Raw genomic sequence first — 45,098 nt, forward strand, 5'->3', positions numbered from 1 at the left:
CGCGCGACACGGTGATGCGGCCGGCCTCGAGCGGCTCGCGCAGCGCCTCGAGGCTCGCGCGGCCGAACTCGACCAACTCGTCGAGGAACAGCACGCCGCCGTGCGCCAGCGAGATCTCGCCGGGCCGCGGCGGCGAGCCGCCGCCGACCAGCGCCACCGCGCTGGCCGAATGGTGCGGCGCGCGCAGCGGGCGTCGGCGCCACCGGCGCGCGTCGAACCCCTCGGCGCCCAGCCCCTGCAGTGCGGCACTGGCCAGCGCCTCGTCGTCGTCCATCGGCGGCAGCAGCCCCGGCAGTCGCATCGCGAGCATCGACTTGCCGCTGCCCGGCGGGCCCACCATCAGCAGGCTGTGGCCGCCGGCGGCGGCGATCTCGAGCGCGCGCTTGGCCGCCGTCTGGCCGCGCACGTCGCGCAGGTCGGGGCCGGGCGAGGGCGCCTCGCGCGCCGGCGCGACCGCCTGCGGCAGCGGCGTCGCCGCGTCGCCCGGCTGCAGCGCGCGCACCACGTCGAGCAGGTGCGCAGCGGCGCGCACGTCGACACCCTCGACCAGCGCCGCCTGCGCCGCGCTCGCCGCCGGCAGCACCAGCGCCCGCCCGGCGCCGGCGCGCCGGTGCGCCAGGGCCAGCGCGACCGCACCGCGCACCGGGCGCAGTTCGCCGGCCAGTGACAGTTCACCGGCGAACTCGGCGCCGGCGAGCCGCTTGGCGTCGACCTGCCCGGCCGCGGCGAGGATGCCCAGCGCGATCGGCAGGTCGAAGCGCCCCGACTCCTTCGGCAGGTCGGCCGGCGCCAGGTTCACCGTGATGCGCTTGTTGTGCGGGAACCCCAGGCCGGCGTGCGCCAGCGCGGCGCGCACGCGCTCGCGCGATTCCTTGACCTCGGTGTCGGCCAGGCCGACCAGCGTGAAGCTCGGCAGCCCGTTGGCCAGGTGCACCTCGACGCGCACCTCGGGTGCGTCGAGCCCGACGAGCGAGCGGCTGTGCACGACGGCAAGCGACATGGCGGCGGCGTCCCCGGCAGCGCTGCCCGCGGCCCCATGCCGCGGGCAGCGCCGCCGCCATTGTGGGCGGCGCGCCCGGCACGCCCGACTCCCCCATCGGGGCCGGTTCGGCACGCACCAGCGGCGTGCCCGAAGGCGCGGTGCACCGCCTCGGTGCACCAACGGCGGGCGCCGTCGCGCGTTGCTGCCCCTGCCGCGCTGCAGCGACCGGCACGACAGAGGTGGCACGGAAGCTGCAGGTGCGTTGTCGTCTTCCCGTCAACCCCCTCACCAGAAGCGGAGTCTGCACATGAAAAAGCCCCTCGTGGCCCTGGCCGCCCTCGCCGTCGTCGGCGCCGCGCACGCCCAACTCTCGGCCAACGTCGCGCTGACCAGCAACTACAAGTTCCGCGGCCAGGACCAGAGCGACAACCGCCCGGCGATCCAGGGCGGCTTCGACTGGACCTCCGGCGGCTTCTACGCCGGCAACTGGAACTCGAGCATCGGCTTCACCGACGCCGGCATCGAGTCCGACCTGTACGGCGGCTACCGCGGCGAGGCCGGCGGCGTGGCCTACGACGTCGGCGTGATCGGCTACCTGTATCCGAGCTTCGGCGACGGCAACACCGTCGAGGTGTACGGCGGCATCACGATCGGCATGTTCACCGCGAAGTACGCGCACACCGTCAGCAAGGGCTACTTCGGGCTGGCCGGCGATCAGGAGGGGCGCGGCACCGGCTACCTGTCGCTCGCCGCCGCGGTGCCGGTCAGCGACGCGGTGACGCTCGACCTCGGCGTCGGCTACACGCGCCTGTCCAGCGACCTGAAGGACGCGATCGGGCTGCCGAGCTTTTACGACTACAAGCTCGGCGCCTCGATGATGCTGCCCGGAGACTTCAAGCTCGGCGCCGCGTTCGTCGGCGCCACCAAGGACGGCGCGAACCAGTGGGGCGACGTGAACAAGGCGCGCTTCATCGTGACGCTGAGCAAGTCGCTCTGAGCGCGCCGCCCCTTCACGAAACCCCGAAAGGAGCAACCATGAAGATGGTGACCGCCGTCGTCAAGCCATTCAAGCTCGACGAAGTACGCGAGGCCCTCAGCGCGATCGGCGTGCAGGGCATCACGGTGACCGAGGTCAAGGGCTTCGGCCGCCAGAAGGGCCACACCGAGCTGTACCGCGGCGCGGAGTACGTGGTCGACTTCCTGCCCAAGGTGAAGATCGAGGCCGCGGTCGAGGACACGCTCGTCGAGCGCGTGATCGAGGCAATCGAGTCGTCGGCTCGCACCGGCAAGATCGGCGACGGCAAGATCTTCGTGGCTGCGCTCGAGCAGGTGGTGCGCATCCGCACCGGCGAGACCGGCAAGGACGCGCTGTGAGCGGCACAACCCACCGAGACATCCCCATGAAGAGACTTCTTGCCATCCTCGCCCTCGGCTCGATGCTGCTGGGCTTCGCGGGCGCGTCGTTCGCCCAGGACGCCGCGTCGGCGGCGGCATCGGCCGTCGAGGCCGCCAGCGACGCCGCGGGGGCACCGGCCGAGGCCGCCGCCCCCGCCGCGGCGAGCGCCGTGCACAAGGGCGACGTCGCATGGATGATGACCGCCACGCTGCTCGTGCTGTTCATGGCCGTGCCGGGCCTGGCGCTGTTCTACGGCGGCCTGGTGCGCGCGAAGAACATGCTGTCGGTGCTGATGCAGGTGATGGTCGTGTTCTCGCTGATCAGCGTGCTGTGGGCCGTGTACGGCTACAGCCTCGCGTTCGGCGGCGAGGGCCTGATCATCGCCGGCTTCGACAAGCTGTTCCTGTCGGGCGTGACGATCGACACTCTGGCCGACACCTTCACCGCCGACGTCAAGCTGCCCGAGTACGTGTTCGTCGCGTTCCAGGCCACGTTCGCCGGCATCACCTGCGCGCTGATCGTCGGCTCGTTCGCCGAGCGCATCAAGTTCTCGGCGGTGCTGCTGTTCTCGGTGATCTGGTTCACGCTCGCCTACCTGCCGATCGCGCACATGGTGTGGGGCGCCGGCGGCTACCTGCTCGACAAGGGCGCGCTCGACTTCGCCGGCGGCACCGTGGTGCACATCAACGCCGGCATCGCCGGCCTGGTGGGCGCGTACATGCTCGGCAAGCGCGTGGGCTACGGCAAGGAGGCGATGCCGCCGCACTCGCTGCCGCTGACGATGGTCGGCGCCGCGATGCTGTGGGTCGGCTGGTTCGGCTTCAACGCCGGCTCGAACCTGGAAGCCACCAGCGGCGCCGCGCTGGCCTTCGTCAACACGCTGCTGGCCACCGCCGCCGCGGTGCTGACCTGGTGCCTCGGCGAGGCGCTGACCAAGGGCAAGGCGTCAATGCTCGGCGCGGCGTCGGGCGCGGTCGCCGGCCTGGTGGCGATCACGCCGGCCTGCGGCACCGTCGGCCCGATTGGCGCGATCGTCATCGGCGGCGCGGCCGGCTTCGTCTGCCTGTGGGGCGTCAACGGCCTCAAGCGCATGCTCGGCGCCGACGACTCGCTCGACGTGTTCGGCGTGCACGGCGTCGGCGGCATCCTCGGCGCGATCCTCACCGGCGTGTTCTCCGCCGCGTCGCTGGGCGGCATCAAGGGCGACGACTACTCGATCGCCTCGCAGGTGCTGATCCAACTCGAGGGCGTGATCATCACCATCGTCTGGTCGGCGGTGGTCGCCTTCGTCGCCTACAAGGTGGTCGACACGCTGATCGGCCTGCGCGTGCCCGAGGAGGAGGAGCGCGAGGGCCTGGACATCACGTCGCACGGCGAGACGGCGTACAGCAAGTAGCGCCACCCGGCGTCGAACCCCGCGGGCCACCTTCGGGTGGCCCGCTGCTTTCGGCGCCCGCGCGCGGGGGGCGCTGCCTACAATCGACGACCCGCCGCCCAGGACACCCGCGATGGTCCCGCACCTCATCACCGCCCTGACCGGGCCGATCAACGAGCTCGAGCAGCGCATGCTCGAGTCGATGCCGGCCATCGAGCGCTGGTTCCGCCTCGAGTGGATGGAGCACACGCCGCCGTTCTACACCTCGGTGGACATCCGCAACGCCGGCTACAAGCTCGCGCCGGTGGACACCAACCTGTTCCCCGGCGGCTGGAACAACCTCACCGACGAGATGCTGCCGCTGGCGGTGCAGGCGGCGATGGCGGCGATCGAGAAGATCTGCCCCGAGGCGAAGAACCTGCTGCTGATCCCCGAGCAGCACACCCGCAACACGTTCTACCTGACGAACGTGCAGCGGTTGATGCAGATCTTCCACCAGACCGGGCTGAACGTGCGCCTGGGCACGCTCGACGAGGAGATCAAGAAGCCGACCAAGGTCGCGCTGCCAGGCGGCAGCGAGCTCACGCTCGAGCCGCTGGTGCGCACGCGCACTCGCCTGGGGCTGAAGGACTTCGACCCCTGCACGATCCTGCTCAACAACGACCTGTCGGGCGGCATCCCGAAGGTGCTCGAGGGGCTGCACGAGCAGTACCTGCTGCCGCCGCTGCACGCCGGCTGGGCGGTGCGCCGCAAGAGCCACCACTTCCGCAGCTACGAGGAGGTGGCCAAGAAGTTCGCCAAGCTGCTCGGCATGGACCCGTGGCTGATCAACCCGATGTACGCGCACTGCGGCAAGGTCGACTTCGCCGAGGGCAGCGGCATCGACTGCGTCAAGGGGCACGCCGAGACGCTGATCGCCAAGGTGCGGCGCAAGTACAAGGAGTACGGGATCGCCGAGAAGCCGTTCGTCGTCGTCAAGGCCGACGCCGGCACCTACGGCATGGGCATCATGACGGTGCGCGACCCGAAGGAGCTCGACGACATCAACCGCCGCACGCGCAACAAGATGAGCGTGATCAAGGAGGGCCAGGAGGTCACCGAGGTCATCATCCAGGAAGGCGTGCCGACCTACGAGCGCATCAACGAGGCGGTGGCCGAGCCGGTGGTCTACATGCTCGACCGCTACGTGGTCGGCGGCTTCTACCGCGTGCACGCCGAACGCGGCGTCGACGAGAACCTCAACGCGCCCGGCGCGGCGTTCGTGCCGCTGGCGTTCGCCGAGGCCAGCCACCTGCCGCGCCCCGGCGAGAAGCCCGGCGCGAGCGCGCCGAACCGCTTCTACATGTACGGCGTGATCGGCCGGCTGGCGATGCTCGCCGCCAGCTACGAGCTCGAGGCCACCGACCCCGACGCCGAGATCTACGAGTAGCCGCGCGTTCGGGCCGCGGGCTGCGCCTTCGCGCGCAGCCGGCGCGCGGCGAGCATCGCGACGCCGACGCCGAATGCCGCCACGGCCGCCGGCGCGTCGCGGCCGCGGCACGCCGCACGCTTGTGCGCGGCGTGCCGCGCCGCCAGAATGCCCGGGCGGCGGGCACGGCCGCGACGTACGCCTCCGCCTTGACCCCCCCGCGCGCCCCGCGCAGCCCCGCCGCCGTCGCCGCCCTCACGCTGGGCGCGCTCGGCGTCGTCTACGGCGACATCGGCACCAGCCCGCTGTATGCGCTCAAGGAGGTGTTCCACGCCGGCCACGTGCCGGTGACGCCTGCGCACGTGCTGGGCATCCTGTCGCTGATCTTCTGGACGATGACGGTCATCGTCTCGGTCAAGTACGTGCTGCTGATCCTGCGCGCCGACAACCACGGCGAAGGCGGGCTGATCGCGATGCTCGCGCTGGCCACCAGCGCGGTGGCCGACAAGCCGCGGCTGCGCCGCGCGCTGCTGGTGGTCGGCATGTTCGGCACCGCGGTGTTCTACGGCGACGGCGTGATCACGCCGGCGATCTCGGTGCTGTCGGCGGTCGAGGGCCTCGAGGTCGCGGCGCCGGCGCTGCACGACGTCGTCGTCCCGGTCACGCTGGCGGTGCTCACCGCGCTGTTCGCGGTGCAGCGCTTCGGCACCGGCGGCATCGGGCGCTTCTTCGGGCCGGTCACGCTGCTGTGGTTCGTCGCGCTGATCGCGCTGGGCGTGCCGCAGGTGGCGGCGAACCCGACGGTGCTCGCGGCGCTGAACCCGCTGCACGCGCTCGCGTTCATCGCCGAGGAACCGCTGGTGGCCTTCGTCGCGCTCGGCGCGGTGGTGCTGACCGTCACAGGCGGCGAGGCGCTGTACGCCGACCTCGGCCACTTCGGGCGGCTGCCGATCCGGCTGGCGTGGTACGGCCTCGTGATGCCGGCGCTGGTGGTCAACTACTTCGGCCAGGGCGCGCTGCTGCTCGCGCAGCCCGAGGCGGTCGACAACCCGTTCTACCGCCTCGCGCCCGAGTGGGCGCGGCTGCCGCTGGTGTTCCTGGCCACCGCGGCCACCGTGATCGCGTCGCAGGCGCTGATCACCGCGGCGTTCTCGGTCACCAAGCAGGCGGTGCAGATGGGGCTGCTGCCGCGCATGCGGCTGCTGCACACCTCGGTGCGCGAGACCGGCCAGATCTACGTGCCGTTCGTCAACTGGGCGCTGTACGGGTTCATCGTGCTCGCGGTGGTGCTGTTCGGCAGTTCGTCGAAGCTGGCCGCGGCGTACGGCATCGCGGTGACGCTGGACATGACGATCACCACGGTGATGACGTTCTTCGTGCTGCGTCACGGCTGGAAGTACCCGCTGGCGCTCGCCGTCGCGGCCACCGGGGTGTTCCTCGCCGTCGACGTCACCTTCTTCGCGTCGAACCTGCTCAAGCTGTTCGCCGGCGGCTGGTTCCCGCTGGTCATCGGCGTGGGCATGTTCACGCTGATGCTCACCTGGATGCAGGGCCGCACGCTGGTGGCCGAGCGGCTGCGCGACGACGCGATCGATCTGCGCGGCTTCCTCGACGCGGTGTTCGTCGCGCCGCCGGCGCGCGTCGGCGGCACCGCGGTGTTCCTCACCGCCGAGGCGGGGCTGGCGCCGAACGCGCTGATGCACAACCTCAAGCACAACAAGGTGCTGCACGCCTACAACCTGTTCGTCACGGTGCGCCACCACGAGGTGCCCTGGGTGCCGGTCGGCGAGCGCGTGCAGGTGCAGCCGCTGGGCCACGACTGCTGGCAGCTCACGCTGGACTACGGCTTCAAGGACGACCCCGACGTGCCGGCCGCGCTCGAGCTGCTGCGCGCCCACGGCGTGCCGCTCGACCCGATGGACACCAGCTACTTCCTGTCGCGCGACATCGTCGTGCCCAGCGTCGCGCGCGGCATGTCGCTGTGGCGCGAGAAGCTGTTCGTCGCGATGCACCGCAACGCCGCGCGCGCCGCCGACTTCCTGTCGCTGCCGCCGAACCGCGTCGTCGAGCTGGGCGCGAAGATCACGCTGTGAGCGCGCGCGACCTCGCGGCCGTCGTCGCTGGCTGCGTCGCCGTGCCCGTCGGTTTCACCCGCTCGGTGGCGATCGTCTGTGCCGCGGCGCAGGCCCCGGGTGCGACGCCGGCAAGGGCCGCGTCGTGGACCCGGACGCTCGGGCCGGGCATGGGGTCGACCGGCATCGGCCTGTCGGTCGCGCACCGCCAGCCGGTGCCCACCGCCTGGTCCACGCCGGGCTGGCGCTGCCGGGCACGATCGCCGGCGCGGCGGCGCCATCGGTGCAACACTACCGCTCCCGCCGCCGAACCCCTGCCGCGCCGCCGTGAACCTGCTCTTCGTCGCCGACCCGCTCGAGGCCTTCAAGGCCTACAAGGACACCACCTTCGCGATGATGCGCGAGGCCGCGTCGCGCGGGCACACGGTGTGGGCCTGCGAGCCCGCCGACCTGGTGTGGCGCACCGGCTCGCGCGTGGTCGCGCGGCGCGCGCGCGCGATCACGCCCACCGGCGAAGCGAAGGCCTGGTTCGCCGTGCTGCAGGAGCGCGAGCTGGCGCTGGCCGACACCGACGCGGTGCTGATGCGCAAGGACCCGCCGTTCGACAGCGAGTACTTCTACGCCACGCACCTGCTCGAGCAGGCCGAGCGCGAGGGCGCGCGCGTGATCAACCGGCCGCGCGCGCTGCGCGACCACCCCGAGAAGCTGGCGATCATGGAGTTCGCCGATTACATCGGGCCGACGCTGGTCACGCGCGACGCGCGCGCGATCCGCGCGTTCCACGACGAGCACCGCGACATCATCCTCAAGCCGCTCGACGGCATGGGCGGCATGGGCATCTTCCGCGTCGGCCCCGACGGGCTCAACCTCGGCGCGATCACCGAGACGCTGAACCGTCACGGCGCGGTCACCGTGATGGCGCAGAAGTACCTCACCGAGATCGTGCACGGCGACAAGCGCGTGATCGTGATCGACGGCGAACCGGTGCCGTACAGCCTGGCGCGCATCCCGCAGGGCAGCGAGATCCGCGGCAACCTGGCGGTCGGCGGCAAGGGCGTCGCGCAGCCGCTGAGCGAGCGCGACCGCGAGATCGCGCTCGGCGTCGGCCGCGTGCTGGCGCAGCGCGGCATCGTCTTCGCCGGCCTCGACGTGATCGGCGACTGGCTCACCGAGATCAACGTCACCAGCCCGACCGGTTTCCAGGAGATCGCGCAGCAGACCGGCTTCGACGCGGCCAGGCCCTTCGTCGACGCGGTCGAGCGCGTGGCGGCCGCGCCGCGCTGAGCGGCCGCCGCGCCGAAGGCACTGCCCGCGGCGGTCGCGGCTTCAGGCGCGACGCAGCTGCTCGATCTCGCGCCGGATCTCGGGCGGGAAACCCTGTCGGCCGCCGCGGCGGTCGAGCAGCAGGTCGTCGAGCAGTGCGCCGCGGCGCGCCGGGTCGCGCCAGACCTCGGCCAGCGCGTTGGCCACGCGCGGGAAGCGCTCGCACAGTTCGCGCGGGCGCAGCGACGGCGGCAGCGACAGCACCCAGTCGATGGCGCCGCCGCTGAGCGCGCGGTCGGTGGCCTGCGGCTTGCGGCGGCGCTGCTCCCAGTAGCCGGGCGCGAGCGTCGGCAGGCGCTCGACACCCGGCGGCAACTCGTCGAGCGCCGCGCGTGCGGTCGACAGGTCGGTCGGCTCGAAGTCAATGCTGCCCGGGTCGCGCGACGCCGGGTCGTGGGGGCCGCGGTGCATGGCGGTCTGGTTCTGGATCAGGTGCGCGCAGATTACGCCCGCGCGGTGCGCGCGACAGTGACGGATTTCACGCCCGCGCGGCACCCCCACCGGGTCGCGGGGGCCGTGCGCCGCCCCTGCACAATGCGTGCTGCGCCGCATCACCCGGGGGCCCCGCCGCCCGCGGGCGGGCGCACCCGCCGATCCCCCCGCCCATGCCCCGCGCCGAACCCGGTTACCGATGACCGCCCGCCCGCCCCCCGACGAACCCGTCGTCGCGCGCCTTCGCAACGGCGTGCACGTCGTGCACCTGCCCACGCCGCAGCGCGCCACCGCGTGCGCCAGCGTGTTCGTGCGCAGCGGCAGCGCGCACGAGCCGCGCACGCTCAACGGCATCGGCCACTTCATCGAGCACATGGCCTTCAAGGGCACGACCACGCGCGACGCGCGACGCATCAACCTCGACGCCGAGCGCCTCGGTGCCGAGGTGCTGGCGCACACCGACAAGGACCACACCGCGTTCCAGATGCGCGGGCTGGCCGAGCACGCGCTCGACTTCGTGCGCATGCTCGCCGACATCGTGCGCCGCCCGACCTTCCCCGCCGACGAGCTCGAGCGCGAGCGGCAGGTGCTGCTGCACGAGTTCGCCGAGGTCGACGACGACCCGATGGACACCGCGTACCGGCTGTTCGACCATGCCTGCTTCGGCCTGCACCCGGCCGCGCAGCCGGTGATCGGCACGCGCGCGCACATCGAGCGCATCACGCGCGCCGACCTGCTCGGCTACGTGCAGCGCCAGTACAGCGGCGCCAACGTGGTGGTCGGCGTCGCCGCCGACGCCGACCCCGCCGCGGTGCTGCGCGCCGTCGACGCGGCCTTCGGCGACATGGCCGAGGGCGCGGCGCACACCGTCGCGGCGACCCCCTACCGCGGCGACGTGCGCACCCGCGCGCTGTCGGGCAGCAACCAGGCGCATCTGCTGATCGGCGGCGCGCTGCCGCCGCTGGCTGCCGACGACGCCACCGGCACCGTGGCCGCCGCGGTGCTCGGCGAGGGCATGAGCTCGCCGCTGCTGCTGCGCGTGCGCGAGCAGCGCGCGCTGGCCTACCACGCGACCTGCGCCGCCGACGTGCTCGATGTCTGCGGCCAGTTCGTCGTCGAGGCGTCGACCGCGCCCGAGGGGCTCGACGACTGCGCGCGCGAGGTCGCCGCGCTGCTGCACGCGCACGCCCGCCGCGTCGACCCGGTGGACCTGGAGCGCGCGCAGCGCCAGCTGCGCGTGCGCCGCCTGCGCGCCGCCGAGAAGCCGCTGCAGCGGCTCGAGGACGCCGCGCTCGACCTGTTCAGCTTCGGCCGCGTGCGCACGCTCGACGAGCAGCTCGAGCGGCTCGACGCGGTCGGCGCCGACGCGGTGCGCGCGCAGTTCGAACGGCTGATCGCCGACGGGCTGTCGGCCGTCGCGGTCGGGCACGTCGGGCGCGCCGCCGGCGAGCGCCTGCGCAACGCCTTGAAGGGATGAACGCCGACGACGCGCACGAGCTGTCGCGGCTGCGCATGGCGCTGCTGGTCATCGGCGCCGGCGTGTGCGCGGCGCTGCACGTGGGCAAGCTGCCGCCGGCGGTGGCCGCGCTGCAGCAGGCGCTGGGGCTGTCGCTGGTGCAGGCCGGCTTCGCGGTGTCGCTGGTTCAGCTGGCCGGCATGGCGCTGGGCGTGGCCTTCGGCGCGCTCGCCGACGGGCTGGGGCTGCGGCGCAGCATGCTGCTCGGGCTGGCGCTGCTCGCGCTGGCCAGCGTGCTCGGCGGCGTCGCGCCCGGCGTGGGCGTGCTGCTGGCCACGCGCGCGCTCGAAGGGCTGGGCTTCCTGCTGGTCGTGCTGCCGGCGCCGGGGCTGGTGCGCCGCCTGGTGCCGCCGCAGCGCGTGAGCCTGGTGCTCGGCCTGTGGGGCGCCTACATGCCGCTGGCCACCGCGCTGGCGCTGCTCGCCGGGCCACCGTGGATCGCCGCGTTCGGCTGGCGCAGCTGGTGGTGGCTGCTGGGCGCGGTCGCCGCCGCGGCCGCGATCGCGCTGGCGCGCGGCGTGCCGGCGTCGGTGGACGCGATCGGCGCAGCCGGCGCGCCGGCCGCGTCGCCCACGCCATGGGCGGCACGGCTGGCGCACACGCTCGGCGCACGCGGGCCGTGGCTGGTGGCGGTGGCGTTCGCGATGTACTCGGGCCAGTGGCTGGCGGTGATCGGCTTCCTGCCGACGATCTACACCGCCGCCGGCGTGTCGGGTGCGGCCACCGGGGCGCTCAGCGCGCTGGTCGCCGCGGTGAACATGGCCGGCAACATCGCGGCCGGGCGGCTGCTGCACCGCGGCGTGCGCCAGCCGCGGCTGCTGGCCGTCGGCTACGTCGCGATGGCGCTGGCGGCCGTGCTCGCCTTCGCGGGCGGCGACGGCGCCGCACCGGCGTGGCTGCGCTACGCCGCGCTGCTGGCGTTCTCGATGCTCGGCGGCATGATCCCGGCCACGCTGTTCTCGCTGGCGGTGCGGCTGGCGCCGGGTGAGCACACGCTGTCGACCACCGTCGGCTGGGTGCAGCAGTGGTCGTCGTTCGGCCAGTTCGCCGGGCCGCCGCTGGTGGCCTGGGTCGCCAGCCGCGCCGGCGGCTGGCACTGGACCTGGGTCGCCACGGGCGCGTGCTCGCTGGCCGGGCTGGTGCTGACCGCGGCGATCGCGCGCACGCTGCGCCAGCGCGCGGCGGCGCGATCCGCGGGCGTATCGTTGCCGCCGCGCCGACCATGACCTCCCCGCTGCGCACCCCCGAGCGCACCGACGCGTTCGCCACGCTCAACGACGAGCAGCGCGCCGCGGTCGCCCACGGGCACGGCGCCGCGCCGGCGCCGCCGCTGCTGGTGATCGCCGGCGCCGGCACCGGCAAGACGACGACGCTGGCCGCACGCGTCGCGCGGCTGGTGTGCGAAGGCGCCGACCCGCAGCGGCTGCTGCTGCTGACCTTTTCGCGCCGCGCCGCGCAGCAGATGGAGCAGCGCGCCGGCCAGCTGCTGCACGCGGCGCTGGGGCTGCGCGCCACGCAGGCCGCGCCGCGCCTGCCGTGGGCCGGCACGTTCCACGGCGTGGCCGCGCGGCTGCTGCGCGAGCACGCGGCCGCGCTCGGGCTGGGCGGGGACTTCGACATCCTCGACCGCGCCGACGCCGAGGACCTGATGGGCTGGGTGCGCCAGGCGCAGGGGCTGGCGGCCACGCGCACGCGCTTCCCGCTCAAGGGCACCTGCCTGGCGATCTGGTCGCGCGTGGTCAACGCGCGCGCCCCGGTGGCCCAGGTGGTGGCCGACGCCTTCCCCTGGTGCCTGGGCTGGGAGGACGAGCTCGACCGGCTGCTGCGGGCCTACCTGCGCGAGAAGCAGCAGCAGCAGGTGCTCGACTACGACGACCTGCTGCTGTACTGGCACCGGCTGATGGCCGAGCCGGCCGCCGCCGCCGCGGTGGGCGCGCGCTTCGACCACGTGCTGGTCGACGAGTACCAGGACACCAACCGCCTGCAGGCCGAGATCCTGCTCGCACTCAAGCCCGACGGGCGCGGCCTGACGGTGGTCGGCGACGACGCGCAGGCCATCTACGCGTTCCGCGCCGCGCGCGTGCGCAACATCCTCGACTTTGCGGCGCAGTTCGCGCCGCCGGCGCGCACCGTGGTGCTCGAGCGCAACTACCGCTCGACGCAGCCGCTGCTCGACGCGTCGAACGCGGTCATCGCGCAGGCCGCCGAGCGCTTCACGAAGCAGCTGCGCAGCGACCGCGCCGGCGAACGCCCGCAGCTCGTCGCGGTGGCCGACGAGGTCGCGCAGGCGCGCTGGGTGGCCGACCGCGTGCTCGAACGCCGCGAGGGCGGGCTGGCGCTGCGCCGTCAGGCGGTGCTGTTCCGCGCCGCGTCGCACAGCGCGGTGCTCGAGCTGGAGCTGGCGCGCCGCGACATCCCGTTCGTCAAGTTCGGCGGCCTGCGCTTCCTCGAGGCCGCGCACGTGAAGGACCTGCTCGCTGCGCTGCGCTGGGCGCACAACCCGCGCCACCGGCTGGCGGGCTGGCGCGTCGCGCTGCTGCTGCCCGGGCTCGGGCCGGCGGCAGCGCGCCGGCTGCTCGACGCGATGCACGACGGCGACGACCCGCTGCAGGCGATGCACGCGTTCGCGCCGCCGCGCGCCGCCGCCGCCGACTGGGCCGACTGGCTGCGCACGGCGCAGGCGCTGCGCGACGCCGCCTGGCCCGACGCGGTCGACATCGCGCTGCGCTGGTACGAGCCGCACCTGCAGCGCCTGCACGACGACGCCGCGGTGCGCCGGCGCGACCTGGTGCAGCTGGCGCAGATCGCCGCCGGCTACGCCAGCCGCGAGCGTTTCCTGGCCGAGCTCGCGCTCGACCCGCCCGAGGCCACCAGCGACGACGCCGGCGCGCCGCACCTCGACGACGACTACCTCGTGCTGTCGACGATGCACTCGGCCAAAGGGCAGGAGTGGACCGCCGTCTACCTGCTCAACGCGGTCGACGGCTGCATCCCGTCGGACATGGCCACCGGCAGCGCCGCCGAGATCGACGAGGAGCGCCGCCTGCTGTACGTGGCGATGACACGCGCCAAGCAGCACCTGGCGCTGCTCGTGCCGCAGCGCTTCCACGTCACGCAGCAGTCGCGCACCGGCGACCGGCACGTGTACGGCGGCCTCACGCGTTTCGTCACGCCCGAGGTGGCGGCGCTGTTCGACGCGGTGCGCGTCGAGGCGGGCGCCGACGACGCGGCAGGCATCGCGCTGCCGCCGGTGGACCTGATGGCGCGCGTGCGCGACGCGTTCTGACGGCGCGCGGCGGGCTCGGAACCGCAGGTTCTGAGCACATGACGAATGCGTATTTCCGTCGCGCGGCCGCGGCGCCTACAGTGAACTGCAGGAGCCGCACATGCCCGAAGCCGCCGTCATGGTCACCGTCCACAGCGCCGTCGCCCCGCTCGCGCGCGCCGCCGCCGCGCCGCAGGGCACGCTCGACGACGACGGCTTCTTGCGCGACCCGCGCACGTGGACCCGCGCGCTGGCCGAACGGCTGGCGGCGCAGGCCGGCATCGGCGTGCTCGGCGCCGCGCACTGGCGCGTCATCGACCTGGTGCGCAGGCGCTTCTTCGCCGTCGGCGCGCTGCCGGTGATGCGCCTCGTGTGCCGCGCCGCCGGGCTCGACCCGCGCCAGGGGCATGCGCTGTTCGGCAGCTGCGTCACGCTGTGGCGCATCGCCGGGCTGCCGCACCCCGGCGACGAGGCGCTGGCCTACATGCACTGAGGCCGGGCCGCGTCGCGGCTCAGGCCGCCGCGGCCGGCGACAGCGCGGCCAGGAAGTGGCAGGTGCTGCCGCCGATCACGAACAGGTGCCACACGAAGTGCGCGTAGCGCACGCGATGGTCGAGCAGGAAGAACACCGCGCCGGCCGTGTACGCTGCACCGCCGGCGACGATCAGCGCCAGCGCCTGCGTGGACAGGCGTTCGAGCATCGGGTCGATCGCCACCAGCGCCATCCAGCCGAGCGCCACGTACAGCCCGGTCGACCACAGCGGGTGCCTGAGCCGGTCGAGCACCTTCGCCGCCATGCCCACCGCGGCCAGCGTCCACACCGCGGCGAACAGCGACCAGCCCCAGACCCCGCGCAGCGGCCCGAGCACGAACGGCGTGTAGCTGCCGGCGATGAACAGGAAGATCGCCGCGTGGTCGAGGCGGTTGAAGCGCCGCTTCCAGCGCCCCTGCGGCAGCGCGTGGTACACGGTGGAGACGAGGTAAAGCAGCATCATCGTCACCGCGAACACCACCGCCCCGGTGACCGACGCCGCCGGCCCCTGGCGCGACGCGAACACCACCAGCACCGGCAACGACGCCACCGCCAGCGCGAGGCCCAGCCCGTGGCTGAGCGCGTTGGCCACCTCCTCGCGCAGGGTCTGTTCGCGTGCATGCATCGGCACCATTGTCGGGCAGCAACGCGACGGAGCCCCGGCGGGTAGAATGCGCGACGTGCCGCACGACCAGCGTCGACGCCTCGGCGGCACCTCCCGGCCGGCGGCGCCAGCGGCGCCAAGCCCTGCGGCCCAGCGGCCTGCATCGAAGGTCTGACCCGCCGCCCGCCGGTCGGCGCGCGCGAGCACCGCTTCACCTCCCCCGCGGGCCGGCCGCCCGCGCGAACGCGGCAACGCGTCGCACCGCCCCCGTCGGCTCGCCGGCGGGCCCCTTCGTCACCCGTTCCAACCCGGTTTGCACTGCCAGCGCGCAGCAGGCCCGCCGTGGCCGCGCGCCGATTCATGACCACGATCCACGAAAAGACCTTCTCGGTGGGCAAGTACCTTGTCTCGCCGCTCACCCGACTCACCGACGCCGGCAGCTACGCGCCTTCGGTGTCGATCCGCAGCGGCCGCGGCAGCGGCACGCACGACCGCGTGCTGCGCTTCGTCGCGCGCTTCGACACCCGCGAGGGCGCGCACCGCTACGCCGTCGCGCAGGGCCTGCACTGGCTCGGCCAGGCCGCCTGAGGCCGCGTCGCCCGTCCACCGCGTTCACCCATCCACTCCCTACGAGGACCCACCCCATGGCCAAGGAAGAACTGATCGAAATGCAAGGCAAGGTCGACGAGGTGCTGCCCGACTCGCGCTACCGCGTGACGCTGGAGAACGGCCACACGCTGGTGGCGTACACGTCGGGGCGCATGCGCAAGCACCACATCCGCATCCTCGCCGGCGACCGCGTCGCGCTCGAGCTGTCGCCCTACGACCTCAGCAAGGGCCGCATCACGTTCCGCCACCTCGAAGCGCGCGCCGGCGGCGCGCCGCGCCCGCCGCGGCGGTTCTGAGCGCCCCCGGGGCCGGCCTGCACCCGGCCCGCCCCGTGCCGCAGCCACCGGCGGCGGCGGCGCCCCCTCCCCGCCGCCCCGCCGCGCGCCGCGTTCAGTAGCGCACCGGCTCGACGTGACGCGGGTCGTCGTGCAGCGCCCAGTAGCCCTGCTGCAGGCGCTGCGACACCGGCCCGAACACGCCGCGCGGGCGCCCGCCCACCGGCACCCCGTCGAGCGTGGCCACCGGGATCACGCCGCCGCCGGTGCTGGTGAGGAAGATCTCGTCGGCGCGCCGGAACTCGTCCAGCGGCAGCGCGCGCAGCTGCACGTCGCAGCCGGCGTCGCGCGCCAGCTCGATCGCGGTGCGCCGCGACACGCCCTCGAGCACGCCGGCGTCGGCGCTCACCACGCGCGGCCGCGCGCCGTCGGCGTACACCGCGAACACGTTGAAGCCCGGCCCCTCGGTGACGCGGCCGTCGCCGTCGAGCAGCACCACCGTCTCGGCGCCGCGGTCGTAGGCCTCGTACAGCCCCATCACGAAGTCGAGCCAGTGGTAGTTCTTGACGCGCGGGTCGACGCTGTCGGCCGGGATGCGCCGGCGGCTGCCCACCACCAGGTCGATGCCCTCGCGCTGGCGCTCGGGCGTGGCGATCCACACGAACGGAATCGCGAACGCCATGAAGCGGTTGCTGCAGCTGCGCGGGTCGCGTGACCCGGGCGCGGGGCGGCCGCGCGTGCACAACACCTCGACGTAGGCGTCGCGCAGCCCGGCGCGGCGCACGCACTCGTGCATCACCGCGCGCATCGTCGCGCGGTCGACGCCGGGGTCCAGCCGCAGCGCGGCCAGGCTGGCCTCGAAGCGGTCGAGGTGGTCGTCGAGGCGGAAGAAGCGACCCTGCCAGACGTGCGCGACGTCGTAGGTGGCGTCGGAGTGCAGGAAGCCCCAGTCGAAGATCGAGATCTTCGCGTCCTCGGGGGCGACGTACCGGCCGTCGACGTAGGCGCAACCCTGCATCGGCGCGATGTTACGCGGGCCATCGCACGCGCCGCCCCCGATGGCCCGCCGTGGCAGCGGCGCAGTGGCTCTCTTGGCGGATGACCCGCCGCGCCGCGGCGCGCACGATGACGGCCATCGGAAAGACCGCGGGACGCACCCCCGTCGCCACCCCCGCGGCCCCACCCCGACACCCCGGCCCTGCCGGCGCCGCGGCGCCGCCGGCGCAGCCTTGCCCGAACGCGACCGCACCCCACCCGAGGAGCCCCACCATGAACCCCGCCCACACCACCGACGTGCCCGACACCGAGCCGCACCGCATCGCCGCCGACACCTGGCTGATCCCCAACCTGGCGCCGGCCGGCGACGGCCTGTACCTGCCTGCGAACTCGATGGTCATCCGCGGCCGCGAGCCGGTGATCGTCGACACCGGCGCGCCGGTGCACCGCGAGCAGTGGCTCGACAAGGTGTTCTCCGTCGTCGAGCCCGAGGACGTGCGCTGGATCTTCCTGTCGCACGACGACGGCGACCACACCGGCGGCCTGTTCGACGCGCTCGAGCGCTGCCCCCGCGCCACGCTGGTGACCAACTTCTTCAGCGTCGAGCGCCTGGCGCTGGAAAAACCCGCGCTGCCGCTGCACCGCATGCGCTGGATCGAGCCGGGCGGCAGCTTCGACGCCGGCGACCGCGTGCTGCACCTGTTCCGCCCGCCGATCTTCGACGGCCCGACGACGCGCGGCCTGTTCGACCCGAAGTCGCAGGCGATGTGGATCGTCGACACCTTCGCGTGCCTGACGCCCGGCTCGCTCGACGCCGCCGACCTGCACGACGACGTGCTGGCGCAGATGCCGGCGATGAACAGCGCCGTGTCGCCGTGGCACGCGTGGCTGGACCGCGCCACCTACACGCGCCACGTCGACGCCGTCGAGGCGCTCGGTGCGCGCACCGTGGCGTCGGCGCACGGCCCGGTGCTGCGCGGCCGGCAGCTCGACGACGCGTTCGACCGCGTGCGCGGGCTGGCCGGCGCGCCGATCATCCCGACGCCAGGGCAGGAACTGCTCGACACGCTGATCGGCACGACGCTGCTCGAGGCCACGGCCTGAGGCCGGGCCTGCCGGGCCGCCGGCGCTGGCCGCGGGCCCGTGCGCAGCGCCGCACCGTGAACGGCCGCTGAACGGCCGCTTCACGGTGCGTACAACCACCGCGGCGCACAGTGGCGGCACGGTCGATGTCGACCGCGCTTCGCACCAGGAGAGCACCATGAACCCGACCCTGCTTCGCGCCACGCTGGCCACGCTGGCCCTCGCCGCGACCACGGCCTTCGCCGGCGACCACCACGAGCGTTCGCACGACCGGCGCGGCGACGACCGCGACCACGCGGCGATGCAGACCGTGCCCCACGCCGCCGCTGCCGGCGAGCCCGGCCACGGCTGGCAGTACTTCAGCGACCGCGGCCACGCACGCGCCGTGGTGATCAGCCCCGAAGGCGACTACTACTACAGCCGCGGCAAGGGGCTGCGGCAGGTGGTGAGCGCGGGGCACTAGCCCGTCGACCCGCGTTCCTCGGCGCGCTGAACCGGCGCGGCGGCCCGGCGCGCCCGCGGGCGCGCCGCGGGCGCCGCCGCCGGCCCGCTAAGCTGCGGGCCATGCAAAGACGCGACCTGGCCGAACTGCTGCTGCTCAGCGTGCTGTGGGGTTCGGCCTACCTGTTCATGCGCGCGGCGGTGCCGGCGTTCGGGCCGGCGCCGCTGATCGCGCTGCGCATGGGCATCGCGGCGGCGCTGCTGCTGCCGCTGCTGGGCTGGCGCGGCGGGCTGGGGCAGCTGCGCGCGCACCCGCGGCAGCTGCTGGTGCTGGCCGTGCCGTTCACCGCGCTGCCGTTCCTGATGCTCGGCTTCGCGGCGCAGCACCTGACGGCCGGGCTGCTGGCGGTGCTGAACGCCACGGCGCCGCTGTTCGCCGCGCTGCTGGCGCACTTCGTCTACCGCGAGCGGCTGGGCCGCTGGCGCGGCGCCGGGCTGCTGATCGGCTTCGGCGGCGTGGCGCTGCTCACCGCCGGCAGCGTGGCGCTGCGATCGACGCTGGGCCTGGTGGCGGTGGCCGCCGTGCTGCTGACCTCGGCGCTGTGGGCGCTGGGCGCCAACTACGCGCGCCGGCGGCTGGGCGGCATGGACAACGTGGCGCTGACCGTCGGCAGCCTGGCCCTGGCCGCGCTGGCGCTGGCGCCGCTGGCCGCGGCCACCTGGCCGGCCACGCCGCCGCCGCTGCGCGCGTGGCTCGAGGTGGGCTTCCTGGGCGTGGGCAGCTCGGCGCTGGGCTTCCTGCTGTACTACCGGCTGCTGCGCCGCGTCGGCCCGGTGCGCGCGATGTCGGTGACCTTCCTGAACCCCGTCGTCGCGCTGGCCGCCGGTGCGCTGTACCTGGGCGAGGCCGTCAGCCTGCAGACCCTGGCCGGCGCCGCGGTGGTGCTGGCCGGCACGGCGTTGTCGCTGGGGTTGTGGCCGGGGCGGGTGGGGGAAGCGGTGGTCGAGGCGGCGCCGGTGGCGCCCGAGGGGAGCCGGGCGGGGGGTGGGCGCGAGCGGCCGTGAGGAAAGCCCGAGGTCGACCTGCGAAGCACGCCCAATGAGGCGCCAGTAGGCCGAAGTGACCTCTTCCATGGACCCGAATGGTCGCGAGACGCACTACTTGAGGTTACCCTGGCGGCACTGCGGTGCTGTATGACCTCGCCGACCCGGGTTACGATGCTGGGACTCGCGTTAATCGGGAGTAAGAAAACAGCCTGTCAGATGAGCGCAGGGTCCTCGGCGCACAAGATGTGCCCACCCTGCCACTCGTCTTCGATCGTCCCTGAAAGCGTCAGCGGGCCAGGAGTCGACGTACCAACTTGTTCACGAGTCCGATCTCGTGAACGCGACACTCCCAGACAGTCTCGACGAACCAACCCAGGCGCCGCAAGTCACGGCGTTTCTTCGCGTCGCGGCGCTTGTTATCGGCGATCTTCTTCTCCCAGTAGTCGCTATTCGTCTTCGACTTGATCGAGCCATGTGGGCAGCGATGCCCGTGCCAGAAGCAACCATGTACGAAGACGACGCTGCGGCGCCTCGGCAAGACAATGTCCGGCGTTCCCGGCAACGTCTTGACGTGCAATCGATAGCGCAAGCCTGCCGCATGGAGGTGTCGTCTTACTGCGATCTCAGGCGCCGTATCCTTTCGCCCGACTGATCGCATCAAGCGGCTATGAGGCAACGGGGAGGGAACTGACATGAGGGGACCAGCGATTCTGGCGAGAACGATGAGCGTCGCGAGTGCCCGCGGCCAGGGCGCATCTTGGCAATATCACTCCCGCAGCGACAACCATTCGAAGGTTGCTTGCTGGACGCTGCTGTTCGACCTCCTCATCGAGTGCGACGCACTGCGCCATGCGGCTGAGCGCGGGCGCATCGGGTTCGGCATCAACCATGTCATGGTAGGACAGATCAATAAGACGCTGGATCTGGTGGTGTCGATCGTCCCGCCGGAACGATCAGTAGCGCGCCGACGCACGTTCCGCGACATCGCGGGCGAACTCAGAGTCGTGCTCGACAACGATGATGTCCAGAGGTTGGACGATCTTCCCGTGATCGTTGAGGACCACAGAACCGACGTATCTGAAGTGGCCATTGCGCTGGAAGCCAAGGCATGCATGACTGAGCATGTGAAGTCACTCCCGCGCCTGCACGCCGAAATTCTGGCGACTGGCTACCTAGCTCGTAAGGCCTCACCGCGAAGCATTACCGTTTCCTACTCGCTGGTGAACGCCGCAAGAGAGTTCGTCACACCGAGCGCCAGCGCATCCAGAATCAACCGCCACAGGCAACCGGACGACACTCGGCGAGTGATTGACATGATTCGCAATGCCGTACCCACGTTCAGCGACGCACGTGACTATGGCTACGACGTGGTGGGTATTACCGTTGTGGAGTGTCGTAACGACGGGTCACCGGTCCGCGTGATCGATGATCCAACGACTGCGCCAGCGCGCACCGACCGGACACACTACGAGCGGATGGTCCGCAGCATTTGCTCCGAATTCCGCGGACGCTTCCCGCGCTGATCAGAGAGAAACCAAGTCCAGTTCGACCTGAGCTGGACTTGGGACGTCGGCCAAAGAACCGCCAACTGCAGTCAGGTGACGCTCGACCGCGTCGATGAAGCCTGGCTCGAAACGCAACCTTGCGCGTCGAGTCCGTCCAAGGAACCCCGCTGTCGCCTTTGCGCTGAGCAGTACCGGCTCGTCAAAACGCAAGAAGTCCGCCAGCGGAGGCGGCCGGCGCCCGACTGGATCCACACCGATGTCGACGGCAAATCGTTTTCGCCCATCGAAGCGTGCGGCGCGGGGCGCCTTTCCGATCGCGGGGAACAGTCGATCTCGATTGCCGGCGTATCGGCCTGGTGTCGTCAGGCGATGTCCGATCCATTCAGCTACTGGAGCGCTTACGGCGCTCCCCACAAGCCCCCAGCGGGCCGACGGTGGGGCGACAGACTGCGCTGGATCCGTCCAATCCGGCTCGAATCCTTGAAGCTGCTCACCCGCACGGATCCCCAACTTCAAAATGCGTCCATCGGGCATGAGCACTGCCGGTGGCGAGGCGATTCCAATGGTGCTGCCGTTCTTCAATGTCGGAACAGCATCAACGGCCCACCCCAAACCACCGAGACCCTCCGTCCAATAGAAGCCGTGGGCCCGCGCGCCAAGGGCCGTCTTGGGCCTTTCGACGGCTACATCGTCGACCAACAGAACATCCGCCGGGTCCAGCACACGCGACGCAACCAGAAAGACGCGTTCTCGGCGCTGCGCCAAGCCAAAGCCCCAGCTATCGACAACTCGGTAGGCCCAACGATAGCCGCGCCTTTCGAACTCGGCGACGATGGAGCGTATCGCGCTACCTCCGTCGAGCTGAAGCATGAAGGGCACGTTCTCAACGACGACGGTGGGCACACGTCGGCGGGAAAGCAGCCTAAAGACTTCAGCAACCAGCCCGGAGCGGTCACCGCCAATCCCCGCCGTCCGTCCCGCCTGGCTCAAGTCTTGGCAGGGGAAGCCCGCGCAGACCAACTCCACGGATGCGGGCAACGAGCGCAATCGCTTGATGTCATCGCGGTACTCGACGCTTGGAAAGCGAGCCCTCAACACTGCCTCCGAGGTGGGCAGCACGTCGCAGACGAGTTCCGTTACGTGACCGGCGCGGTGCAGTCCAAGTTCAAAGCCCCCTATGCCTGCAAACAGTCCGGCGACTCTCATATGTACATTTATACAGTATTCAGAAGTTGACGGTCAATACAAGGTTGGGCGCCGCGTCGAAGATCGTCACACGTCGATATTCGCCGCCCTCAGCGCATTCGTCTCGATGAAGTCGCGCCGCGGCTCGACCTCGTCGCCCATCAGCATCGTGAACACGCGGTCGGCCTCGATGGCGTCGTCGATCTGCACGCGCAGCAGGCGGCGCACGGCGGGGTCCATCGTGGTCTCCCACAGCTGCCCGGGGTTCATCTCGCCCAGGCCCTTGTAGCGCTGGCGCGCCACGCTGGACTCGGCCTGCTGCATCAGCCAGGCCATCGCGGCGCGGAAGTCGTCGACCTTCTGCTCCTTGCGCCGCTCGCCCTCGCCGCGGCGCACCACGGCGCCGGCGCCCAGCAGGCCCTTGAACGTCAGGCCGGCCTGGCTCAGCGCCTCGTAGTCGGCGCCGTGCACGAAGTCGGCGGTGATCACGCTGGCCTTCACGTTGCCGTGGTGGCGCCGGCTGACGCGCAGCTGGTGCTTGTCGGTGCGCGCGTCGACTTCGGCGGCCACCTCGGCGTCGTGCAGCGCGGCCTGCAGCGCGGCGGCGCTGGCCTCGGCGTCGGCGGCGGTGTCCAGGTTCAGCGTCAGGCCGTCGGCGATGGCGCGCAGCGCCTCGACGTCCATCCAGTTGGCCAGGCGGCCGATCACGTTGTTGGCCACCACGTAGCGGCGCGCCAGGTCTTCCAGCGCGCTGCCGCCGATCTCGGGGCGGCCGTCGCCGGGGTCCACCGCGGCGCCTTCCAGCGCCACCTTCAGCAGGTACGCGTCGAGCTCGTGGGCGTCCTTCAGGTACTGCTCGGTCTTGCCGTGCTTGACCTTGTACAGCGGCGGCTGCGCGATGTAGATGTGCCCGCGCTCGACCAGCTCGGGCATCTGGCGGTAGAAGAAGGTCAGCAGCAGGGTGCGGATGTGGGCGCCGTCGACGTCGGCGTCGGTCATGATGATGATGCGGTGGTAGCGCAGCTTGTCGGGGTTGAAGTCGTCCCCGCCCATGCCCTTGCCGATGCCGGTGCCCAGCGCGGCGATCAGCGTCAGGATCTCGTTGCTGGTCAGCAGCTTCTCGTAGCGCGCCTTCTCGACGTTGAGGATCTTGCCGCGCAGCGGCAGGATCGCCTGGAACTTGCGGTCGCGGCCCTGCTTGGCGCTGCCGCCGGCGCTGTCACCCTCGACGATGTAGATCTCGCACAGCGCCGGGTCCTTCTCCTGGCAGTCGGCGAGCTTGCCGGGCAGGCCCAGCCCGTCGAGCACGCCCTTGCGGCGCGTCATCTCGCGCGCCTTGCGCGCCGCCTCGCGCGCCTTCGCGGCCTCGACGATCTTGCCGCACACGATCTTCGCGTCGGTGGGGTTCTCGAGCAGCCACTCGCCCAGCTTGCCGGCCACCACCTCCTCCACCGGGCCGCGCACCTCGCTGCTGACCAGCTTGTCCTTGGTCTGGCTGCTGAACTTGGGCTCGGGCACCTTCACGCTGATCACGCAGGCCAGGCCCTCGCGCATGTCGTCGCCGCTGATCTCGACCTTGGCCTTCTTGGCCAGCTCGTTGTCGTCGATGTACTTGTTGATCACGCGCGTCATCGCCGCGCGCAGGCCGGTGAGGTGCGTGCCGCCGTCGCGCTGCGGGATGTTGTTGGTGAAGCACAGCACGCTCTCGCTGTAGCCGTCGTTCCACTGCATCGCCACTTCGACGCCGATGTCGGTGTTCTGCTCGCTCATCTTGCTGCCCACGGCGTGGAAGATGTTCGGGTGCAGCACCTTCTTGCCGGCGTTGATGAACTCGACGAAGCCCTTCACGCCACCGGCGTAGGCGAAGTTGTCCTCCTTCTGCGTGCGCTCGTCGACCAGGCGGATCTTCACGCCGTTGTTCAGGAAGCTCAGCTCGCGCAGCCGCTTGGCGAGGATGTCGTAGTGGAAGTCGGCGTTGCTCTGGAAGATCTCGTCGTCGGGCAGGAAGTGCACCTCGGTGCCGCGCTTCTCGGTGTCGCCGATGACCTTCATCGGGCTGACCTCGAAGCCGCCGCGCTGCTCGATGACGCGGTCCTGCGGCACGCCCCGGCGGAACTCCAGGTAGTGCACCTTGCCGTCGCGGCGCACCGTCAGGCGCAGCCACTTGGAGAGCGCGTTGACGCAGCTCACGCCCACGCCGTGCAGGCCGCCCGAGACCTTGTAGCTGTTCTGGTTGAACTTGCCGCCGGCGTGCAGCTCGGTGAGGGCGATCTCGGCCGCCGAGCGCTTGGGCTCGTGCTTGTCGTCCATCTTCACGCCGGTGGGGATGCCGCGGCCGTTGTCGATGACGCTGATGCTGTTGTCGCTGTGGATGGTGACGATGATGTCGTCGCAGTGGCCGGCCAGCGCCTCGTCGATGCTGTTGTCGACCACCTCGAACACCAGGTGGTGCAGCCCGGTGCCGTCGGACGTGTCGCCGATGTACATGCCCGGGCGCTTGCGCACCGCCTCCAGCCCTTCGAGGATCTGGATGCTGGCTTCGCCGTAGCCGGTATCGACGGGTTTCGGATTGGGACTCTGGGCGTCGGTCATGAGGAGTATTCCGATGGCCGCGCAGCGGCCCGGGCGTCAATCTGGCGGGAACCCCCGCTTGGCGGGGGGCAGGGGGTGCCCAAGGAACGGCAGCATGCCGATCGCATCTGAGCCGCTGCGCGGCTCAGATGCGCATCGGCATCACGACGTACTTGAAGCCGGCGCGCTCGGGCACGGTGATCAGCGCGCTGGCGTTGGCGTCCTGCAACTCGACCTTGACCATCTCGGCGTCGATGTTGGCCAGCGCGTCGATCAGGTAGGTCACGTTGAAGCCGATCTCGATCGCGTCGCCGCCGTAGTCGATCTCGAGCTCCTCCTTGGCCTCCTCCTGCTCGGCGTTGCTCGACGCGATGCGCAGCACGCCGGGCTCGACGTTCAGGCGCACGCCCTTGAACTTCTCGCTGGTCAGGATGGCCGCGCGCTGCAGGCTGGCCAGCAGCGGCGCGCGGCCCAGCGTGACCGCGTTCTTGTGGTTCTTCGGGATCACGCGGTTGTAGTCGGGGAACTTGCCCTCGACCAGCTTGGTGACGAACTCCATGCCCGAGAACTGGAACTTGGCCTGGTTGTTGGCGAAGCGCATCTCGATGGGCGTGTCCTCGTCGCGCAGCAGGCGCTGCAGTTCGAGCACGGTCTTGCGCGGCAGGATCACCTCCTGCTTGGGGATCTCGCCGTCGAGCGTGGCCTGCGCCAGCGCGAGGCGGTGGCCGTCGGTGGCCACCAGCGTCAGCGCCCTGCCCTCGGCGACGAACAGGATGCCGTTGAGGTAGTAGCGGATGTCGTGCACCGCCATCGCGAAGTGCACCTGGTTGATCAGCCCCTTCAGCGTGGCCTGCGGCACCGAGAACGCGGGCCCGAAGTCGGCCGACTCGTTGACCAGCGGGAAGTCGTCGGCCGGCAGTGTCTGCAGCGTGAAGCGGCTCTTGCCGCCCTGCAACGTGAGCTTGCTCTGGTTCGACGACAGCGACACCGTCTGGTCGCCCGGCAGCGAGCGCAGGATGTCGATCAGCTTGCGCGCGCCCACCGTGGTGGCGAAGCTGCCGGCGTCGCCGCCGAGTTCGGCGCGCGTGCGCACCTGGATCTCGAGGTCGCTGGTGGTGAACTCGATCGTCGGGCCGTCCTTGCGCAGCAGCACGTTGGCCAGGATCGGCAGCGTGTGGCGCCGCTCGACGATGCCTGCGACCGCCTGCAGCGCCGCGAGCAGTTGTTCCTGGGGCGCTTTCAAGACAATCATGTCTTCCTCTGAATCTGGTGGTTCTAGTAGAGCCCGGCGGGCGCTGTGGGCAACGCCATTTTCGCTTGTTCCGACAAGGTCTTAGGCTGGCGCGAACCCTGTGCGGCGGGGGCCTGGTTGGCGCGCGTCGAAGCGACAACAACTTCGGCTCGCGCGCTGTGCCTGTGGATGACCTGCCGGTTGTTCCTTGTTTGTCCCCAGCCTTCGCCGGGCTCCCTCAGCCCTTGAGCGTCTGCTCCAGCACGTGCAGGTGCTGGTTCAGTTCGGTGTTCTTCTGCCGCTCGCCGCCGATCTTGCGCACCGCGTGCAGCACGGTGGTGTGGTCGCGTCCGCCGAAGCTGTCGCCGATCTCGGGCAGGCTCTTCTGCGTCATCTCCTTGGCCAGGTACATCGCGATCTGGCGTGGCCGCGCGATGCTGGCCGGGCGCTTCTTGCTGTACATGTCGGCGACCTTGATCTTGTAGAAGTCGGCCACTGTCTTCTGGATGTTCTCGATCGAGATCTGGCGGTTCTGGATCGACAGCAGGTCCTTCAGCGCCTCGCGCGCGAGCGCGATGTTGACGTCCTTCTGGCTGAAGCGCGAGTAGGCCAGCACCTTGCGCAGCGCGCCCTCGAGCTCGCGCACGTTGGCGCGCACGTTCTTGGCGATGAAGAAGGCCACGTCCTCGGGCATCTCGGCGCCCTCGGCGAGCGACTTCCTGATCAGGATGGCCACGCGCATCTCGAGCTCGGGCGGCTCGATGGCCACCGTCAGCCCGGCGTCGAAGCGGCTGGTCAGCCGCTCGTCGATGTCGACCAGCCCCTTGGGGTAGGTGTCGCTGGTCATGATGATGTGCGCGCGCTTGGCCAGCAGCGCCTCGAAGGCGTTGAAGAACTCCTCCTGGGTGCGCTCCTTGCCGGCGAAGAACTGCACGTCGTCGATCAGCAGCAGGTCCAGCGAGTGGTACTTGGCCTTCAGTTCGTCGAAGGTCTTGCGCTGGTAGTTCTTGACGACGTCGCTGATGAACTGCTCGGCGTGCAGGTACAGCACGCGCGCGTTCGGACGGTCCTTCAGCAGCGCGTTGCCCACGGCGTGGATCAGGTGCGTCTTGCCCAGCCCGACGCCGCCGTAGATGAACAGCGGGTTGTACATCTGCCCCGGCGCGCCGGCCACGTGCAGCGCGGCGGTGCGCGCCATCTGGTTGGCGCGGCCGGCGACCAGGGTGTCGAAGGTCAGCGCGGCATTCAGCCGGTGCGGCGGCAGCGCCGCCACCTGCATCGACGGTGGCGCGCCGACCTGCAGCGGCAGCGCCGCGGCCGGCGCGCCGGAGGCGCCTGCGGGCCGGGGCGCGCGCTCGGGCGCCGGCGCTGCGGCGGCGCTGCGTGCCAGCAGCCCTAGTTCGAGCTGCACCGGCTTGCCGGCGATCTCGCTGAGCACGCCCTCGATGCGCGCGCCGTACTGCGAACGGATCCAGTCGAGCTTGAAGCGGTTGGGCACGCTGACGCTGGCCACGGCCTTGTCGCCGCGGTCGCTGATCTCGGCCGGCGGCAGCGGGCGGATCCAGGTGTTGAACTGCTGCTCGGGCAGTTCGGCAGCCAGACGCTCGCAACCGCGCTGCCAGAGATCGACGTGGGATTCGGTGTCCAAGACAGGGCGCTTCGTTGTGGAGAACTGGGTCGGCGAGCGCGCGGATTGTAGTCGCGACGAAACCGCGCGAGCGCGGTTATCCACAGTTGGCGGACCCGGGTCAAACCCCGATTCAGGTCGGCCTTGGCGCACCGTGGTTTGACCGTCGTCGGCGTTTTTGCTGTAATGCGCGGTTTCCCGAAGGCGGCCGGAAGGGTTCGTTGCGGCCGCGGCCGGGTGGTCCCGGGGGGGCGTCGACGCGCGCCCGGGAGCATCCGAAGGCGACCGGGCGGCCCCGGGGCACGCGCCAGGCGTGCCCAGGCGGGTACGCGACCGGCCGGCCGGCCGGCGAGGGCAGGCATTCCGCAGCGAAGGATCGAGAACATGAAACGCACCTACCAACCGTCGAAGATCCGCCGTGCGCGCACGCACGGCTTCCTCGTGCGCATGAAGACGCGTGGCGGCCGCAAGGTCATCAACGCGCGTCGCGCCAAGGGCCGCAAGCGCATCGCGCTGTAACACCCGCGGCGCGCCGCATGCTCGCGCGCCTCGTCCACAGTGCCGACTTCCAGCGCGTGCTCGCGACCGCACCGCGTGCGCGAAGTGCTCACTTCGCCGCACATCACCTGCCGGCATGGCCGATGGGCGGGCGCGACGCCGCGACAGAGCCCACGGCGACGAAGTTGTCCACAGGTCTGTCTGAACAATTCGACGCATCTGTGGACAACCGCCGTCCGTCGGACCACTGGGTGGGCTTCGTGATCCCGAAGCGCCTGGCGCGCCGTTCGGTGACGCGCCAGTTGATCAAGCGCCAGATGCGCGAAGCGCTGCGCCGGCACCTGACCCGCCTGCCGGGCGGGTTGTGGGTGCTGCGGCTGCGCGCCGGCTTCGACCGCGCGCAGTTCCGCTCGGCGGGGTCGGGCGCGCTGCGTGGCGCGGCGCGCGTCGAGCTCGACGCGCTGCTCGCCGCGGCGGCGCGCCGCCAAGGCTAGACCGCCGACGATGTCGCCGCGTCACTGGCCACGCCAAGTGCTGGTCGCGCTCGTGCGCGGCTACCGGCTGCTGCTCAGCCCGTGGCTGGGCAGTTCGTGCCGCTTCGAGCCGACCTGCTCGGCGTACGCGCTCGAGGCGCTGCAGCGCCACGGCGCCGCGGCCGGCACCTACCTGAGCGCGGCGCGCATCCTGCGCTGCCACCCCTGGTGCGCCGGCGGCTGCGACCCGGTGCCCGACGTGCCGCCGCGGCTGTTCCGCCACCTGCAGTCCCCCGAATTCCGAAAGACGCCATGACGGATATCCGCCGCACCCTGCTGTGGGTGGTGTTCACGATGTCGCTCGTCCTGCTGTGGGACGCGTGGAACAAGCACACCGGCCAGCCGTCGATCTTCGGCGGCGCGCCGCCGCGTCCGGCGGTGACCGCCTCGGCGCCCGAGGGCGGGGCCGCTTCGGCGCCGGGCGTGCCGGCGCCGGCGGCCACGTCGCCCGCGGCATCGCCCGCCGCCGCGCCGGCGGCAGCCGGCGCGCTGCCGGGCGCGGGCGCGGCGGCGCAGGCGAGCGAGCGCGTCGAAGTGACCACCGACCGGATCAAGGCCACGTTCGACACCAAGGGCGGCGACCTGGTGCGCCTGGAACTGCTGGCGCACCGCGACCAGGTCGAACCGTCGCGCAACGTCGTGCTGTTCGACCAGAGCAGCCAGCGCGTGTACCTGGCGCAGACCGGCATGATCAGCGCGCGCGCCGGCGCCGCGCTGCCGAACCACCTGACGCCGATGACGCTGGTGTCGGGCGAGCGCGAACTGGCCGCGGGCCGCGACAAGCTCGAACTGCGCTTCGAGACGCCCGACGCGGGCGGCAGCAAGCTGGTGAAGACCTACACGCTCGAGCGCGGCAAGTACACGCTGGGCGTGCGCCACGAGCTGCTCAACACCTCGGACGCGCCGATCGAGCCGCAGCTGTACCTGCAACTGGTGCGCGACGGCAACAAGCCGCCGGGCGAGTCGTCGCTGTACTTCACGTTCACCGGGCCGGCGCTGTACACCGACGCGAACAAGTTCCAGAAGATCGACTTCGGCGACATCGCCAAGGGTGCCAAGCACGACCGCGGTGCCGACGACGGCTGGATCGCGATGGTGCAGCACTACTTCGCGTCGGCCTGGCTCGTGCCGCCGGGGCAGGCGCGCGAGTTCCGCACCGCGAAGATCGGCGACAACCTGTACTCGATCGCGATGGTGCTGCCGCTGGGCGAGGTCGCGCCGGGCCAGAGCAAGGTGCACGAGGCGACGCTGTTCGCCGGCCCGCAGGAGGAGCGCGAGCTGGCCGCGCTGGCGCCGGGGCTGGACCTGGTGAAGGACTACGGCTGGTTCACGATCCTGTCCAAGCCGCTGTTCTGGCTGCTGTACGAACTCAACGCGCTGATCGGCAACTGGGGCTGGGCGATCGTCGCGCTGGTGGTGCTGCTGAAGATCGCGTTCTACTGGCTCAACGCCAGCGCCTACCGCAGCATGGCGAAGATGAAGGCCGTGAACCCGCGCGTGATGGCAATGCGCGAGCGGCTGAAGGACAAGCCGCAGCTGATGCAGCAGGAGATGATGAAGCTGTACCGCGAGGAGAAGGTCAACCCGCTCGGCGGGTGCCTGCCGATCCTGGTGCAGATGCCGTTCTTCATCGCGCTGTACTGGGTGCTGCTGTCGAGCGTGGAGATGCGCAACGCGCCGTGGATCGGCTGGATCCGCGACCTGTCGGCGATCGACCCGTACTTCATCCTGCCGCTGCTGATGACCGCGTCGACGCTGTTCCAGACCTGGCTGAACCCGACGCCGCCCGACCCGGTGCAGGCGAAGATGATGTGGATCATGCCGCTGATGTTCAGCGTGATGTTCTTCTTCTTCCCCGCCGGGCTGGTGCTGTACTGGCTGACGAACAACATCCTGTCGATCGCACAGCAGTGGTGGATCAACAAGCGCCTGGGCGTGATGAAGTGATCGCCGCCGCGCGGCGCCGCTGAGACGAAGCCCCGCCCGCGCGGGGCTTCGTGCTTTTCGGCACGCCATGCCCGGGTCGGGGGGTGCAACGCGGCGCTGCGCCTGCCGACAATGGGGCTGCGGGGCAGACCCGGCAATCGCCGGCTCGGGAGCGGCAGCCAGCGGCGGCACACGCCGCCCGCGCTCCCCCCGCGCCACACACCCCCCGGCATCGGCGGCGCGACAATGCGCCGCCGATGCTGCCGCGCCTTTCGGACCCGATCGTCGCCATCGCCACCGCGCCGGGCCGCGGCGCGGTGGGCATCGTGCGCGTGTCAGGGCGCGACCTCGCGCCGCTGATCGACGCGCTGTGCGCGCGCTCGCTGCGAGCGCGCCACGCGCACCACGGCCCGTTCCTCGACACGCGCGGCCACCCGATCGACCAGGGTCTGGCGCTGCACTTCCCGGCGCCGGCCAGCTACACCGGCGAGGACGTGCTCGAGCTGCAGGCGCACGGCGGTCCGGTGGTGCTGCAGCTGCTGCTGGCGCGCTGCCTGGAGGCTGCCGCCGAGACGGACCCCGCCACCGGCCGCGAAAGGCTGCCGGGGCTGCGCGTGGCCCAACCGGGCGAATTCACGCAGCGCGCGTTCCTCAACGGCAAGCTCGACCTGGCGCAGGCCGAGGCGGTGGCCGATCTGATCGACGCCAGCACCGAGGCGGCGGCGCGCTCGGCAGGCGAGTCGCTGGCCGGCGCGTTGTCGCGCGAGGTCGAGACGCTGCGCGAGCGCATCGTGCAGTTGCGCATGCTGGTCGAGGCGACGCTGGACTTCCCGGAGGAGGACATCGACTTCCTGCGCCAGGCCGACGCCGACGGTCAGCTGCGCGCGATCGACGACGCGCTGGCCGGCGTGCTCGACCGCGCGCAGCAGGGCGCGCTGCTGCGCGAGGGCATCAAGGTGGTGCTGGCGGGGCAGCCGAACGTGGGCAAGAGCTCGCTGCTCAACGCGCTGGCCGGCGCCGAACTGGCGATCGTTACGCCGATCCCGGGCACGACGCGCGACAAGGTGAGCCAGACGATCCAGATCGAGGGCGTGCCGCTGCACGTGATCGACACCGCCGGGCTGCGCGGCGACGCGCAGGTGGCCGACGAGGTCGAGCGCATCGGCGTGGCGCGCAGCTGGCAGGCCATCGCCGAGGCCGACGCGGTGCTGTTCCTGCACGACCTGACGCGCCGCGGCGAGCCCGCCTACGACGCCGCCGAGGCCGAGATCGCTGCGCGGCTGGGGCTCGGCGACGCGCAGGCTGCGCCGCGCGTGCTGCACGTGTACAACAAGGTCGACGCGGCGCGCGCGCCGGCGCTGCCGGCCGACGCGGTCGTGCTGTCGGCACGGCGCGGCGACGGGCTCGACGCGCTGCGCCGCGCGCTGCTCGAGCGCGTGGGCTGGCACGCGGTGCCCGAGGGGCGTTTCATCGCGCGCGCGCGCCACGTGCACGCGCTGCGCCGCACCGCGGCGCACCTGGCGCGCGCCGGCGAGCACCTGCGCAGCGCCGACCCGGCGCTGGACCTGTTCGCCGAGGAACTGCGGCTGGCGCACGAGGCGCTGGGCGAGATCACCGGGCGCATGACCGCCGACGAACTGCTCGGGGAGATCTTCAGCCGGTTCTGCATAGGCAAGTGAACCACCGCGCCGCCGTTAGCATCGCGCAAACGCAGGAGTGACGATGAATCGAACGGGCCGAGGATGGTCGGGATGGTGCGCGGTGATAGCGGCGGCAGCGTTGCTGGGCGGCTGCGGCATCACCGGCTTCGAGTGGATCAACCGCCAGCCGGCACAGGAGCTCGCGCGGCAGGCACAGCCCGAGGGCACGCTGTACAGCGGCTGGCGCGTGTTCCAGCAGCGTTGCGCCGCCTGCCACGGCGCCCCCGCCACCGGCGGCGAGCGCGCGCCCGACCTGCTGCCGCGCGTGCGCGAACTCGGGCCGCAACGTTTCGTCGACCTGGTGCTGCGCCGCTACGACTGGGACCTGCCCGGCGGCGCGCGCGACACGCGCGCCGACGAGGTGCTGACGCGCGCGAAGGGCGCGGTGTCGATGCCGGCGTGGCAGGGCGAGCCGGTGGTCAGCGCGCACATCATGGACCTGTACGCCTACCTGTCGGCGCGCGCCGAAGGCCGGCAGGGGCCGGGGCGGCCGGCGCCGTAGCCGGCGTGCGCGGCGCCCGCGCCGCGGCGTTCAGTGCCCGGCGAAGTCGACCAGCGTGAACACCGCCAGCCCGGCCTCGCGCAGCCGGCGCGAGCCGCCGAGTTCGGGCAGGTCGACGATCGCGGCGCCTTCGACGACCTGCGCGCCGAGCCGCTCGAGCAGGCGCTTGCCCGCGCCCATCGTGCCGCCGGTGGCGATCAGGTCGTCGATCAGCACGACGCGGTCGCCGGGTTTCACGGCGTCGGTGTGCATCTCGACGGTGGCGTTGCCGTACTCGAGCTCGTAGGTCTCGGCGACGGTGTCGAACGGCAGCTTGCCCTTCTTTCGGATCGGCACGAAGCCGACGTTCAGCTCGTAGGCGAGCACCGAGCCGATGATGAAGCCGCGCGCGTCGAGCCCGGCGACGGCGTCCGGGCGGGCGTCGAAGTAGCGGTGCACGAACTGGTCGATGAGCACGCGGAACACGCGCGGGCTCGACAGCAGCGGCGTGATGTCGCGGAACATCACGCCCGGCTCGGGCCAGTCGGGCACCGTGCGGATCGTGCGCTTGATCAGTTCGAGCGGCTCCATCGCGGGGGCGATGATAGGGCCCGCGCCGACGCCGGCTTCAACCCGGGTTGAGCCGCCCGAGCACCGACGCGCGCGGGCCGTCGCCGCGCAGCAGCAGGCCCTCGGCCGACGCGGTCGAGGTGCCGGCGAGGTCCGACAGCACGAACTGGTGCGTGACCCAGACCTCGAGCCGCCCCGCCGGCAGCGCGGCCAGCGCGGCGCGCAATTCGCCCAGCCGCCGCGCGGGTGGCCTCGTCGGCCTGACGCGGCGACGCCAGCGCATCCCACGCGTCGGCCGCACCGAAGGCCAGTATCGCGGTGTCGAGGCAGCGGCACCACGGGCTCGAGCGCACCGCCGCCGGCACCAGCGCGTGGCGGCGGAACCACGCGCCGATGCGCCGCGCCTGCGCGCGGCCCTCGTCGTTCAGGTTGCGCTGCGTCGAGCAGTCGCCGACGCGGAACTGCGGCGGGTCGAAGGTGCCCGGCGCCAGCGCGTGGCGGAACGCGACGACGAGGCCACCGTCGCGCAGCAGCGGCAACAGCGATTCGGCGGCCGCGCCGGCGACGCCGGCCAGCGGCAATGCCAGCGCCGCGGCCAGCGCCTGCCGGCGCGAGGGTCCCGGTTCAGGCCACCGGCTCGAACGCATAGCCGTTGCCCGCTGGCGTCTTGCGGCCGAACGCCGGGAACGGGAAGTGGAAGCCGCCGACCAGCGCGTTGCTCGCGGCGACGCGTGCGAGCATCTCGCGGCGCACCTTGCGCGCGGCCTCGGCGTCCATGTCGAACTGCACGGCCCAGTCGGGGTTGCGCGCGAACAGCGTCGGCACGTTGGTCAGGTCGGCGAGGTAGGTGAACACCTGGCCCGCGGAAGTCGCCTCGAACAGCGTGTGGCCCGGCGTGTGGCCGAACGCGACGATCGACGCGATGCCCGGCAGCACGGTGCGGCCGGGCTCGAACACCACCAGCTTGTCGGCGGGCATGTCGGCGAACACGCGGCGCGCGCCCTGGAACGCGCCCTTCAGGCCCTCGGGGGCCGCGGCCATCTTCGCGTCGTCCATCCAGTACGCGTGCTCGACCGACGGCACGTGCACCTTCGCGTTCGGGAAGGTCCAGCTGCCGTCGCGCTTGCGCAGGCCGTTGATGTGGTCGCCGTGGTAGTGGCTGATCAGCACCTGCGTGATGTCGCCCGGCTGCAGGCCGGCGGCGGCGAGGTTGGCGACGAACTTGCCCGCGGTCGGCGGCGCGAACTCGCCCAGCCCGGTGTCGATCAGGATGCGTTCGCTGCCGCGCACGACGACGAAGGGCGTGAACGGGATGTCGATGTAGTCGGTCGACAGGTTCTGCGACGCGAGCATGGCCTTGACCTCGCCGATCGGCGCGTTGCGCACGAATTCCTCGCCCAGCGGCCGGCGCGCGACGCCGTCGTTGACGGCGATGATCTCCATGTCGCCCACCTTCTGGCGCGCGAAGCCCGGGTCCGGCAACGTCGGCGTACCCAGGTTCGGCGCGTTCTGCGCCCACGACGGAACGAACGTGGTGACCGACCAGGCGGCCATCGCGGCGCCGGTGGCGAGGAACTGTCGGCGGTGCATGATCGAGACTCTCCGGGTTGATGTTGAACGACTCCGTATAGATCTTCGCCCGATCGACGCCGGGCCGGCTGTCGGGGCGCCGATGTCCGGCCGTCGCACGGGGTCTTCGCCGGGTTGCATCCGGGCCGTCGCGCCGCGGCGGCGTCAGCCGAGTGCGGCACACTGCGCGGCGTGCCGACCCCGCGCGTGCATCTGAACGCCCCCCTGGCCGCTGGTTCCTCGCTGGCGCTGCCCGGCGCCGCGGCGCGCCACGTGCAGGTGCTGCGCCTGCAGCCGGGCGACGCACTGACGCTGTTCGACGGCCGCGGCGGCGAGTGGAACGCGAAGGTGGCCTCGATCGGGCGATCGCAGGTCACGGTCGAAGTGATCGCTCACCATGGAATCGAGCGCGAACTGGCGCGCAAGGTGACCCTGGCGCTGGGCATGCCGGCGAACGACCGCATGGACCTGCTGGTCGAGAAGGCGAGCGAGCTGGGCGCGGCGGCGCTGCAGCCGCTGGTCACCGCACGATCGGTGCTGCGCCCGACGGGCGAGCGCGCCGAACGCCGGCGCGCGCACTGGCAGGCGGTCGCGGTGGCGGCCTGCGAGCAGTGCGGGCGCAACCGGGTGCCCGAGGTGGCGCCGGTGCGTGCGCTGCGCGACTGGCTGCGCGACCAGCCGGAGCCCGCCGCCGACGAGGCGCGCCTGCTGCTGGGCTTCGCGCCCGACGCGCGCACGCTGCCGCGCACCGCCGCGCACGCGAAGCGCCTGGTGCTGCTCAGCGGCCCCGAGGGTGGGCTGGCCGCCGACGAAGACCACGCCGCGCGCGAGCGCGGCTTCGTGCCGGTGACGCTCGGCGCGCGCGTGCTGCGTGCCGACACGGCGCCGCTGGCCGCGCTGGCGTGGCTGGCGCTGCGGGACCCCGCATGAACCGACACCTGCTGCTGCTGACGCTGGCCCAGGGGCTGTACCTGACGAACAACGTCGCCTTCATCGCGATCAACGGCCTCGTCGGCCTGGCGCTGGCGCCAGTGGCGTGGATGGCGACGCTGCCGGTGACCGGCTACGTCGCCGGCGGCGCGCTGGCCACCGGGCTGGTCGCGCGCAGCCAGCGCCGCTTCGGGCGGCGTGGGTCGTTCCAGCTCGGGCTGGTCGTCGCCTTCGTCTCGGCGGCGCTGTGCGCCTACGCGGCGACGACGCGCAACTTCTGGCTGCTCACCGCGGCGACGATGCTGGCCGGCTTCTACAACGCCAACGGCATGCTGTACCGGTTCGCCGCCGCCGAACTGGTGGGGCCGGCGTACAAGGAGAAGGCCATCTCGTGGGTGCTGGCCGGCGGCATCCTCGGCGCCGTGGTCGGCCCCAATCTCGCCAGCGCGACGCGCGAGTGGTTCGTGCAGCCGTTCGCCGGCGTCTACGTCGCTCTGATGGGGGTCGCGGTGCTCGGGCTCGCCGTGATCTCGCTGGTGCGCTTCCCGCCGCTGCCGGGCGCCGGAAGCGGCGCGCCGCAGGGGCGGACGCTGCGCGAGATCGCGCGCCAGCCGGTGTTCATCGTCGCGGTGGCGGCGTGCGCGCTGGGCTACGGCGTCATGAACCTGCTGATGGCGGCCACGCCGATCGCGATGGCGCAGTGCGCGCACCCGTTCTCGGCGGCGGCGCTGGTGCTCGAGTGGCACGTGCTGGGCATGTACGTGCCGAGCTTCTTCACCGGCAGCCTGGTCAGGCGTCTCGGCGCGCTGCCGGTCATGGCCGTCGGGCTGGCGCTGAACGTCGTGTGCGTGGCGATCGCGCTGTCGGGCGTCGAGCTGATGCACTTTCTCGCCGCGCTGTTCGCGCTCGGCGTGGGCTGGAACTTCCTGTTCATCGGCGGCACGACGCTGGCCACCGAGGCGTACCGCCCCGAGGAGCGCACCACCGCGCAGGCCGGCGTCGACTTCTGGGTCTACGCGACGATGACGCTGACCTCGTTCGGTTCGGGCGCGCTGGTCACCACCGGCGGCTGGACCTTCATGAACATCGGCACGCTGGTGCCGCTGACGCTGCTGGCCGCCGCGCTCGTCTGGCTGGCGTGGCTGCGCCGGCGCGCCGGTCGTGCGCTGGCGGCCTGACCGCGGACGGAGGGTCGCGATGCGGCACGACGAGTACCTGGCCCACGACGCCACCGCGCTGGTGGCCGCCGTCGCGCGCGGCGACGTGCGCGCCGGCGATCTGCTCGAACTGGCGCTGGCGCAACTCGCGCGCGTGCAGCCGCGCATCAACGCGGTGACGCGGCTGCTCGACGTCCAGGCGCGTGCGCAGATCGAACGCGGCGTGGCCGGGCCGCTGGCCGGCGTGCCGCTGCTGATCAAGGACGGCATCCAGGACTACGCGGGCGTGGCCACCGGCTACGGCAGCCGCGCGATGCAGCGCATCGTGCCGCGCGGGCACTCTGCGATCGTGCGCCGGCTGCTCGGCGCCGGCGCGGTGATCTTCGGCAAGACCAGCCTGCCCGAGTTCGGGCTCAAGGGGGTCACCGACCCGGCCGCGCACGGGCGCTGCAGCAACCCCTGGGACCTCGGCCGCACCCCCGGCGGCTCGAGCGGCGGCTCGGCGGCGGCCGTCGCCGCGGGCGTGCTGCCGATGGCCACCGGCAACGACGGCGGTGGCTCGCTGCGCATCCCGGCGGCGTGCTGCGGGTTGTTCGCGCTGAAGCCTTCGCGCGGGCGTGTGTCGGTCGGGCCGGCGCAGGGCGAGGCCTGGTTCGGCGCCAACGTCGACGGCGTGATCTCGCGCAGCGTGCGCGACAGCGCGCTCGCGCTCGACGTGCTCGCGGGGCCCGAGCCGGGCGACCCGTACGTCGTCGCGCCGCCGCCGGCGCCCTACGTCGAGCTGGCGCGGCGCGAGCCGCCGCGGCTGCGCATCGCGTATTCGACCGCGAGTCCGATCGGCACGCCGGTGCACGCGCAGGCGGTGGCCGCGGTGCGCCAGGCCGCGGCGCTGCTGCAGCGGCTCGGCCACGAGGTCGACGAGGCGGCACCGGCGATCGACGGCGCGGCACTCGCCAGCGACTACCTGCACGTGTACTTCGGCGCCGTGCCGGCGGTGCTGCGCTGGGCGCGCTCGCGCGGCGCGCGCGACGACGAGTTCGAGCCGCTGACGCGGGTGCTCGGCGCGCTCGGCGAAGGTGTGTCGGCCGGCACGCTGACGACCCACCTGATGCGCTGGAACGCGCACGCGCGCGCGCTCGGCGCGTTCCACCAGCGCCACGACCTGTGGCTGACACCCACGCTGGCCGGCCCGCCGATCGCGCACGGCACCGGCGACCCGCCGCCGGCGCAGGTCGCCGCGCTGATGGCGCTCGTGCGCACCGGGCTGCTGCGGCGCCTGGCCGGCAGCGTGCTGCTGCGCCGGGCGATCGACCGCATCGCACGCGAGAACCTGACGCACGTGCCGTTCACGCAGATCGCGAACCTGGCCGGCGTGCCGGCGATGAGCGTGCCGCTGCACTGGACTGCCGACGGACTGCCGCTGGGCGTGCAGTTCGTCGCCCCGTTCGGCGGCGAGGCGCTGCTGCTGCAGCTGGCCGCGCAGCTCGAGGCCGCGCAGCCCTGGTTCGACCACCTGCCATCGATGGCCCGCGCGGCGGGCTGAGCCGCGGCGGCGCGACGCGCCGCAGCGCGGGTGCGCCGGCTACGACGCCGCGCCGTCGTCGCCCGGGCCGGCGCGGTCTTGGTCGAGGCGCTGCATGTTCTCGAGCATCTTCAGCAGGTAGTGCAGCGTGTGGGTGACGTCGTTGATCGAGAAGTCGCCGAGGATCTGCTCGTAGTAGGCGCGGATCTTCGGCCGCGCCAGTTCGTGCCAGACGTGGCGACCCGACGCGGTCATCGTGACGACGCGCGAGCGGCGGTCGTGCGGGTCGGCGGCAACCGCCACGTGGCCGTCGCGCTCCATGCGGCCGATGAGCCCGGAGAGGTTCTGCCGGCTCACCATCAGGTAGCGGGCCAGGTCGCCGATGCTCATGCCGGCGCCGGCCTGGTCGCGCGACAGCGCCCCCAGCACGGCCCACTGCTGTGTCGTCAGGCCCTCGGCCTCGACGGCGCGAGAGCCGGTTTTATGCAACATATTGGCGCATTGGTACAGCCTGAAGAACAGACGGTTGGCGAGCTCCATCTTCGCATCACTCACCTGGAGATTAGGGTTAACCATGATCTGTAGATCCGGAATTCTGCTTGCACCAGTGTCTTCGCTCGCGTACTATTACGTCAATATGTTGACCTATTAATCGGCTTCTGCAACATCGAAACCCCTGGCAACGCAACTTTCGAGAGGAACATGATGCAACGCTTCCAGGACAAGACCGTGATCGTCACCGGAGGCGGCGGCGGGATCGGCAGCGCCACCTGCCGGCGCTTCGCCGCCGAGGGCGCGCAGGTGGCGGTGCTCGACCTGAACCTGCAGGCGTGCGAGAAGGTGGCCGCCGAGATCCGTGACGCCGGGGGTCGCGCCCAGGCGTGGCGCTGCGACATCACCGACCGCGCCGAGGTCGACGCGGCGGTCGCGGCCACCGAGGCGGCGCTCGGGCCGATCGACGTGCTGGTCAACAACGCCGGCTGGGACGTCTTCTTGCCCTTCACGAAGACCGCGCCGCCGCAGTGGGACAAGCTGATCGCGATCAACCTGATCGGCGCGCTGCACATGCACCACGCCGTGCTCCCGGGCATGGTGACGCGCAATGCAGGCCGCATCGTCAACATCTCGTCGGACGCGGCCCGCGTGGGCTCGTCGGGCGAGGCGGTGTACGCGGCGTGCAAGGGCGGGCTGGTGTCGTTTTCGAAGACCATCGCCCGCGAGCACGCGCGCCACGGCATCACCGTCAACGTCGTGTGTCCCGGAGTCACCGACACCCCGCTGTTCGCCGAATACAAGGCCGGCGCGGCGAACCCCGAGAAGCTGGTCGAGGCGTTCACGCGGTCGATCCCGCTGGGGCGCATTGGCCGGCCCGACGACCTGCCGGGCGCGATCCTGTTCTTCGCCAGCGACGACGCCGCCTTCGTCACCGGTCAGGTGTTGAGCGTCTCGGGCGGGCTGACGATGAACGGCTGACGACGCGCATCGCGGCCAGTCGCATGTCGCTGCGAGCGGCGTGACGGCCACCAAGGCGCCCGCGCGCAGCTCGGGCGTGGCAACGATCCACTGGAGGCACTGACCATGAACTTCGAAGACATCCTGTACGAGATCCGCAACGGCGTGGCCTGGATCACCATCAACCGCCCGGACAAGTTGAACGCGTTCCGCGGCACCACCTGCGACGAGCTGATCAAGGCGCTGAACAAGGCCGGCTACGACCGCGGCGTCGGCTGCATCGTGCTCGCCGGCGCCGGCGACCGCGCCTTCTGCACCGGCGGCGACCAGTCGGCGCACGACGGCAACTACGACGGCCGCGGCACCATCGGCCTGCCGATGGAGGAACTGCACACCGCGATCCGCGACGTGCCCAAGCCGGTCATCGCGCGTGTGCAGGGCTACGCGATCGGCGGCGGCAACGTGCTGGCCACGATCTGCGACCTGACGATCTGCTCCGAGAAGGCGGTCTTCGGCCAGGTCGGCCCGAAGATGGGGTCGGTCGACCCCGGCTACGGCACCGCCTTCCTGGCGCGCGTGGTCGGCGAGAAGAAGGCGCGCGAGATCTGGTACCTGAACAAGCGCTACTCCGGCGCCGAAGCGGTGGCGATGGGGCTGGCCAACGTGTGCGTGCCGCACGAGCAGCTCGACGCGACCGTGCAGGAGTGGGCCGAGACGATCTGCGAACGCAGCCCGACCGCGATCGCGATCGCCAAGCGCAGCTTCAACATGGACACCGCGCACCAGAGCGGCATCGCCGGCATGGGCATGTACGCGCTGAAGCTGTTCTACGACACCGACGAGTCGCGCGAGGGCGTGGCCGCGCTGAAGGAAAAGCGCAAGCCCGAGTTCCGCAAGTACGCGAAGTAGGGCCCGGCGGGGCCCCCGGCCCGCCCGCCCTGTCGATCGGAGATCGAATCATGCAGACCGACCATGCCAGCCCGCCGGGCGCCGTGTGGCGGCCGGACGACCGCACCGTGGAAGATGCGAACCTGACGCGCTTCCTGCGCGCGCTCGGGGTCGCGAGCTTCGAGGCGCTCAACGAGCGCGCGGCTGCCGACCCGGCGTGGTTCCACGACGCGCTGATCCGTTTCCTGGACTACCGCTTCGACCGCCCCTACGAGCGGGTGCTGGACCTGAGCGAAGGCCTGCCGTTCGCGCGATGGTGCGTCGGCGGCGTGACCAACGTGGTGCTCAACGCCCTCGACCGGCACCGCGGCACGGCACGCTACGCGCAGCCGGCGCTGGTGTGGGAGGGCGAGGACGGCACGGTCAGCACCTGGACCTTCGCCGACCTCGACGGCCAGACCTGCCGCCTTGCCTGGGGGCTGCGCCGCCTGGGGCTGGGTCGCGGCGACGTGGTCGGCATGTATCTGCCCAACCTGCCGCATGCAGCGGCGGCGATGCTGGCGGTGGCGAAGATCGGCGCGATCGTGCTGCCGATGTTCTCGGGCTTCGGCGCCGACGCGATCGCGCAGCGGCTCGCCGACGGGAACGCGACGGCACTGATCACCGTCGACGGGTCGCTGCGCCGCGGCAGGCCGGTCGGTGCCAAGTCGGTCGCCGACGAGGCGCTCGCGCATTGCCCCGGCGTGCGCCACGTCGTGGTGCTGAAGCACCTGGACGCGCCGCACGCCTGGCTCGAAGGCCGCGACCACTGGTGGCACGAACTCGCCGCCGGCGCGCCCGGCGACGCCGCCGCGGTGCCCACCGAGCCGATGCCGGCCGACGACCCGTTCCTGCTGATGTTCACGTCGGGCACCAGCGGCAAGCCCAAGGGCGTGGTGCACTCGCACTGCGGCTTTCCGGTGAAGACGGCACTGGACCTGGCGATCTGCATGGACCTGAAGCCCGACGACCGTTTCCTCTGGATGTCGGACATGGGCTGGCTGGTCGGGCCGATCCTGGTCTTCGGCGGTCTGCTGGTCGGCGCGACGGTCGTGCTCGCCGAAGGCGCGCCCAACTACCCCGAGCCCGACCGACTGTGGCGACTGGTCGAACGCCACCGCGTCAGCTACCTCGGTCTCGCGCCGACGGTGGCGCGGCTGTCGATGTCGCTGCCCGAAGCCGCGCTGGCCGAGCGCGACCTGGGCTCGCTGCGCGTCATCGTCTCCACCGGCGAACCGTGGACGCCCGAGGCCTGGCGCTGGACCTTCGAGCGCATCGGCCGGGGTCGCGTGCCGCTGCTGAACTACTCCGGGGGCACCGAGATCGGCGGCATCCTCACCGGCACGGTGATCCATCCGCTCAAGTCCTGCGCTTTCGCCGGCGCGGTGCCGGGCACCGGCGCCGATGTGGTCGACGCCGACGGGAACCCGGTCGGCCCGGGCGTCACCGGCGAGTTGGTGATGCGCACACCCAGCATCGGGCTGACGCGCGGGCTGTGGCACGACCGCGAGCGTTACTTGCAGGGCTACTGGTCGCGCATGCCGAACCTGTGGGTGCACGGCGACTTCGCCAGCCGCGACGCCGACGGCATGTGGTACGTGCACGGACGCAGCGACGACACGCTGAAGATCGCCGGCAAACGCACCGGGCCGGCCGAGATCGAGGCGCTGCTGATGGGCACCGGGTTGCTGCTCGACGCCGCCGTCGTCGGCATGCCCGATCCGGTCAAGGGCACCGCCGTGGTCTGCGTGTGCGTGCCGCGGCCGGGCGTCGACGAGGCGGCCGCGGTGAAGGCGCTGTCGTCCGCCGTGGTCACCGGACTCGGCGGCCCGTTCAAGCCGGCCGAGGTTGTGCTCGTGCCCGACCTGCCGCGCACCCGCAACATGAAGGTGATGCGACGCGTCGTGCGGGCGGCCTGGCTCGGCGAGTCGCCGGGCGACCTCAGCACGCTCGTCAATCCCGAGGCGGTCGAGGCGATCCGCGCGGCGCGGCGCCGATGACCCCGTTTGCCCCCCGGCCGCGCTCGCTCATCGGCGGGCCGGTGAACCCCCACCTTGTCGTCGGCCGACGGCCGACATCGCAGAGACACCCATGACCCCGATCCCTTCCCAGCCCATGCCCAAGCTCTCGCGCCGTTCGCTGGCGCGTTCACTGGCCGCCGGCGCGGTCGCGATCCTCGCGGCAGCGACCGTGCCCGCCGCGGCGCAGAGCGCGGCCTGGCCATCCGAACCGGTGCGCCTGGTGGTGGGCTTCGCCCCGGGTGGCGGCACCGACGTGATGGCCCGCGCCCTGGCGCAGGCGCTCGGCGAGTCGCTGGGCCAGCCGTTCATCGTCGACAACAAGCCCGGCGCCAGCGGCAACCTGAGCGTCAGCGACGTCGCCCGGGCGGCGCCTGACGGCTACACCTTCCTCGTCGCGCCGACGTCGGTGGAGACGGCCAACCCGTACCTGTTCAAGTCCAACGTGCTGCCGTCGCGCGACCTGGCGCCTGTGATGGGGATCGGCCGCATGCAGATGTACGTGGTCGCGCGACCGACGCTGGAGGTCAAGGACGTCAGGGAACTCGTGGCGCTGGCCAAGTCGCAGCCCGGGAAGCTGAACTACGCGTCGTCCGGCACGGCCACCCCGCCGCACCTGGCCGGCGAACTGTTCAAGCAGAGCACCGGCGCCTTCATCACGCACGTGCCCTACCGCGGGTCTGCGCCGGCGCTGCAGGACGTGATGGCCAGCCAGGCCGACTTCGTTTTCGACCCGGGCATCGCCTTCCCGCACATCAAGAGCGGCAAGGTCAAGCTGTTGGGCGTGGCCAGCGACCGCAAGTCGCCCTTCTTCCCCGACGCGCCCACCTACGCCGACATGGGCATCAAGAACGCGAGCCCCGACATATGGTTCGGCGTCTGGGCGCCGAACCAGGTGCCGGCCGAGATCGCCGAGCGCCTGTCGCGCGAGCTGACCAAGGCGCTGGCGACCCCCGCACTCAAGGAGCGCTTCAACAGCCTCGGCGCCGAGACGGCCCCGGTGGACACGCCCGCGTTCCGCAAGCTGCTGGCCGACGAGGGCAAGGTGCTGTCGGCGCTGATCAAGGACCGCAAGATCGTCCTCGAGTGAGCGAAGCATGGCCCTCGACACCGAGTCCTTCGACATCCTGCTCGCCACCGTGCAGCGCTTCGTGCGCGAGCGGCTGGTGCCCGCCGAGAGCCACCTCGAGGAGCACGACGAGGTGCCGCCGGCGCTGGTCGAGGCGATGAAGGAACTGGGCCTGTTCGGCCTGACCGTGCCCGAGGAGTTCGGCGGCATCGGACTGTCGGTGAGCCAGGAGGTGCAGGTCAATTTCGAGCTGGGCCGCACCGCGCCGGCCTTCCGCTCGGTGTTCGGCACCAACATCGGCATCGGCTCGCAGGGCATCCTGATGGACGGCACGCCCGAGCAGAAGGCGCAGTACCTGCCGCGCGTGGCCAGTGGCGAGCTGGTCATGTCGTTCGCGCTGACCGAGCCGGACGCCGGCTCCGACGCGGCGTCGCTCAAGACCAGCGCCAAGGCCGACGGCGACCACTACGTGCTCAACGGCGCCAAGCGCTTCATCACCAACGCACCACGCGCCCGCGCCTTCACGCTGATGGCGCGCACCGGCGGGCCGGGCGCCTCGGGCGTCTCGGCCTTCATCGTCCCCGCCGACCTGCCTGGCATCAAGCTGGGCAGGAAGGACCGGAAGATGGGCCAGCGCGGGACGATGACCTGCGACGTGATCCTCGAGAACGTTCGCGTACCGGCGGCCAACATCATCGGCGGCGTCCCCGGGCAGGGGTTCAAGACCGCGATGAAGGTGCTCGACCGCGGCCGCCTGAACATCTCGGCGGTGGCCTGCGGCATCGCGCAGCGGGTGATCGACGAATCGGCGCGCTATGCGCGCGAGCGCAAGCAGTTCGGCAAGACGCTGGGCGAGTTCCAGCTGATCCAGGCCATGCTCGCCGACAGCCAGGCCGAACTGCTCGCCGGCTGGGCGCTGGTCCAGGACGTGGCGCAGCGCTTCGACCGCAAGCCCGCGCACGTGTCGGACCCCGACGTGTCGATGCGCGTGTCGTGCGCCAAGCTGTTCTGCACCGAGATGGCCGGACGCGTGGCCGACCGCGGCGTGCAGGTGCACGGCGGCTCGGGCTACATCAACGAGTACCCGGTGGAGCGCTTCTACCGCGACGTGCGGCTGCTTCGCCTCTACGAGGGCACGACGCAGATCCAGCAGATCATCGTCGGCCGCGCGCTGGTGCGGCACGATTGACGTGACCACGAAACGAGGAAGCACGAGATGAAGATCCTGGTCCCGGTCAAGCGGGTGGTCGACTACAACGTGAAGGTGCGCG

The 45,098-nt window shown here is 71.8% G+C and carries 43 protein-coding genes and 1 pseudogene (1 of these 44 running past the window's edge); 31 read left to right on the forward strand and 13 right to left on the reverse strand.

Annotation, left to right across the window (positions count from 1 at the left end):
* Window positions 1-1,000 carry the 5' portion of a YifB family Mg chelatase-like AAA ATPase gene (locus PKC53_RS05170; protein WP_324427006.1) on the reverse strand. The gene continues 527 nt to the left of window position 1, outside the view, so only the first 1,000 of its 1,527 coding nucleotides appear in the window; its start codon is at window positions 998-1,000; its stop codon lies beyond the left edge, outside the window.
* A gap of 289 nt (window positions 1,001-1,289) precedes the next feature.
* Between PKC53_RS05170 and PKC53_RS05175 the strand changes: the two genes are divergently transcribed.
* The 6 genes from PKC53_RS05175 (at window position 1,290) to gshB (ending at window position 8,517) form a co-directional block, all read left to right on the forward strand.
* On the forward strand, window positions 1,290-1,979 hold the full coding sequence (locus tag PKC53_RS05175; RefSeq protein WP_324427008.1) for a TorF family putative porin: 690 nt from the start codon (window positions 1,290-1,292) through the stop codon (window positions 1,977-1,979).
* Between the two features lie 38 nt (window positions 1,980-2,017).
* Window positions 2,018-2,356 carry a P-II family nitrogen regulator gene (locus PKC53_RS05180; protein ID WP_324427010.1) on the forward strand — a complete coding sequence of 113 codons (339 nt, stop codon included), beginning with the start codon at window positions 2,018-2,020 and terminating at the stop codon, window positions 2,354-2,356.
* A gap of 26 nt (window positions 2,357-2,382) precedes the next feature.
* Window positions 2,383-3,774, forward strand: a complete 1,392-nt coding sequence (amt, locus tag PKC53_RS05185; RefSeq protein ID WP_324427012.1) for an ammonium transporter — start codon at window positions 2,383-2,385, stop codon at window positions 3,772-3,774.
* A 112-nt stretch (window positions 3,775-3,886) separates the two neighbouring features.
* Window positions 3,887-5,182 carry a glutamate--cysteine ligase gene (gshA, locus tag PKC53_RS05190; protein ID WP_324427014.1) on the forward strand — a complete coding sequence of 432 codons (1,296 nt, stop codon included), beginning with the start codon at window positions 3,887-3,889 and terminating at the stop codon, window positions 5,180-5,182.
* Window positions 5,183-5,370: 188 nt separating this feature from the next.
* Window positions 5,371-7,254 (forward strand): potassium transporter Kup, encoded by a 1,884-nt coding sequence (locus PKC53_RS05195; protein WP_324427016.1) that lies wholly within the window; start codon window positions 5,371-5,373, stop codon window positions 7,252-7,254.
* A 306-nt stretch (window positions 7,255-7,560) separates the two neighbouring features.
* Window positions 7,561-8,517 (forward strand): glutathione synthase, encoded by a 957-nt coding sequence (gene gshB, locus PKC53_RS05200; RefSeq protein ID WP_324427018.1) that lies wholly within the window; start codon window positions 7,561-7,563, stop codon window positions 8,515-8,517.
* Window positions 8,518-8,559: 42 nt separating this feature from the next.
* On the opposite strand, the gene PKC53_RS05205 is transcribed toward gshB, so the two are convergent.
* On the reverse strand, window positions 8,560-8,967 hold the full coding sequence (locus PKC53_RS05205; RefSeq protein WP_324427020.1) for a hypothetical protein: 408 nt from the start codon (window positions 8,965-8,967) through the stop codon (window positions 8,560-8,562).
* A 220-nt stretch (window positions 8,968-9,187) separates the two neighbouring features.
* On the opposite strand from PKC53_RS05205, the gene PKC53_RS05210 reads away from it, so the two are divergent.
* From PKC53_RS05210 to PKC53_RS05225, 4 genes are all read left to right on the forward strand, one after another.
* Window positions 9,188-10,465: a pitrilysin family protein gene (locus tag PKC53_RS05210; RefSeq protein WP_324427022.1), complete on the forward strand. Its 1,278-nt coding sequence runs from the start codon at window positions 9,188-9,190 to the stop codon at window positions 10,463-10,465.
* Window positions 10,462-11,730, forward strand: a complete 1,269-nt coding sequence (locus PKC53_RS05215; RefSeq protein ID WP_324427024.1) for an MFS transporter — start codon at window positions 10,462-10,464, stop codon at window positions 11,728-11,730. Before PKC53_RS05210 ends, PKC53_RS05215 begins: the two co-directional genes overlap by 4 nt.
* Entirely contained in the window at window positions 11,727-13,790 is a 2,064-nt protein-coding gene (locus PKC53_RS05220) for an ATP-dependent helicase (RefSeq protein WP_324427026.1), read from the forward strand. Before PKC53_RS05215 ends, PKC53_RS05220 begins: the two co-directional genes overlap by 4 nt.
* Window positions 13,791-13,890: 100 nt before the next feature.
* Complete coding sequence (locus PKC53_RS05225; protein ID WP_324427028.1) at window positions 13,891-14,262, forward strand: TusE/DsrC/DsvC family sulfur relay protein; 372 nt, start codon at window positions 13,891-13,893, stop codon at window positions 14,260-14,262.
* A gap of 19 nt (window positions 14,263-14,281) precedes the next feature.
* Here the strand turns inward: PKC53_RS05225 and PKC53_RS05230 are convergent, their stop codons facing one another.
* Window positions 14,282-14,935, reverse strand: a complete 654-nt coding sequence (locus PKC53_RS05230; protein WP_324427030.1) for a hemolysin III family protein — start codon at window positions 14,933-14,935, stop codon at window positions 14,282-14,284.
* A 330-nt stretch (window positions 14,936-15,265) separates the two neighbouring features.
* Between PKC53_RS05230 and PKC53_RS05235 the strand changes: the two genes are divergently transcribed.
* The gene (locus PKC53_RS05235) at window positions 15,266-15,493 is read left to right on the forward strand and encodes a hypothetical protein (protein ID WP_324427032.1); all 228 of its coding nucleotides are present in this window, start codon (window positions 15,266-15,268) and stop codon (window positions 15,491-15,493) included.
* A 56-nt stretch (window positions 15,494-15,549) separates the two neighbouring features.
* Window positions 15,550-15,810, forward strand: coding sequence for a translation initiation factor IF-1 (gene infA, locus PKC53_RS05240; RefSeq protein WP_324427034.1), 261 nt, complete (start codon window positions 15,550-15,552; stop codon window positions 15,808-15,810).
* 94 nt (window positions 15,811-15,904) lie between these two features.
* Here infA and PKC53_RS05245 read toward each other — a convergent pair whose 3' ends face one another.
* A complete protein-coding gene (locus PKC53_RS05245; protein ID WP_324427036.1) occupies window positions 15,905-16,807 on the reverse strand; it encodes an aminotransferase class IV in 903 nt (300 codons plus the stop codon).
* 251 nt (window positions 16,808-17,058) lie between these two features.
* On the opposite strand from PKC53_RS05245, the gene PKC53_RS05250 reads away from it, so the two are divergent.
* From PKC53_RS05250 to PKC53_RS05260, 3 genes are all read left to right on the forward strand, one after another.
* Window positions 17,059-17,889, forward strand: a complete 831-nt coding sequence (locus PKC53_RS05250; protein ID WP_324427038.1) for an MBL fold metallo-hydrolase — start codon at window positions 17,059-17,061, stop codon at window positions 17,887-17,889.
* A gap of 157 nt (window positions 17,890-18,046) precedes the next feature.
* Window positions 18,047-18,331, forward strand: coding sequence for a hypothetical protein (locus tag PKC53_RS05255; RefSeq protein WP_324427040.1), 285 nt, complete (start codon window positions 18,047-18,049; stop codon window positions 18,329-18,331).
* Between the two features lie 101 nt (window positions 18,332-18,432).
* Window positions 18,433-19,374, forward strand: coding sequence for a DMT family transporter (locus tag PKC53_RS05260; protein ID WP_324427042.1), 942 nt, complete (start codon window positions 18,433-18,435; stop codon window positions 19,372-19,374).
* 268 nt (window positions 19,375-19,642) lie between these two features.
* On the opposite strand, the gene PKC53_RS05265 is transcribed toward PKC53_RS05260, so the two are convergent.
* Complete coding sequence (locus PKC53_RS05265) at window positions 19,643-20,050, reverse strand: very short patch repair endonuclease (RefSeq protein ID WP_324427045.1); 408 nt, start codon at window positions 20,048-20,050, stop codon at window positions 19,643-19,645.
* Between PKC53_RS05265 and PKC53_RS05270 the strand changes: the two genes are divergently transcribed.
* Together PKC53_RS05270 and PKC53_RS05275 are read left to right on the forward strand one after the other, a co-directional pair.
* Window positions 20,049-20,879 carry a hypothetical protein gene (locus tag PKC53_RS05270; protein WP_324427047.1) on the forward strand — a complete coding sequence of 277 codons (831 nt, stop codon included), beginning with the start codon at window positions 20,049-20,051 and terminating at the stop codon, window positions 20,877-20,879. The two genes, PKC53_RS05265 and PKC53_RS05270, sit on opposite strands and share 2 nt — an antisense overlap.
* 75 nt (window positions 20,880-20,954) lie before the next feature.
* The gene (locus tag PKC53_RS05275; protein WP_324427049.1) at window positions 20,955-22,097 is read left to right on the forward strand and encodes a hypothetical protein; all 1,143 of its coding nucleotides are present in this window, start codon (window positions 20,955-20,957) and stop codon (window positions 22,095-22,097) included.
* 36 nt (window positions 22,098-22,133) lie between these two features.
* Here PKC53_RS05275 and gyrB read toward each other — a convergent pair whose 3' ends face one another.
* The 3 genes from gyrB to dnaA form a co-directional block, all read right to left on the reverse strand.
* Entirely contained in the window at window positions 22,134-24,638 is a 2,505-nt protein-coding gene (gene gyrB / locus PKC53_RS05280) for a DNA topoisomerase (ATP-hydrolyzing) subunit B (RefSeq protein WP_324427052.1), read from the reverse strand.
* A 124-nt stretch (window positions 24,639-24,762) separates the two neighbouring features.
* Entirely contained in the window at window positions 24,763-25,869 is a 1,107-nt protein-coding gene (gene dnaN, locus PKC53_RS05285) for a DNA polymerase III subunit beta (protein WP_324427054.1), read from the reverse strand.
* A gap of 217 nt (window positions 25,870-26,086) precedes the next feature.
* Complete coding sequence (dnaA, locus tag PKC53_RS05290) at window positions 26,087-27,496, reverse strand: chromosomal replication initiator protein DnaA (protein WP_324427057.1); 1,410 nt, start codon at window positions 27,494-27,496, stop codon at window positions 26,087-26,089.
* A gap of 363 nt (window positions 27,497-27,859) precedes the next feature.
* Here dnaA and rpmH point away from each other — a divergent pair, with 363 nt between their 5' ends.
* The 6 genes from rpmH (at window position 27,860) to PKC53_RS05320 (ending at window position 32,634) form a co-directional block, all read left to right on the forward strand.
* Window positions 27,860-27,994 (forward strand): 50S ribosomal protein L34, encoded by a 135-nt coding sequence (gene rpmH, locus PKC53_RS05295; RefSeq protein ID WP_324427059.1) that lies wholly within the window; start codon window positions 27,860-27,862, stop codon window positions 27,992-27,994.
* Window positions 27,995-28,011: 17 nt separating this feature from the next.
* Complete coding sequence (locus PKC53_RS05300; RefSeq protein ID WP_324427061.1) at window positions 28,012-28,467, forward strand: ribonuclease P protein component; 456 nt, start codon at window positions 28,012-28,014, stop codon at window positions 28,465-28,467.
* Between the two features lie 10 nt (window positions 28,468-28,477).
* Window positions 28,478-28,762 (forward strand): membrane protein insertion efficiency factor YidD, encoded by a 285-nt coding sequence (gene yidD, locus PKC53_RS05305; protein WP_324427062.1) that lies wholly within the window; start codon window positions 28,478-28,480, stop codon window positions 28,760-28,762.
* A complete protein-coding gene (yidC, locus tag PKC53_RS05310; protein ID WP_324427063.1) occupies window positions 28,759-30,453 on the forward strand; it encodes a membrane protein insertase YidC in 1,695 nt (564 codons plus the stop codon). The genes yidD and yidC overlap by 4 nt, the downstream gene beginning before the upstream one ends.
* A gap of 236 nt (window positions 30,454-30,689) precedes the next feature.
* Window positions 30,690-32,111: a tRNA uridine-5-carboxymethylaminomethyl(34) synthesis GTPase MnmE gene (mnmE, locus tag PKC53_RS05315; RefSeq protein ID WP_324427064.1), complete on the forward strand. Its 1,422-nt coding sequence runs from the start codon at window positions 30,690-30,692 to the stop codon at window positions 32,109-32,111.
* A gap of 43 nt (window positions 32,112-32,154) precedes the next feature.
* On the forward strand, window positions 32,155-32,634 hold the full coding sequence (locus PKC53_RS05320; RefSeq protein WP_324427065.1) for a cytochrome c: 480 nt from the start codon (window positions 32,155-32,157) through the stop codon (window positions 32,632-32,634).
* A 30-nt stretch (window positions 32,635-32,664) separates the two neighbouring features.
* Here PKC53_RS05320 and PKC53_RS05325 read toward each other — a convergent pair whose 3' ends face one another.
* The 4 genes and pseudogenes from PKC53_RS05325 to PKC53_RS05340 all read right to left on the reverse strand — a co-directional run bounded on the left by PKC53_RS05325 (window position 32,665) and on the right by PKC53_RS05340 (window position 34,773).
* Window positions 32,665-33,204, reverse strand: coding sequence for an adenine phosphoribosyltransferase (locus tag PKC53_RS05325; RefSeq protein WP_324427066.1), 540 nt, complete (start codon window positions 33,202-33,204; stop codon window positions 32,665-32,667).
* A gap of 37 nt (window positions 33,205-33,241) precedes the next feature.
* A complete protein-coding gene (locus PKC53_RS05330) occupies window positions 33,242-33,409 on the reverse strand; it encodes a hypothetical protein (protein WP_324427088.1) in 168 nt (55 codons plus the stop codon).
* Window positions 33,410-33,548: 139 nt separating this feature from the next.
* A pseudogene (locus PKC53_RS05335) lies at window positions 33,549-33,830 on the reverse strand (histidine phosphatase family protein); the annotation flags it as partial.
* Complete coding sequence (locus PKC53_RS05340) at window positions 33,808-34,773, reverse strand: MBL fold metallo-hydrolase (protein ID WP_324427067.1); 966 nt, start codon at window positions 34,771-34,773, stop codon at window positions 33,808-33,810. The pseudogene PKC53_RS05335 and the gene PKC53_RS05340, both read right to left, overlap by 23 nt.
* Window positions 34,774-34,944: 171 nt before the next feature.
* Between PKC53_RS05340 and PKC53_RS05345 the strand changes: the two genes are divergently transcribed.
* From PKC53_RS05345 to PKC53_RS05355, 3 genes are read left to right on the forward strand one after another with little or no spacing between them, the layout of a single operon-like run.
* Window positions 34,945-35,682 (forward strand): 16S rRNA (uracil(1498)-N(3))-methyltransferase, encoded by a 738-nt coding sequence (locus PKC53_RS05345; protein WP_324427068.1) that lies wholly within the window; start codon window positions 34,945-34,947, stop codon window positions 35,680-35,682.
* The gene (locus PKC53_RS05350) at window positions 35,679-36,860 is read left to right on the forward strand and encodes an MFS transporter (protein ID WP_324427069.1); all 1,182 of its coding nucleotides are present in this window, start codon (window positions 35,679-35,681) and stop codon (window positions 36,858-36,860) included. The genes PKC53_RS05345 and PKC53_RS05350 overlap by 4 nt, the downstream gene beginning before the upstream one ends.
* Before the next feature lie 19 nt (window positions 36,861-36,879).
* Complete coding sequence (locus PKC53_RS05355; RefSeq protein ID WP_324427070.1) at window positions 36,880-38,382, forward strand: amidase; 1,503 nt, start codon at window positions 36,880-36,882, stop codon at window positions 38,380-38,382.
* 39 nt (window positions 38,383-38,421) lie between these two features.
* Here the strand turns inward: PKC53_RS05355 and PKC53_RS05360 are convergent, their stop codons facing one another.
* Window positions 38,422-38,937, reverse strand: coding sequence for a MarR family transcriptional regulator (locus PKC53_RS05360; RefSeq protein ID WP_324427071.1), 516 nt, complete (start codon window positions 38,935-38,937; stop codon window positions 38,422-38,424).
* 129 nt (window positions 38,938-39,066) lie between these two features.
* Between PKC53_RS05360 and badH the strand changes: the two genes are divergently transcribed.
* The 5 genes from badH to PKC53_RS05385 all read left to right on the forward strand — a co-directional run bounded on the left by badH (window position 39,067) and on the right by PKC53_RS05385 (window position 45,016).
* Window positions 39,067-39,834 carry a 2-hydroxycyclohexanecarboxyl-CoA dehydrogenase gene (gene badH / locus PKC53_RS05365; RefSeq protein ID WP_324427086.1) on the forward strand — a complete coding sequence of 256 codons (768 nt, stop codon included), beginning with the start codon at window positions 39,067-39,069 and terminating at the stop codon, window positions 39,832-39,834.
* A gap of 105 nt (window positions 39,835-39,939) precedes the next feature.
* Window positions 39,940-40,722 (forward strand): 2-ketocyclohexanecarboxyl-CoA hydrolase, encoded by a 783-nt coding sequence (gene badI / locus PKC53_RS05370; RefSeq protein WP_324427072.1) that lies wholly within the window; start codon window positions 39,940-39,942, stop codon window positions 40,720-40,722.
* A gap of 50 nt (window positions 40,723-40,772) precedes the next feature.
* Window positions 40,773-42,740: an AMP-binding protein gene (locus PKC53_RS05375; RefSeq protein ID WP_324427074.1), complete on the forward strand. Its 1,968-nt coding sequence runs from the start codon at window positions 40,773-40,775 to the stop codon at window positions 42,738-42,740.
* Window positions 42,741-42,855: 115 nt separating this feature from the next.
* Window positions 42,856-43,848 carry a tripartite tricarboxylate transporter substrate binding protein gene (locus PKC53_RS05380; protein WP_324427076.1) on the forward strand — a complete coding sequence of 331 codons (993 nt, stop codon included), beginning with the start codon at window positions 42,856-42,858 and terminating at the stop codon, window positions 43,846-43,848.
* 7 nt (window positions 43,849-43,855) lie between these two features.
* Window positions 43,856-45,016: an acyl-CoA dehydrogenase family protein gene (locus tag PKC53_RS05385; protein WP_324427078.1), complete on the forward strand. Its 1,161-nt coding sequence runs from the start codon at window positions 43,856-43,858 to the stop codon at window positions 45,014-45,016.
* The last annotated feature ends 82 nt before the right edge of the window (window positions 45,017-45,098 follow it).

The sequence above is a fragment of the Azohydromonas sp. genome, from assembly GCF_035325925.1.
In the GTDB taxonomy this organism is placed as follows: Bacteria; Pseudomonadota; Gammaproteobacteria; order Burkholderiales; family Burkholderiaceae_C; genus Calidifontimicrobium.

Excerpts from the sequence above, each read along its gene's own strand:
- infA (WP_324427034.1), top strand. The coding sequence starts at position 15,550 with ATGGCCAAGGAAGAACTGATCGAAATGCAAGGCAAGGTCGACGAGGTG.
- PKC53_RS05270 (WP_324427047.1), top strand. The coding sequence starts at position 20,049 with ATGAGGGGACCAGCGATTCTGGCGAGAACGATGAGCGTCGCGAGTGCC.
- PKC53_RS05235 (WP_324427032.1), top strand. The coding sequence starts at position 15,266 with ATGACCACGATCCACGAAAAGACCTTCTCGGTGGGCAAGTACCTTGTC.
- PKC53_RS05265 (WP_324427045.1), bottom strand. The coding sequence starts at position 20,050 with ATGTCAGTTCCCTCCCCGTTGCCTCATAGCCGCTTGATGCGATCAGTC.
- PKC53_RS05260 (WP_324427042.1), top strand. The coding sequence starts at position 18,433 with ATGCAAAGACGCGACCTGGCCGAACTGCTGCTGCTCAGCGTGCTGTGG.
- PKC53_RS05230 (WP_324427030.1), bottom strand. The coding sequence starts at position 14,935 with ATGGTGCCGATGCATGCACGCGAACAGACCCTGCGCGAGGAGGTGGCC.
- gyrB (WP_324427052.1), bottom strand. The coding sequence starts at position 24,638 with ATGACCGACGCCCAGAGTCCCAATCCGAAACCCGTCGATACCGGCTAC.
- badI (WP_324427072.1), top strand. The coding sequence starts at position 39,940 with ATGAACTTCGAAGACATCCTGTACGAGATCCGCAACGGCGTGGCCTGG.
- PKC53_RS05355 (WP_324427070.1), top strand. The coding sequence starts at position 36,880 with ATGCGGCACGACGAGTACCTGGCCCACGACGCCACCGCGCTGGTGGCC.
- yidD (WP_324427062.1), top strand. The coding sequence starts at position 28,478 with ATGTCGCCGCGTCACTGGCCACGCCAAGTGCTGGTCGCGCTCGTGCGC.
- PKC53_RS05225 (WP_324427028.1), top strand. The coding sequence starts at position 13,891 with ATGCCCGAAGCCGCCGTCATGGTCACCGTCCACAGCGCCGTCGCCCCG.
- PKC53_RS05210 (WP_324427022.1), top strand. The coding sequence starts at position 9,188 with ATGACCGCCCGCCCGCCCCCCGACGAACCCGTCGTCGCGCGCCTTCGC.
- badH (WP_324427086.1), top strand. The coding sequence starts at position 39,067 with ATGCAACGCTTCCAGGACAAGACCGTGATCGTCACCGGAGGCGGCGGC.
- dnaN (WP_324427054.1), bottom strand. The coding sequence starts at position 25,869 with ATGATTGTCTTGAAAGCGCCCCAGGAACAACTGCTCGCGGCGCTGCAG.
- PKC53_RS05175 (WP_324427008.1), top strand. The coding sequence starts at position 1,290 with ATGAAAAAGCCCCTCGTGGCCCTGGCCGCCCTCGCCGTCGTCGGCGCC.
- amt (WP_324427012.1), top strand. The coding sequence starts at position 2,383 with ATGAAGAGACTTCTTGCCATCCTCGCCCTCGGCTCGATGCTGCTGGGC.
- PKC53_RS05205 (WP_324427020.1), bottom strand. The coding sequence starts at position 8,967 with ATGCACCGCGGCCCCCACGACCCGGCGTCGCGCGACCCGGGCAGCATT.
- PKC53_RS05380 (WP_324427076.1), top strand. The coding sequence starts at position 42,856 with ATGCCCAAGCTCTCGCGCCGTTCGCTGGCGCGTTCACTGGCCGCCGGC.
- PKC53_RS05340 (WP_324427067.1), bottom strand. The coding sequence starts at position 34,773 with ATGCACCGCCGACAGTTCCTCGCCACCGGCGCCGCGATGGCCGCCTGG.
- PKC53_RS05325 (WP_324427066.1), bottom strand. The coding sequence starts at position 33,204 with ATGGAGCCGCTCGAACTGATCAAGCGCACGATCCGCACGGTGCCCGAC.
- yidC (WP_324427063.1), top strand. The coding sequence starts at position 28,759 with ATGACGGATATCCGCCGCACCCTGCTGTGGGTGGTGTTCACGATGTCG.
- PKC53_RS05245 (WP_324427036.1), bottom strand. The coding sequence starts at position 16,807 with ATGCAGGGTTGCGCCTACGTCGACGGCCGGTACGTCGCCCCCGAGGAC.
- PKC53_RS05385 (WP_324427078.1), top strand. The coding sequence starts at position 43,856 with ATGGCCCTCGACACCGAGTCCTTCGACATCCTGCTCGCCACCGTGCAG.
- PKC53_RS05250 (WP_324427038.1), top strand. The coding sequence starts at position 17,059 with ATGAACCCCGCCCACACCACCGACGTGCCCGACACCGAGCCGCACCGC.
- PKC53_RS05215 (WP_324427024.1), top strand. The coding sequence starts at position 10,462 with ATGAACGCCGACGACGCGCACGAGCTGTCGCGGCTGCGCATGGCGCTG.
- PKC53_RS05255 (WP_324427040.1), top strand. The coding sequence starts at position 18,047 with ATGAACCCGACCCTGCTTCGCGCCACGCTGGCCACGCTGGCCCTCGCC.
- rpmH (WP_324427059.1), top strand. The coding sequence starts at position 27,860 with ATGAAACGCACCTACCAACCGTCGAAGATCCGCCGTGCGCGCACGCAC.
- PKC53_RS05220 (WP_324427026.1), top strand. The coding sequence starts at position 11,727 with ATGACCTCCCCGCTGCGCACCCCCGAGCGCACCGACGCGTTCGCCACG.
- gshA (WP_324427014.1), top strand. The coding sequence starts at position 3,887 with ATGGTCCCGCACCTCATCACCGCCCTGACCGGGCCGATCAACGAGCTC.
- PKC53_RS05320 (WP_324427065.1), top strand. The coding sequence starts at position 32,155 with ATGAATCGAACGGGCCGAGGATGGTCGGGATGGTGCGCGGTGATAGCG.
- mnmE (WP_324427064.1), top strand. The coding sequence starts at position 30,690 with ATGCTGCCGCGCCTTTCGGACCCGATCGTCGCCATCGCCACCGCGCCG.
- PKC53_RS05375 (WP_324427074.1), top strand. The coding sequence starts at position 40,773 with ATGCAGACCGACCATGCCAGCCCGCCGGGCGCCGTGTGGCGGCCGGAC.
- PKC53_RS05300 (WP_324427061.1), top strand. The coding sequence starts at position 28,012 with ATGCTCGCGCGCCTCGTCCACAGTGCCGACTTCCAGCGCGTGCTCGCG.
- PKC53_RS05350 (WP_324427069.1), top strand. The coding sequence starts at position 35,679 with ATGAACCGACACCTGCTGCTGCTGACGCTGGCCCAGGGGCTGTACCTG.
- PKC53_RS05180 (WP_324427010.1), top strand. The coding sequence starts at position 2,018 with ATGAAGATGGTGACCGCCGTCGTCAAGCCATTCAAGCTCGACGAAGTA.
- PKC53_RS05360 (WP_324427071.1), bottom strand. The coding sequence starts at position 38,937 with ATGGTTAACCCTAATCTCCAGGTGAGTGATGCGAAGATGGAGCTCGCC.